At 59.8% G+C, this 54,623-nt stretch carries 40 protein-coding genes and 1 tRNA gene; 12 read left to right on the forward strand and 29 right to left on the reverse strand.

What is annotated here, in order from left to right:
* Both ACTQ05_RS06485 and ACTQ05_RS06490 read left to right on the forward strand, forming a co-directional pair.
* Positions 1–997 (forward strand): helix-turn-helix domain-containing protein (locus ACTQ05_RS06485; protein WP_441538443.1); only part of this gene is annotated, 997 nt, incomplete at its 5' end.
* 258 nt (positions 998–1,255) lie between these two features.
* On the forward strand, positions 1,256–2,920 hold the full coding sequence (locus ACTQ05_RS06490) for a C45 family autoproteolytic acyltransferase/hydolase (RefSeq protein ID WP_441538445.1): 1,665 nt from the start codon (positions 1,256–1,258) through the stop codon (positions 2,918–2,920).
* Between the two features lie 323 nt (positions 2,921–3,243).
* Here the strand turns inward: ACTQ05_RS06490 and ACTQ05_RS06495 are convergent.
* A tRNA-Met gene (locus tag ACTQ05_RS06495) sits at positions 3,244–3,320 on the reverse strand.
* A gap of 197 nt (positions 3,321–3,517) precedes the next feature.
* Between ACTQ05_RS06495 and ACTQ05_RS06500 the strand changes: the two genes are divergently transcribed.
* Positions 3,518–4,315: a type III pantothenate kinase gene (locus tag ACTQ05_RS06500; RefSeq protein WP_441538447.1), complete on the forward strand. Its 798-nt coding sequence runs from the start codon at positions 3,518–3,520 to the stop codon at positions 4,313–4,315.
* Between the two features lie 170 nt (positions 4,316–4,485).
* Here the strand turns inward: ACTQ05_RS06500 and ACTQ05_RS06505 are convergent, their stop codons facing one another.
* The 5 genes from ACTQ05_RS06505 to ACTQ05_RS06525 form a co-directional block, all read right to left on the reverse strand.
* A complete protein-coding gene (locus ACTQ05_RS06505; protein WP_441538449.1) occupies positions 4,486–5,592 on the reverse strand; it encodes a serpin family protein in 1,107 nt (368 codons plus the stop codon).
* Positions 5,593–5,751: 159 nt separating this feature from the next.
* Positions 5,752–6,948, reverse strand: coding sequence for an ATP-binding protein (locus tag ACTQ05_RS06510; protein ID WP_441538451.1), 1,197 nt, complete (start codon positions 6,946–6,948; stop codon positions 5,752–5,754).
* Positions 6,949–7,210: 262 nt separating this feature from the next.
* Positions 7,211–7,912: a hypothetical protein gene (locus tag ACTQ05_RS06515; protein WP_441538453.1), complete on the reverse strand. Its 702-nt coding sequence runs from the start codon at positions 7,910–7,912 to the stop codon at positions 7,211–7,213.
* Entirely contained in the window at positions 7,913–9,649 is a 1,737-nt protein-coding gene (folK, locus tag ACTQ05_RS06520) for a 2-amino-4-hydroxy-6-hydroxymethyldihydropteridine diphosphokinase (protein ID WP_441538455.1), read from the reverse strand.
* Positions 9,650–9,743: 94 nt separating this feature from the next.
* Positions 9,744–10,496, reverse strand: a complete 753-nt coding sequence (locus tag ACTQ05_RS06525) for an NAD-dependent protein deacylase (RefSeq protein WP_441538457.1) — start codon at positions 10,494–10,496, stop codon at positions 9,744–9,746.
* 136 nt (positions 10,497–10,632) lie between these two features.
* On the opposite strand from ACTQ05_RS06525, the gene ACTQ05_RS06530 reads away from it, so the two are divergent.
* Positions 10,633–11,451 (forward strand): exodeoxyribonuclease III, encoded by an 819-nt coding sequence (locus tag ACTQ05_RS06530; RefSeq protein ID WP_154516667.1) that lies wholly within the window; start codon positions 10,633–10,635, stop codon positions 11,449–11,451.
* 533 nt (positions 11,452–11,984) lie between these two features.
* On the opposite strand, the gene ACTQ05_RS06535 is transcribed toward ACTQ05_RS06530, so the two are convergent.
* Genes ACTQ05_RS06535 through ACTQ05_RS06545 form a run of 3 tightly spaced genes read right to left on the reverse strand, consistent with a single transcriptional unit; the run spans position 11,985 to position 15,224 of the window.
* Positions 11,985–12,698 carry a DUF6580 family putative transport protein gene (locus ACTQ05_RS06535; protein WP_441538459.1) on the reverse strand — a complete coding sequence of 238 codons (714 nt, stop codon included), beginning with the start codon at positions 12,696–12,698 and terminating at the stop codon, positions 11,985–11,987.
* Between the two features lie 4 nt (positions 12,699–12,702).
* Entirely contained in the window at positions 12,703–14,322 is a 1,620-nt protein-coding gene (locus tag ACTQ05_RS06540; RefSeq protein WP_441538460.1) for an ABC transporter ATP-binding protein, read from the reverse strand.
* Between the two features lie 23 nt (positions 14,323–14,345).
* On the reverse strand, positions 14,346–15,224 hold the full coding sequence (locus tag ACTQ05_RS06545) for an energy-coupling factor transporter transmembrane component T family protein (protein WP_441538496.1): 879 nt from the start codon (positions 15,222–15,224) through the stop codon (positions 14,346–14,348).
* 205 nt (positions 15,225–15,429) lie between these two features.
* On the opposite strand from ACTQ05_RS06545, the gene glmU reads away from it, so the two are divergent.
* The 6 genes from glmU to gltA all read left to right on the forward strand — a co-directional run bounded on the left by glmU (position 15,430) and on the right by gltA (position 23,181).
* The gene (glmU, locus tag ACTQ05_RS06550; protein ID WP_441538462.1) at positions 15,430–16,842 is read left to right on the forward strand and encodes a bifunctional UDP-N-acetylglucosamine diphosphorylase/glucosamine-1-phosphate N-acetyltransferase GlmU; all 1,413 of its coding nucleotides are present in this window, start codon (positions 15,430–15,432) and stop codon (positions 16,840–16,842) included.
* 193 nt (positions 16,843–17,035) lie between these two features.
* Entirely contained in the window at positions 17,036–18,022 is a 987-nt protein-coding gene (locus tag ACTQ05_RS06555; RefSeq protein WP_441538463.1) for a ribose-phosphate diphosphokinase, read from the forward strand.
* A gap of 454 nt (positions 18,023–18,476) precedes the next feature.
* Entirely contained in the window at positions 18,477–19,604 is a 1,128-nt protein-coding gene (locus ACTQ05_RS06560; RefSeq protein WP_441538465.1) for a hypothetical protein, read from the forward strand.
* Positions 19,605–19,952: 348 nt separating this feature from the next.
* Positions 19,953–20,582 carry an aminoacyl-tRNA hydrolase gene (gene pth, locus ACTQ05_RS06565; protein WP_427717993.1) on the forward strand — a complete coding sequence of 210 codons (630 nt, stop codon included), beginning with the start codon at positions 19,953–19,955 and terminating at the stop codon, positions 20,580–20,582.
* Positions 20,583–20,941: 359 nt separating this feature from the next.
* Positions 20,942–21,781 carry a sulfide/dihydroorotate dehydrogenase-like FAD/NAD-binding protein gene (locus ACTQ05_RS06570; RefSeq protein WP_441538467.1) on the forward strand — a complete coding sequence of 280 codons (840 nt, stop codon included), beginning with the start codon at positions 20,942–20,944 and terminating at the stop codon, positions 21,779–21,781.
* Entirely contained in the window at positions 21,772–23,181 is a 1,410-nt protein-coding gene (gltA, locus tag ACTQ05_RS06575; RefSeq protein ID WP_441538469.1) for an NADPH-dependent glutamate synthase, read from the forward strand. Before ACTQ05_RS06570 ends, gltA begins: the two co-directional genes overlap by 10 nt.
* 325 nt (positions 23,182–23,506) lie before the next feature.
* Here the strand turns inward: gltA and ACTQ05_RS06580 are convergent, their stop codons facing one another.
* Entirely contained in the window at positions 23,507–30,139 is a 6,633-nt protein-coding gene (locus tag ACTQ05_RS06580; protein WP_441538471.1) for a leucine-rich repeat protein, read from the reverse strand.
* 336 nt (positions 30,140–30,475) lie between these two features.
* Complete coding sequence (locus ACTQ05_RS06585; protein ID WP_441538473.1) at positions 30,476–32,464, reverse strand: LPXTG cell wall anchor domain-containing protein; 1,989 nt, start codon at positions 32,462–32,464, stop codon at positions 30,476–30,478.
* A 226-nt stretch (positions 32,465–32,690) separates the two neighbouring features.
* On the opposite strand from ACTQ05_RS06585, the gene ACTQ05_RS06590 reads away from it, so the two are divergent.
* Positions 32,691–34,094 (forward strand): helix-turn-helix transcriptional regulator, encoded by a 1,404-nt coding sequence (locus ACTQ05_RS06590; protein WP_441538475.1) that lies wholly within the window; start codon positions 32,691–32,693, stop codon positions 34,092–34,094.
* Positions 34,095–34,146: 52 nt separating this feature from the next.
* Here the strand turns inward: ACTQ05_RS06590 and ACTQ05_RS06595 are convergent, their stop codons facing one another.
* From ACTQ05_RS06595 to ACTQ05_RS06655, 13 genes are all read right to left on the reverse strand, one after another.
* Positions 34,147–34,770 carry an AAA family ATPase gene (locus ACTQ05_RS06595; RefSeq protein WP_154516696.1) on the reverse strand — a complete coding sequence of 208 codons (624 nt, stop codon included), beginning with the start codon at positions 34,768–34,770 and terminating at the stop codon, positions 34,147–34,149.
* 172 nt (positions 34,771–34,942) lie between these two features.
* Entirely contained in the window at positions 34,943–35,581 is a 639-nt protein-coding gene (locus ACTQ05_RS06600) for an amino acid ABC transporter permease (protein ID WP_055285379.1), read from the reverse strand.
* Positions 35,582–35,584: 3 nt separating this feature from the next.
* Positions 35,585–36,331: an amino acid ABC transporter permease gene (locus ACTQ05_RS06605; protein WP_427728857.1), complete on the reverse strand. Its 747-nt coding sequence runs from the start codon at positions 36,329–36,331 to the stop codon at positions 35,585–35,587.
* Positions 36,332–36,356: 25 nt separating this feature from the next.
* Entirely contained in the window at positions 36,357–37,232 is an 876-nt protein-coding gene (locus tag ACTQ05_RS06610; RefSeq protein WP_441538476.1) for a transporter substrate-binding domain-containing protein, read from the reverse strand.
* An 8-nt stretch (positions 37,233–37,240) separates the two neighbouring features.
* Positions 37,241–37,972, reverse strand: coding sequence for an amino acid ABC transporter ATP-binding protein (locus ACTQ05_RS06615; protein WP_055251548.1), 732 nt, complete (start codon positions 37,970–37,972; stop codon positions 37,241–37,243).
* Positions 37,973–38,339: 367 nt separating this feature from the next.
* Positions 38,340–38,783, reverse strand: a complete 444-nt coding sequence (locus ACTQ05_RS06620; RefSeq protein WP_427795123.1) for a GatB/YqeY domain-containing protein — start codon at positions 38,781–38,783, stop codon at positions 38,340–38,342.
* Between the two features lie 54 nt (positions 38,784–38,837).
* Positions 38,838–40,061, reverse strand: a complete 1,224-nt coding sequence (locus tag ACTQ05_RS06625; protein WP_441538478.1) for a peptidylprolyl isomerase — start codon at positions 40,059–40,061, stop codon at positions 38,838–38,840.
* A 179-nt stretch (positions 40,062–40,240) separates the two neighbouring features.
* Positions 40,241–40,708 carry a PTS sugar transporter subunit IIA gene (locus ACTQ05_RS06630; RefSeq protein ID WP_441538480.1) on the reverse strand — a complete coding sequence of 156 codons (468 nt, stop codon included), beginning with the start codon at positions 40,706–40,708 and terminating at the stop codon, positions 40,241–40,243.
* 65 nt (positions 40,709–40,773) lie between these two features.
* Positions 40,774–41,241, reverse strand: coding sequence for a PIN domain-containing protein (locus tag ACTQ05_RS06635; protein ID WP_441538482.1), 468 nt, complete (start codon positions 41,239–41,241; stop codon positions 40,774–40,776).
* Positions 41,238–41,582, reverse strand: coding sequence for a type II toxin-antitoxin system RelB/DinJ family antitoxin (locus ACTQ05_RS06640; RefSeq protein ID WP_427795604.1), 345 nt, complete (start codon positions 41,580–41,582; stop codon positions 41,238–41,240). Before ACTQ05_RS06640 ends, ACTQ05_RS06635 begins: the two co-directional genes overlap by 4 nt.
* A gap of 233 nt (positions 41,583–41,815) precedes the next feature.
* Entirely contained in the window at positions 41,816–42,523 is a 708-nt protein-coding gene (gene purN, locus ACTQ05_RS06645; RefSeq protein ID WP_441538484.1) for a phosphoribosylglycinamide formyltransferase, read from the reverse strand.
* The gene (gene purM / locus ACTQ05_RS06650) at positions 42,513–43,616 is read right to left on the reverse strand and encodes a phosphoribosylformylglycinamidine cyclo-ligase (protein ID WP_441538486.1); all 1,104 of its coding nucleotides are present in this window, start codon (positions 43,614–43,616) and stop codon (positions 42,513–42,515) included. The genes purN and purM overlap by 11 nt, the downstream gene beginning before the upstream one ends.
* A gap of 156 nt (positions 43,617–43,772) precedes the next feature.
* Positions 43,773–45,443, reverse strand: coding sequence for an amidophosphoribosyltransferase (locus tag ACTQ05_RS06655; protein ID WP_441048755.1), 1,671 nt, complete (start codon positions 45,441–45,443; stop codon positions 43,773–43,775).
* Between the two features lie 296 nt (positions 45,444–45,739).
* Between ACTQ05_RS06655 and ACTQ05_RS06660 the strand changes: the two genes are divergently transcribed.
* Positions 45,740–46,969 carry a putative ABC transporter permease gene (locus ACTQ05_RS06660; RefSeq protein ID WP_148331752.1) on the forward strand — a complete coding sequence of 410 codons (1,230 nt, stop codon included), beginning with the start codon at positions 45,740–45,742 and terminating at the stop codon, positions 46,967–46,969.
* Positions 46,970–47,075: 106 nt separating this feature from the next.
* On the opposite strand, the gene ACTQ05_RS06665 is transcribed toward ACTQ05_RS06660, so the two are convergent.
* From ACTQ05_RS06665 to carA, 5 genes are all read right to left on the reverse strand, one after another.
* The gene (locus tag ACTQ05_RS06665) at positions 47,076–47,492 is read right to left on the reverse strand and encodes a molybdenum cofactor biosynthesis protein MoaE (protein WP_441538488.1); all 417 of its coding nucleotides are present in this window, start codon (positions 47,490–47,492) and stop codon (positions 47,076–47,078) included.
* A 143-nt stretch (positions 47,493–47,635) separates the two neighbouring features.
* Positions 47,636–48,640 (reverse strand): class B sortase, encoded by a 1,005-nt coding sequence (locus ACTQ05_RS06670; RefSeq protein ID WP_441538490.1) that lies wholly within the window; start codon positions 48,638–48,640, stop codon positions 47,636–47,638.
* Positions 48,641–48,676: 36 nt separating this feature from the next.
* Positions 48,677–49,141, reverse strand: coding sequence for a 5-(carboxyamino)imidazole ribonucleotide mutase (purE, locus tag ACTQ05_RS06675; RefSeq protein ID WP_154516732.1), 465 nt, complete (start codon positions 49,139–49,141; stop codon positions 48,677–48,679).
* 445 nt (positions 49,142–49,586) lie between these two features.
* Positions 49,587–52,901, reverse strand: a complete 3,315-nt coding sequence (carB, locus tag ACTQ05_RS06680) for a carbamoyl-phosphate synthase large subunit (protein WP_441538492.1) — start codon at positions 52,899–52,901, stop codon at positions 49,587–49,589.
* Position 52,902: 1 nt separating this feature from the next.
* Positions 52,903–54,348: a glutamine-hydrolyzing carbamoyl-phosphate synthase small subunit gene (carA, locus tag ACTQ05_RS06685; protein WP_441538494.1), complete on the reverse strand. Its 1,446-nt coding sequence runs from the start codon at positions 54,346–54,348 to the stop codon at positions 52,903–52,905.
* Positions 54,349–54,623 lie beyond the last annotated feature (275 nt).

The raw sequence follows: 54,623 nt of genomic DNA on the forward strand, positions 1-54,623 counted from the left end.
TGAGGACCAGGTCTTCGGCGTTCATGCTGCCCCCATCATCGCGGTCTACGGGGTCAACGATATGGCACCGTGGGGACACATGTATGTCAATCCTGGTCTAACAGAGCCTTATTTAATCCTCTATATCGGAGGTCAAAAGAAGGAATATCTGTATATCGCTCTGTTTATGCTAAGCCAGTACTTGATTGAGCTAATAGTTCGAGGATACGAAATAAGTTCGCCCCTTTATTATTACTTCCATAATTTTTTTTCGGTGCCCGTAGTAATCAAGTCGCTATTATATTTCGCCTGCGCCTTTCTCATATGTCATTTATTCAAGGGGGCTGTTGGAGGGTCAAAAACGTGGATATTGACATTGGTGGAAGCGCCATTGTTCATCTGGCTCATCATGTTCCCTTTGTTAAAGGTGCGTACAGGATTCTTGTATATTTGTTATTTATTGCCATTCCAACTTCTGGTTATCGTACTAGCCTTTATCGGTAGCAGGTCCTTTGGCAAAACAGTGCATAAGAGCATGTTTTTAAGGTTAGATATGTTCTTGCGACTGGTTGGAATCCTTGGATTAATGACTGTCTTTGAGGATATTCTTACGGGGTTACATTATGGGCTAAATAATGATGTTGCAAGCCTAGTAACTAGCGGCGCGATTCGAAGCCGCAATTTTGGCGAAAGCGTCTCCCAGATAGTTGTTGCCGCATATCTTATTGTTGTTGCGGCGCGTTTTTTTGTTGACAAGATCACAGTGAAACCGATCAGCTATGAAGCCTTGACAGGAGAGCTTTCGGAAGAAATCATAGACGCCTATGCGACATCTATTGGCCTTAGTCTCAGAGAGCGAGAGATTCTGGGATTCTTGCTCAAGGAGAAAAGCACACAGGAGATATCCGAACTGTTGTTTATTTCGACTGGCACCGTCAAATCTCATACACATAACATTTACCAGAAGGCCGATGTTAGCAACAGGATGCAGTTGCTGCAGAAAATCAGATGTTCATAACGTTGATTACGTTGGGCTAATCAATATGAATCCCACTTCCTTTTGTTTATACAGCTTAGCGCTTTATGAACCCTGGTTCATAAAGCGCTAAACCAGGGTATAGGCTAAGATTGAACATATTTATCGAGACCAGTTCATGTGAAAGCGGATCGGAAAATTACATAATTTTGTCATTAGGTTGTCGGCAACGAGGGGCCTCTGCTTTAGCCATCAAGTTATCGGCAACACGGAACCTCTGAAAGAGAAGGTGACAAGATTATGAGAAGAAAGATAGCCTGCGTATTGTGTTGCGCCAGCCTATGTTTAAGCATGGTGGCAGGACCAGGATGTTCTGCAAATAATACGCAAGGTGGGTCATCAGACGGCACGCTGGCAAATTCCGGATCAACTTCTGAAAACGAAGAGTTTGACGGGAAGTTCGATGCAACCGTCAACGCAGGAAATGCGCAAGAAGTTGTGTATGTAAATGGCTCTTGGTTTGACATGGGAAAGCAGTATGGCTTACAGCAAAAGGATCAGTTAGAGAATAACTGGACAGCTGTAATGGCTTCAATTTATGCAGAGGCAGACGATGCCGCATATAACGAAGCTATGGGTAAGATTCTGAAACATTATGAAGAGGATGATCCATCTGTATTTGATTTCTTGTCGGGAGTAGCTGAGGGGGCAGGAGTCTCAAAGGAAGATGCAGTAGTTGCAGTTATGGGTTCATCTGTTCTTAACTATGACCTCATGATGCATTTTGATCCAGAGAGCTCAAATGATCCAGAGCGTTCAAAAACATGTATGAATGTATCTGCTTGGGGAAGTATGACTCAGGATGGTCATCATCTTGGAGCCGCTAATCTTGATGCAGTCAGCACAACACCCGCCGCAATGTTCTCGAGCATGGTTTCTTATCCGAAACATGGCAATGCAGTCATTGCATCAGGTGGATTGCAGGGAAATGCGTTCATGAACTCTAAGGGCCTTATTATTACCTATGCCGGAGGGCCTACGGCATCGCCAAGCGATGATGCTAAGACAATCGATAGGGAAGGCACCTTCCTCGATACTTTGTTTGCTTATTGGTACACAGCCACAAAGTGCGATACGGCAGACGAAGCAGTCAAAATGCTTACGAAAACTGAGTGGATTCACACGGGTAACATCAACGTTTCCGACAACAAGGGAAATGCGTATCTCATCGAGCAAAAAGATAATGCATATGTAGTACGCAAAGCCGGTGACTACGGTGAGACGGACTATCTAATTGCAGCGAATCATTTCAGGGATGAGCTCTGGATGAATGATTCATATGAGGCATATCCGGATAGCGTGCCAAGAGCCAATACTCTAGAAAAGGTTATGCAAGACGAGAGCGGCAGCGTTACCCCACTCACGCTCGCGAACGGACTCGGAAGCATTCGTTACTATGACGAGGGCAAATGGAGTGAGGAAAATTGGGACTTCGGTGGTTTCTATCAGTTCCACTCTCCAGAAGGCGATGACATAGAATTCAAGACAATTTTCAGGACAATTTTTGATGCAACTGATCAGGAAATGTATGTCTTGAGAGGTCATGACGAGAAATTCCGTTCAGACGTTCCCTATGGTACAGCTAATTACTACAAGCTTACCCTCGGAAAGAACATGCAGGCCACTAATAAGAGCGCAGAAATCGACGCGCGTATTGCGGTAAGAAATGCAGGAGCTGAATTGTATAAGAATGGCTCGGTGGATGACGAGTCCATGGAGTATTACAATAAGGCTGCTGAGGCGGTGCACACGGGATGCAATTACACCACTATGGCTGATTGCGCCAATGCGAAAGGCGATAAGGAGCAGGCTGCGATTATGTATGGCCTTGCTACTTCGCAGTTTGCCAATGCTCAGCGATACGCACAGGCATCTTATACTACTGAAAATGTAATTATTCAATAATCTTGCGTAACGCTCAGCTCGTCATTTAAAGAAAGCGGAAGTGATCTCGAACCCTCCCTAAAGATAACGCTCGAGATCACTTCCAAGATGTACCATCATGCCGATCATCTCGGCATGATGGTATTTTTCGTTTATTCGCACTGCCAGGCTTTCCTGCGCCTGACCCGGAGTTTTGATCGCGGAGGCCGGATTCGAACCAACGACCTCCAAGGCGCAGAGATTGACACGGGGGATCAAAATGCCCGCGCAGCAACTAGCTCGCCGTGCTATTTATCCAAAGAAAAACAGCTCAGAGAACAAGGCCTCTGAGCTGCTAAAAGTCTTGGTCGCGGGGGCAGGATTTGAACCTACGACCTCCGGGTTATGAGCCCGGCGAGCTACCAGACTGCTCCACCCCGCAATGTCTGGGCGCCTCATGTGCGCAAGAAAGAATATTACTCGGGAGTTCGGTGGACGGCAAGGAAACTCTCGTAGAGCATAATTCCTTCATATTTAAAACCCCTCAGCCCATATCACCGTAAACGAATCGCAGCCGAGCGCCGTCGACAGCACGTATACAATGGTGCGCGTCCTTTTATGCCGAAACCGGGAGTAGACATGCTGCTCGCTATCGATATGGGAAACACGCAGACGGCCATGGGCCTGTTTGACGGAGACGAGCTGGTGCAGTCGTGGCGCATGCCCACCGACCGCTCCTATACCGCAGATGAGATCCATGTGCGCCTGATGGGTTTTTTTAAGATGTACGGCCTTTCGCTCGACGCGGTCGACGCTATCGCCTTTGCGGGCGTGGTGCCGCAGCTCTCGCGCGAATGGCATGCCGTGGCCGACCGCATTGCCGCAGACGTCATCGTCATTGGGCCGCAGACGGCCGCCGTAACCAAGCTGCGCGCGGCGCGTCCCCGGGCCGTAGGTGCCGATCGCGTCGCCAACGCCGTTGCGGCTGAGACTTTCTACGGCGCGCCGGCAATCGTGGTGGACTTTGGCACCGCAACCAATATCGACGTCATCGATGAGGACGGCTATTACATTGGCGGAGCGATCGCGCCGGGCATCCGCATCTCCATGGATGCACTTGCCGCCCGCGCCGCCAAGCTCGCCAGCGTGCCGCTCGAGGCGCCCGAGCACGCCATCGGCCGCGATACCGAGGAGTGCATCAAGGTCGGCGCCGTGGTGGGCACCGCCGCTATGGCCGAAGGCCTGGTCGCGCGCATGAAGCGCGAGCTGGGCCGCGAGGATGCCAACGTTATCGCCACGGGAGGCCTCGCCGGCATCGTCGCCGATTCGACCGATGCCTTCGACGTGGTCGATGGACAGCTCACCATTAAGGGTATCTGCGAAATCTACCGCCGCATGCAGGAGCTGGGGCAAGACAGGGACCGGAGCCAAGCGTGAGCACTGTCTTAACCCCTCGGTTTCTCTGACGCACGGACTAGGTGACTCTAGTTCTCCAACCCCTCCGTGAGCCAGATCAAGGGACTACGTTTCATCAAAACAGAATAGTCAGCTGGAAAGAGTACGTTGGCAACCCTTGGCATAGCAGCCCCCCTTCGCAAACCTCAACCTCACCTTTCTTGCACGTCCACCGACGGCAGCGCGACGCTTGCCACAAAGAGCGGTACGCCGGTGCGAGACACGAGCGCTGCATAGAAAGGCCTGTCAAGCGTTATCTTGCGCGGCTCTGGCGGGTTCTCCGGCGGAAGGCCCGCGACAGCGACCATCACCGTGTACGCGCCGGCCTCTACGCCGTTCTCATCGACAGCGAACTTCGCGCCATGGACAATCTGCGTTGGAGTCCCCTCTACCCCCACCATAGGTGTAAGCTCCATCGCAGTTGCCGTAGAGACGCCGGCGGCCTTTAGCAGCGAGCAGACGTCCGAGAGCGTCGACTCGCATTCAAAGCGAGGAATCCCCAGGTCGACGGGCTCCCATTCTCCCTCGCCTTGGGACAGACGCTCGAATAGCCCAAGCGCGTCATCAACATGATCATCCTCGCCGCTCGGAAGAACAAAACACATGCCGGCATCGGAGCTGAGCGGCAACAAGAAGGCAACCCTGCCGTTCTCGACGATCACCGCACAATCGCGCTTGCCACGCATAAACGCTGCTTGAACATCGCCGTTCTTTGCATGGAAGGTCTCAACTTTGGTCGATTCGCCGTCAAACGGATCCGCCCATGCATCCTTCATGTAAAGCGCGCTCACAAGACAGGCAAGAGCCACTGGTGATAACTCGATGCTTGGCGACAGTAGGCCGTGAGTTTGTTCGGCTATCCAATCGGTCACCCGTTGGCTAACGCGCGGATCGGCCAAGTCATCGATTGACACATGCACGCTGCATTTGTCGCACTCGTGCAGAAACGCCTCCGATGGGCTCGCGGACCTGGAAAGCCAAGCTGCCGTTGCCGTGCTCGCATCATAACCGTCATAGCCCCAGTTCCGCTCCAGCTCGATGCCGAAGGGATCACGCTCGCTAAACATGTCGCCATCGCCTAGGAGCATGTCGAGCTCCCGACATGTGGCGCCCGAGGCACCCTTTCGTACAATCGTCAACAAGCTCGCGACGCACGCAGGCGACCAAACCCCGTTCTTGCCTTGAGCGAGTATTTTCTCGGATAGGGATTTTGCAACCCTCCATGCCTGTGGACACGCCGAATTTGCTTTGTCAGTCATAGTCTGCTCCCATCGTTAGGACATAAACTATTATTTCGCACGGCGCGGACACAAATCTCGCACCTAAAAGGCAGCCCAATGGCTTTCTAAGAGGCTCAAAGCCTTTCTATTCCTCAAAAACGAAAATTTTTCAGTTTTGAGGAATAGGCTCGATGCACGCTAAGCCTCGCCGCACAGCCACCTCGCCAGGTCCACGATCTGCACTCCGTCGCGATCCGTGGCCTCGTGATGCGTGCGGGCGAGAATCATCTTGGGATACGCATCGCCAATGCTCAGCAGTGGCGAAATCTCGCGTTCAAATGTCTTATCCGAGCTGATGTCGTCGCTCACCTGAATGTAGAGCTTCTCGCTTCGCTTGATTGCTACAAAGTCTATTTCCTTTTTATAGAGCACGCCGACGTATACCTCGTATCCGCGGCGCAGCAGCTCGATTGCCACTATGTTCTCGTATACGCGCCCCCAATCCATATCACGTGTACCGAGCAGCGCGTATTTGAACGCGTGGTCCGCCAGGTAATACTTCTCGCCGCTCTTAAGGTATTTCTTGCCGCGAATGTCGTATCGGCGAACTTTATAGAAGGCAAACGCATCGCACAGGTACCCCATGTACGCACCGACCGTCTTGTTCGTAATCTTTAGTCCATCCGCATTTAATGCATCGGTAATGTTGCGTGCCGACGTAATGTTGGAAACGTTGTCCATCATGTAATCGGCAATGCGCAGCAGCGCCGATTCGTTTCTCACGTTATGCCGTTGCACGATATCTCTCACAATGAGCGTCTTAAAGACGTTGGAGAGATATTGATAGCGCTGCTCCTGCAGTGGATAAGGGTAAGAGCCAGACATACCGCCGGTTCTCGCGTACTCATCGAAGCCACGGTCGACCTCGCCCTCGTCGCCATAGAGACGATACTCCTCAAACGAGAATGGGAAAACCTCGATCTCGAACGTGCGCCCCGTAAAGAGCGTCGACAGATCGCTCGACAGCAAAAAGGCATTCGATCCGGTAATGAAGATGTCATAATGCTCGGATGCGTGAAGGCTGTTGATTGCACGCTCAAAACCTTCGCACATCTGAACCTCATCGATAAACAGAAAGTTTTGTTTGCCGGGCACCCGATGATCTTTTACATAAGCGAGCAACGCGTGATACTCGAGCAGGTTCTCGAACTCATCGAGGTTGTAGTTGATATGGATGACATTCGAATTAGGCAGATTTGCCTCCACGTAATCGCGGAGGGCCTCGAGCAATTTTGATTTACCGCTGCGGCGGATGCCCGTGATGACCTTGATATCCGGCACGCCAATAAGACTCGTCAACGTGTCCATATATGACGCTCTATTGATGAGTTTCATCGGGGCCTCCTCGCGGTCTTTTATCTCTATTCCTCAAAAACGAAAATTTTCAGTTTTGAGGAATAGGCTCTATAGCGAATATACCTCGCGAAAGGCCGAGCTGCCTTAATCCTATTCCTCAAAAACGAAAAATTTTCAGTTTTGAGGAATAGGGCCGCGATGCCACCCTGTAGTCGCGCAAAGACCCTCCCCGGCAGAGGCAGTTCGCTCTGCCGGGGAGGGTCTTGTAGTCATCGTTGTCTTTGAGCGCGGGCATCTCGCGTTACAGCCCGCGAATCCGTACGGCCTCGGGCGGAAACTCCTGCTCGCCGGCATCGGTCTTGATGGTCGCGCGACCCCAGATGTCCAGGCCCGCAAACACACCAACCGCAAGCGGCAAGCCGTTGGGCGACACCGCCGCAACCTGGCGGCCCAGCAGCGGCACCATGTCGAAGTACTCGCCCAGCACGGGAGCCAGCGGGCCGGCGGCGCCCTGCGGCGTGTTGGCGACAACCGCCCAGGCGTCCACGCGGGCCAGCACGGCGGTAGTCAGCGCTTCGACCAGCGCTTCGTCAGCCACGTCCACACCGAGCTCGCCCAGCGCCGCGCGCTCAATATCCACCGTCACGGCACCGAACATACCCGCGGCACCGGCGCCACCGTTGACGGCGACGCGTGCAAACGACGTCTCAAACGCGGGCGCGCCGTACACGATATCGCTCGGCCACTGAATGCCCACCTTACCGGCAAGACCCAGCCCCGGCGTCGATGCCGTTCCCGCGAGCGCGTCCATCATGCCCATCGCCGCCACAAACGGCAGGCCATGGAAGGCGTGCATATTCACATCCGGGCGCACGACCAGCGAAAACGTCAACGACGCCTCGCCCACGCTCCAAGCGCACCAGCCCGCGGACACACCCTCGCGACCCGCGTCACGTGCCGCGTCGAGCTCGGTACCGGCGGCAACAGCATTCATCTCGATCATCTACATACGCCCCAATTCGCCCACGATATGGCCCACGCGATCCTCGGGCTCCTTAACCTCGACGCCGTTGTAGCGGAAGAACCGCGCCGGGTCGTGCATCAGGTCCTCGAGCGGCACCAGCACAAAGTCGCGCTCGCCAATGAGCGGATGCGGCAGGCGCAGCTTCTTGCCGCCGTGGATCTCGCCGTCCATCCACAGCAGGTCCAGATCGATAGTGCGTGGGCCGTTGACCTTGGCCTTCTTGGATCGGTCGCGCCCCAGATCGGCCTCGATCTTCATAAGCTCGTCGAGCAGCACCAGCGGCGCCAGCTCGCTCTTGATCTCGATGACAGCGTTGGCAAACGCGTCCTGGCGTGTCTCGTAGGCCGGCTCGCTCTCGTAGATGCGCGAGCAGTTGGACACACAGGTGAGCGGAATCTCGGCGATCATGTCGCGCGCGGCGCGGATGTTGTCGCAACGATGCCCCAGGTTGGAGCCCACGGCCACAAACGCGCGACGCGGCTGCGGCTTGGCAACAGCCCAGTAGCCGTTCAGGAACTGCGCAAAGCCGGTGACATCGTGCACGCGCACGATGTTGGCACCGGCCTGGATAGCGCCCAGGCACACGCCAAAGGTGGCGGCATCGCGCTCGGCGGCCTCGGTCACGCCCGAGACGGCGCCCACAAAGCGCTTGCGCGACACGGCGCACATGAGCGGATAGCCCAGCGACGCCATCTTGGCGGTCTCGCGCTGGATGACGATGTCTTCGTTGGCCGTCTTGCCAAAACCCGGACCCGGATCGATGCAGATACGGTCGCGTGACACACCGGCGTGGATGAGCGCGCGGGCCTGATCGGACAGAAAGCCCATGACGCGGCGCATGATGGGCGCCGAATCGGGCAGGGTAAAGCGGCGGAGCTGCGAGGTGGGCACATAAGCCTCCTCGCGGCGGGCGCTGCGGCGCATCATGGCGGCCAAGTGATCGCTGGGCTCCGGCGCGGGCTCAGGGGTCGCGGCGGCCTCGGCGGCAGGGGCAACCTGCTCGGCGGCCGGCGTCTCCTGCTTCTGCTCGCCCGTTAGCTCGGGCGCTGGCTCCGGATCGCCAAACGGCAGCGAGGGCTGCACCACGCCACCCGGCAGTTTGGCCTCCGTCTTGGGCTCGCCCAGCAGCTTGCCACGACGACGGCGGGCGGGCTTCTCGGCCTCGCGCGCGGCCTCGGCAGCCGCCTCGCGCGCCTTCTCGGCAACAAACGCCGCGGCAGAGGTATCGAGCTGAACCGTTGCATGCGTGCGAGCGGGCGCGGCGACCTCGCCGGCGTGCATCACGATGACGCCGCAGGTGCTCGTCGCGACAAACTCGACCATCTTGGGGTCGGTGAAGCCGGTCACGTCGTTGACGATCGAGGCACCGCAGCGCACGGCTGCCTTGGCAACCGCCACATGACGCGTGTCGATCGAGACGATGGCGCCCTCTTTGGCAAGCGCACGCACCACGGGCAGCACGCGACGCGCTTCCTCATCGGGATTGACCGGGGTAAAGCCGGGGCGCCACGTCGACGTGGACTCGCCGCCCACGTCGATGATGTCGGCGCCGGCATCGAGCATCGCCAGGCCGTACTCGATAGCGGCATCCTGGTCAAAGTGCTCACCGCCGTCGCTAAAAGAATCGGGCGTCACGTTGAGGACGCCCATGATGCGCGGACGGTCAAAGCTGAGCTCGTACTTTCCGCACCGCCATGTCTTGCTGTCGTTCGCCATGAACATCCTCCTAAAATGCCCCCGCCGCCGCGGTCGGGCGCTGGCGGCGGGGTCGCTTTGCAATCAGTCTTTCTATTGTATCCGCGCGCGCGGGCTAGAACGCAAACGCGGCCGCGATGTCGCAAGAAATCAGCAGGTCGGCATTTGCATCCTGATCGGTAGACGCCAGATTGCAAATGGCCAGCGTATCACCGGTAAAGTAGCGCGTGAGGCCCGCCGCTGGGTACACCACGAGCGAGGTCCCGCCCACAATGAGGGCATCGGCCGCGGTTATGGCAGCAACAGCGCCGGTAAGAACACGCTCATCGAGCGGCTCCTCGTAGAGCACCACATCGGGCTTGATGCGACCGCCGCACGCGGGGCACACGGGCACGCCCGAGGCATCCTCGTGCCCGCGGGCGCAAATCCACTCGGCGCTATAGACCGCGCCGCACGACTGGCAGATATTGCGGTGGACCGAGCCGTGCAACTCAAACACGCGCTGCGAGCCGGCCGCCTGGTGCAGACCGTCGATGTTTTGCGTCACCACGGCATTTAGTTTACCGGCACGCTCCAGCTCGGCCAGCTTGGTGTGGCAGCGGTTGGGCTTGGTGCCAAGCGTGATCATCTTGGTGCGGTAGAAGTCGAAGAACTCGGCCGGATGCGCCTCGTAAAAGCTATGCGAGAGCATGGTCTCGGGCGGGTAGGCAAACTGTTGGTGATATAGGCCGTCCACGCTGCGGAAATCGGGAATGCCACTCGCCGTGGAAACACCGGCGCCGCCAAAGAAGACCACACGCTTGTGGGTACCAAACAGCTCCGCCAGTGCGGCGGAGGCCCGCTTGGGATCCGATATCGCCTGCGTCATATGAGTCCTCCGTCCTTGTTGGTCGGGCAGCGTCGGGCGACATCCCAGCATGCGGCCTTTGAGTCAGCACGCGCGGAGCCCACCACCGCCCCTTTTACGCTAATCTTAAGCCTGCAAACCCCGTCGAAAGGACACCATGCCTCAGACTTACACTTTCGCCTCGTGGAACGTCAACGGTCTGCGCGCCGTGCTCAAAAAGGACCCGAGCTTTATCCAGATCGCACAGGAGCTCAATGTCGATATCCTGGCGCTGCAAGAGACCAAGCTGCAGGAGGGCCAGGCCGATATCGACCTGCCCGGTTATCACCAAACCTGGAGCTACGCCGAACGTAAAGGCTATTCGGGCACTGCGGTCTTTAGCCGCCAGGAACCGCTGCGCGTGCTGCGCGCCGATGCGCTGCTGCCTTACGCCGGCGAGGGCGCGGCAGCCGAGCTCGTGGCGCAGGCCGCGACCGAGGGCCGCGTCTGCGCGCTCGAGTTCGACAAGTTTTGGTTTGTGGACGTCTATACGCCCAACGCCCAAAATGAGCTCGCGCGCATCGATGTGCGCATGGCCTGGGACGATGCCTATCGCGGCTTTTTGGCGGGACTCGAGCGCGAGACCGGCAAGCCCGTGGTGACCTGCGGCGACTTTAACGTCGCGCACGAGGAGATCGACCTTAAGAACCCCAAGTCCAACCGCGGCAACGCAGGCTTTTCGGACGAGGAGCGCGGTAAGTTTACCGAGCTGCTCGACGCCGGGTTTACCGATACCTGGCGCGCGGCAAATCCCGACGTCGAGGGCGTCTACAGCTGGTGGAGCTACCGCTTTAATGCCCGCAAGAACAACGCGGGCTGGCGCATCGATTACTTCCTGGTGAGCGACGCCATCGCCGGCAACGTGCGCGACACCGGCATCCGCGGCGACATCTTTGGCAGCGACCACTGCCCCGTCACCCTCACCCTAGAGCTCTAGCCCCAGCCGACCCCTCGGGGACGAAGCAAAACGGATCATTTTCACCTCGCGAGGGAATCCACGCGGCACACCCGCCACGAAACTGCCCCATCTACTACGTTTAAGCCACTACCCTCAACCACGGCGAACAACGCAAAAAGAAAACCGCAGGTAGAAAGCCTGCGGTTTTCATAAAACGCGGTCATGGTCGAGGGTATCAAGCTAAACGTAGTAGATGGGCTAGTTTCGTGGCAAGCGCCGTCAACTGATTCCCTGGGGACGTCTGGGGCGGAAGAAAACGGATCGACTTGGCTCTCTGAGGGCCACGACGCCCCTCATATCAGCCGGCCATTTTAAAACTATGCCGGTTTACGGGGCTGAATCGCAAATCCCCAACCAAACGCAATTCAAGCAAAATAAAACCTCAGGTAGACGGCTCGTCTATTTTCGAAAAAAGCCGGTATGGTCTGCCTGTGCCAATCTAGCCCCGTAAACCGGCATAGTTTTAAAATGGCACTTCAACAGTATTGATTCTCGCCCCGGCGCAACCGCCACTACAGCCCGTATTTCACGACGACACGGTTAATGCGACGACACCAAGGTTTGTAGAGAGCGGCCAAGAACACGCAGGTCGCAAGGCCGTGTGTGATATCGAACGGTACCGCCGTGGCAAGACGCGCCACGGCGCCCGCCCACGTGAGCGGTTGCACAAAACCGATGATGTCGTAGGCGTTAATCACGGCGCCATAGAGCAGGCCCGACGCAAAGCCGTACGCCATCAGCGCCGGCATGCGCACGGTTCCATCGGCACGGTCGAACGCACCCGCATGCGCCAGCGCACCGCCAACGTATCCCACGAGCCCCCAGGCATACATCTGCCACGGTGTCCACATGCCCTGCCCAAAAAAGAAATTACTGGTCAGCGTCGCCAGCGCACCAACCATAAAACCATTGCGGCGACCAAGCGTCGCCCCCGCGATAATGGCGATGGCGCTCACCGGTTTAAAGTCGGGAATGGGCCCAAACAAGATACGCCCCGCCGCGGCCAACGCCGCCAGAACCAGCGTGGGCATAATCTGGCGTAGGCCCGGTCGCGACGCCTCGTAGCCCGCAAAGAACAGCGCGAGCACCAGCGCCACCACGATAAGCATGGCAAGCGCCGCCCGCTCAATGCCCGCCAACAATGCTGCGGCCATTACCGCCGGCACCGCCAGCAGCAGCGGGATCTCCAGTTTTGCGAGTATGCGCAAGACGCGATAATCCGCCATCCCATCACGCCCTATAAAACACATTGTCGGCAAAAAAGTCGGCGGGCGGCTCCATGCAGGCAATCTCGCCGTCGAACATCATGGCAATGTCATCGGCAACCTGCTCGGCAAAATCCAGATCGTGCGTTGCCATGATGACGGTACCGCCGGCCTCCGCATGGTCGCGCAGGGCGCGGGCGATGATGCGACGGCTGGCCAAGTCCAGACCCTTGGTGGGCTCATCGAGCAATAGCAGCTCGGGGCCGATCAACAGCAGCTTTGCCAACGCAAGCAGCTGGCGCTGCCCGCCCGAAAGATCGTACGGATGGCGCCCATCCAAGCCGGACAATCCCAGACTCGTCGCGCGCTCTCGCGCCATAGCCTCGTCATATCCGCAGGTCGAAGCCCATTCCATCAGCTCCTCGCGCACCGTCTCGGCAACCAGCAGCGCCTTGGGATTCTGAGGCAGCAGTGCCGCCGAGGCCGCCCCGCGCTCCATATGCCCACGCTGCAACTTGACCGTCTTGGCCAGCACCGAAAGCATTGTCGACTTACCGCAGCCGTTACCGCCCACAACAGCATGCACCGCGCCTGCCGAAAACGACGCATCGAGCCCGCGCAGCACCCAGCCGGACGCTCGATCGTAGCGAAACCAGCCCCCTGCCAGGGTGGTAGCCGACCCAGCGTGCATTTTTGGGAGTATTCGGCATCCACCGGCGCACGACGGCGCCCCCGAGTCGTCTTGCGACAGGATTTGCGCCTCAAATTCAGCCGATTTGTCCGATTTCGGTCTTTTTTTTGCGCCCGGAGCGCCCACGCGCGGGTCCAAATAGCCCGGCCGGCCACTGGCGCTGCTGAAAACTCCGTTTTTTGCACGCCACGAGCCACCCCACCCTGGCACCTCGCCAGAAAACAGCTCTTCGCGATGCCCCAAGGAGGCGATGTCAGCGACCTCGCATACGCGCCCGCCCTCAATCCGATACGCGCACGTCGCGTATTCAAGCATCGGGCGCGGCTGGTGCGTTGCCACAACAACCGTGCAGCCCAGCTCGCGATTCACGCGAAACAGCGCATGCAGAAAATTTTTCTCGGCAACGGGATCCAGTTGGGACGTGGGCTCGTCGAGCAGCAGCACGCGAGGGCGCAACGCCAGCACGGCTGCCAGCGACAGCAGCTGCTTGCGTCCGCCCGAAAGCGTATCGGTATCGCGGTGGAGCCAATCCTCCACACCAAAGAAATAACTGGTCTCGGCCACGCGACGGCGCATCTCGTCGCGCGACATGCCTAAGTTTTCCAGGCCAAACGCCATCTCGTGCCACACGGTTTCGCACACAATCTGGTTCTCGGGGTCCTGAAACACATAGCCCACGCGCTCCGCGGACGCGCGAACGTCCATGTCGGCAACGCTTTCGCCCAGCATGCGCAGCTCGCCGGAGCATTCGCCCGCCGGCGAAATCTCGGGCTTGAGCAACGAGAGTAATGTCGACTTGCCCGACCCGGTACCACCGACAAGCAACGCAAACGTCCCTTGGGGAACACGCCAATCGAGCCCCTCGAACACCGGCACTTCGGCCCCGGGGTAGGCAAAGCGCAGGCCCCGCACTTCAATCGCCGGCATATCCGAGCCGCACACCGCGTCCGCCATGATGCTCCCGTCCAACCGAGCCATCAGCCAAACCTCTTCTCGTCAATCGCATGCACCACGCAGGGCAGCGCCATCCAGGTCGCGTATACAACATAGCCAGGCCACGGCGCTGGCACCGAAAGCTGCGGGTAAAACGAATACTGCATCGTCGCGGTCCACGCCACTGCCGCCGTGGCCACGCCAAACAGCGCAAGCCCAACCAGCGCGGCAACGTCGCCGCGCGCCAGCCGATACCGCGCGTACGTCGTGCGACGCGCCGCGGCGCCCCACCCACGGGAGCGCATGGCGTCCGCACGCTCCAGCGAATCTTCCATGCCCCAGCCCATCAACACGCTCGATGCCCGTAGGCGCGAACGCACGGGGTCGGCCGGCGCGCGGCCCGGCACATCAATCGCATCCTGCACCGCCAGCACCGTGCGACCGCGACGCAAAAACTGCGGGATAAGCCGCATACACATCGAGATCATGAGCGCGATCACCGGCGCGGTGTTACCCAAAAGTGCAAGCACCCTGTCGTAGCTAAGCATGGACGCCGCGGCCTCAAACCACAGCACGCTCGCCACAAACAGCCCGCCCATGCACAGGCCGTATACCATGCTCTCCAGATACACCGCACGCATGCCAATACGGAACAGTTCCGTCGAGCCCGAAGCGCTAAATAACGGGTTGAACACCGCGATAATCAAAATCACCGGCAGCTGCCAGCGAAGCGCCCCCAACGTGCGTGCGACGCCGCGCGTCGCAAACCCATACGCCAGCCCGCCCGCAAGCGACAGCGCAAGCAGTACCGGTTGCATCGAGAACATGGTGAGCCCCAGCGTCAGCACCATGTAGAGCGCCGGCACCGCCGGATGCGACATCGAGAATGCCGCGACGGGTTCGTTGCCCGATTCCTCTCGCATGATATCCACGGACACCCCCATCCCCTCGCTCAAACGCCAACGCCGCAGTGCCGCTGCCATGCACAACCAGCGCAAACGTCACGCCGGCGGCACCGACATCGGCCGCCATGCGCCAATCGTTACGCGCTCATCATATGCCTGCGGTATCATATTGCGCCGTGTATCGTTTCCAAACGCACGTCTCTATAACGTAACAGGAGATCACATGGACGCAACCGCAATTATCCTCGCCGCCGGCGAGGGCACCCGCATGAAGTCGAACCACTGCAAGGTTTCGCACAAGATCCTGGGCAAGCCCATGGTCCAGTGGATCGTCGACGCCACCATCAAGGCCGGCTGCAGCCGCGTCGTGGTCGTCATCGGCAGCCACGCCGACGAGATGCGCGCCCTTATCGACGGCGCCTACGCCAACAGCACCACCAAGGTCGAGTGCGTCGAACAGACCGAGCGCCTGGGCACCGGCCACGCCGTAAAGGTCGCGCTCGAGGCATGCGGCATCATGCAAGGCCCCGTCGTCGTGCTCAACGGCGACCTGCCGCTCATCACCGCCGACACCGTCGCCAAGTTCGCGCAGACCGTCGCCGGCGGCGAGCTCGCCTGCACCGTCATGACCATGACCCCGCCCGATCCCTTTGGCTACGGCCGCATCAAGCTGGGCGCCGACGGTCAGATCGAGCGCATCATCGAGCAGAAGGACTGCACGCCCGAGCAGGCCGCCACGTTGCTCGAGTGCAACGCCGGCTGCTACGCCTTCGACGGCGCGCAGCTCGCCGCCCACATCAGCGAGATCGGCAACGACAACGCGCAGTCCGAGTACTACCTGCCCGACATGCTCGAGATTCTCAAGGGCCACGGCCAGGCAGTCTCCATCTTCCACTGCGACGACTACCGCGACGGCCTGGGCGTCAACAGCCGGATCCAGCTCGCGCAACTCACCGCTATCGCGCGCGACCGCATCAACGAGCACTGGATGGCCGAGGGCGTTACCTTCATCGACCCCACGCAGGCCTGGATCGGCCCCGACGCCGTCATCGGCCGCGACACCGTCGTGTGGCCGCAGACGCACCTGATCGGCCACGTCACCGTGGGCGAGGAGTGCCAGCTCGGCCCCAACAGCCGCCTCACCGACACCACCGTTGGCAGCGGCTGCACCATCGATGAGACTATCGCCATCGAGGCTGTCATCGAGAACGGCGTCGACTGCGGCCCGCGCGCCTACCTGCGCCCGGGCACCCACATGCTCGATGGCTCCAAGGCCGGCACACACGTGGAGATCAAGAAGTCCACGATCGGCGAGGGCTCCAAGGTGCCGCACCTGTCCTACATCGGCGACACCACCATGGGTTCCGGCGTCAACGTGGGAGCGGGCTCCATCACCTGCAACTACGACGGCGTGCACAAGCACAAGACCGTCATCGGCAAGGATGCCTTCATCGGTTCCGACACCATGATGGTCGCGCCCGCCCAGATCGGCGACGGCGCGCTCGTGGCCGCCGGCTCCGTCATCACCGAGCCGGTCCCGGCTGACGCACTCGGCCTGGGCCGCGCCCGTCAGGTAAATATTGAGGGCTGGGCCGCCGATTATCGCCGCCGTCTGCACGAGGACGACGAGGTATAACGTTTTACCAAGCATCTAAGGAGCTGTTCCCATGGGGATGGCTCCTTTTTCTATGCTGACCTGCGCGACCGGATGAGTGGTCGGTTCGTGTCCGTTGACGGTAAAGACGTTATCAAGACCCGATAAACCCCGCCACGCGGTTACAATGCAACAAGGCATCTATATGGCATTCGATATATAAAGGAGAAGGGTAATGCCGATTAATGATCCCGAGAAGTCGGAGAATATGCGCAAGTCCATCCGCGTGTATTCCGGTTCCTCCAACCGTCCCCTCGCTCAGAAGATCGCTGAGTACCTTGGGGTCGAGCTTTCGGGCCTTACGCTAAAGCAGTTCGCCAACGGTGAGATTTACGCCCGCTACGACGAGACCGTCCGCGGCGCCGACGTCTTCCTGATTCAGTCCGTGGCCGGCGGCAACGTCAACGACATGCTCATGGAGCTGCTCATCGCCACCGACGCTGCCAAGCGCGCATCCGCCCGCTCCATCACCGCCGTCATCACCCACTACGGCTATGCCCGCCAGGACCGCAAGGCCGGCCCGCGCGAGCCCATCACCGCCCGCCTCGTCGCCAACCTGCTCGAGCGCGCTGGCGTCAACCGCATCATCACCCTCGACCTGCATCAGGGCCAGATTCAGGGTTTCTTCGATATCCCGGTTAACCACCTGTCTGCACTGCCGCTGTTTGGCCAGTACTACAACGACATGCACTTCGACACCGACAACCTGGTTGTCGTCTCCCCCGACGTGGGTCGCGCCAAAGCTGCCAAGAAGCTCTCCGACATGCTCGGCTGCAGCCTCGCCATCGCCCACAAGGGCCGTCCGCGCCACAACGCCGCCGAGGTCATGGGCATCATCGGTGACATCAAGGGCAAGACCTGCATCATCAATGACGACATGATCGACACCGCTGGCACCCTGTGCGCCAACGTCAAGGAGCTCAAGGCTATGGGTGCCGGCGACATCTACGTGTGCGCCACCCACGGCATCTTCTCGGGCCCGGCCATCGAGCGCCTGAACGACGCCCCCATCATCGAGTGCCTCGTCACCGACGCCATTCCCGTCGAGGTCGGCGGCAAGATCAAGACCATCTCGGTCGCCGAGGAGTTCGCCGAGGCCATCTCTGCCGTTTACCACGAGGAGCCCGTCTCCACGCTCGTCGGCGGCGACTTCGCGCTGTAATCCAGCGCGCATCGCATCATCTTTGGTGTTTTTGAAGGGTCGGAGGCTCGCTTCCGACCTTTTTTTGCCCCTCGACAACCCGCCTTGGACAGTTAGTTCAGATTTGTATTAATTTTGGTATTCTTTTGGGCCATTTAATGCGTCGAAAGCTCTCTTGCCGGCATAATTCCGCTCGATTCCTCCACCTACGGATCTCTTCACCATGCCATTGGCCCCATTTTGCCCACCGAGTCCTTCAACAATGGCAATACACGCCGGCCGCCTAGTACAAATCTGAACTAACTGTCCAGCACCCATCTCAGTAGATGCCTCCAAGGCCAACCCATCACTCCATTCTCCACTTTTCCAAGGCATTCCGTATGATGTCGTTACCGCCCGCGGCGCGCGACGCCCCTTTGAGCGAAAAGAACGGCACGGCCATATCATTTCGCCAACGGCTTAGTACCTTATAGCTATGACAACCGTAATTTCACACCTCTCCGCCCTCCGCGCAATTCGCCGCGCTCGACGGGCGTACTCCGCCCTTCCCTGGGACGCCATCGATGACGAGCAACAGACACAAGCCCTCGTAGGTTGCGTTCCCAACAAGGACGCCATAGACTTTGCGGCCCTTGCAATACTTGACGCCTGGAGCGAAGACGACTCCGAGCGTCTAGACCTCTTTGTTGCGAGCGGCAGCAACAGACGACCCGACGGACGGCTCCTCCAGCACACCATCACCGCCCCTCTCCCCCAGGGCGCGATCATGCACATCGAAGCCGACATCTACGCAACGTCTCCCGCCATGACGGCCATGCTTTGTTCCAAAAATGAATCGGTTGCCAAAACCTTGATGCTTCTCATGGAACTGCTCGGAACCTACTCACTTCCGCCCGAAGCAACTTACCCCATCGCCTACGACGACACGTGGCCCGAGGCCAACAGCTTCGAAACGATGGACGATCTCGATTGCCAGGGCGACCAACCGACACCCGAAAAGCAAGCCGAAACCCGCTACGAACAGGCACACTACAAATGCGAGCCCGCCACAACCATCGAAGAGCTCGAGGCAGTCGCACGGTTTGCCAAAAGTAGTTCCTACGCCTCGTTTCGCACAGCTATCAAACTTGCCCGGGCCGGATCCGCATCCCCAGCGGAATCATTGATGTTCGCTGTCCTGGGCGCACCCATGCGCTTTGGCGGATTCGGGTGTTGCAGCCTGCCCATGGGAGGCCTGCTGCTCAACTATCGAATCGATTTCGACACCCTTGCGGTCAACATGTCCTCGGGCATCCCCTACGCCATCTGCGACTTATATTGCCCAGCAGCCGGAGTCGACAACGAATACAACGGAATTGGACATGAGCTTCAAAACGCTCGCATCCACGATGGCAATCGCAACAATGGCCTTAAGGCCATGGGTATCCACGTCCTGGTTATCAATCGTGACCAAATGAAGGACCTTGTTGCACTCGAAGCCTTCGCCCAGACGATGCATCGACTTGCGGGAGTTCGATTCCGCTACCGCATCAAGGGTTATCGCAAGCGTCAGGCCGCCTGGCTCAACACCCTGCGGGCCGGAATCGGCCTCGCGCCGGTCTAAAAGACTTTTACCCAGTGTTACCGAGCATGGCTGGACAGTTAGTTCAGATTTGTATAAACAGACGGCTAATGTCGAGGTGGTTTGCCGCCATCCCGGCGCCAATCACCTCATTTGAAGACTCAAAAGATCTGAAATAGCACAAATTGTGCTCCCCAAAGCGCCGTGACAGTTCCGTGGCCCCGATTTTGGCAGTCAAAGATCTCTTGGTTTATACAAATCTGAACTAACTGTCCATCCCGGCTTCCGACGACTGTCCAAACGCCCTCATGCAGCCTCAATCACCCTCCATTTGACAGCAGCAACGGGGTCGCTCACCATAGCAGGCGACAAATCGATGAAAGGAAGCACATGGCAGCTGCACAGCCGCTTAAGATTCGCATGGTTGCCGGACTTGGCAACCCTGGCGATGAGTATGCCGAGACCCGCCACAACGCAGGCTTTAAGGCGATCGACGAGCTGGCGCGTCAGGCCGGCGTCACGTACTGGAAAAACCAGGCCGGCGCCGAGGTCGCGCTCATCAACATCAACGATCCAGAGGAAGAGGGCGGCAAGCGCCAGATTGTGCTGGTCAAGCCGCAGTCGTACATGAACACCTCGGGCGGCCCCATCTCCAAGCTTTGCCGCGAGTACAAAATCAAGGCCGAAGAGCTGCTCGTAATCCACGATGAGCTCGACATTCCCGCCGGCGACGTGCGCGTCAAGGTGGGCGGCGGCCACGCCGGCCACAACGGCCTGCGTTCCATCATCGACAAGATGGGCAGCCGCGACTTTAGCCGCATCCGCACCGGCATCGGCAACCCTCCCGGCAAGATGGCTGTCGCCGACTACGTGCTCAAGCAGCTGCGCGCCCGCGAGGCCGAGGACTTCCAGGACACCTGCGCCCGCGCCGCCGACGCCGCCGGCCTGGCGATTGTGCACGGCGTAATCTATGCCCGCGACCACGTCAACGGCTCCGCCTCTGCCAACGGCAAGCACTAAAACCTACCAAAAAGGGATGTTTATTTTGGCAGGTTTTATATGCGAAAACGCCGCAGCGGCCGCATCGCAATAAACCCTGTGCCGCCATACATACCCAACGCCCTAAAAGGGGCCGGCCTCACCGATGTGCAAGGCCGGCCCCTTTTGTCGTTTTATCTGATAAAACCCGCCAAAATAAACCTGTCTCTTTGTGTTAGATCACTTTTCCCGCCTGCCAAAGATACACGCAAGCAACATGTCCATGAGGGTATAATTTACACCGTATGTCTGCACAACGCCTGTGCGCGTACGGTTTTATTCGGGCTGCCGTCCATTTCCGTGGAGGCACGGTTCGGTTGCCCTAACAAGAGAGGGGTTCTATGTATAAGATCCTGGAGAAGACGCAGTTCTCGGAGAAGGTGTTCAAGTTCCGCATCGAGGCGCCTGCAATCGCCAAGCATGCGCACGCTGGACAGTTCCTCATGGTTCGCGCCAACGAGACGGGCGAGCGTGTCCCGTTTACTCTGGCCGGCTGGAACGGTGACGAGGGCTGGGTCGAGTTCATCTTCATGGTGATCGGCAAGACCACCGAGATGCTTTCCACCTACGAGACCGGCGAGTCGCTGCGCGACGTCGTGGGCCCGCTGGGCGTTCCCACCGAGATGGCCGAGGGCCCCTGCGCCGTCATTGGCGGCGGCGTCGGCCTGGCAATTGCCTTCCCGGTCGCCAAGCACCTGGTCGAGACCGGCCACGAGGTGCACGCCATCATGGGCGCTCGCACCAAGGACCTCCTGCTCATGGAGGACCAGTTCCGCGAGCTCCTCGACGAGGACCACATCCACATCACCACCGACGACGGTTCCTACGGCGAGCAGGGCGTTGTCACCGCTCCGCTGGAGCGCCTGCTGCAGGACAAGGCCGTGAGCCAGGTCTTCTGCGTCGGCCCCGTTCCGATGATGAAGTTCTCGACCCTCACCGCCCAGAAGTACGACACCCCCATCACCGCGTCGCTCAACCCCATCATGGTTGACGGCACCGGTATGTGCGGCTGCTGCCGCGTCGAGGTGGGTGGCGTGACCAAGTTTGCTTGCGTCGACGGCCCCGACTTCGATGCCACCCTGGTCGACTGGGATGACCTTCGTGCCCGCCAGGCCGCTTACCGTTCCGAAGAGGGCGAGTCCCTCAAGGCCTATGAGGAAAAGAGCTGCGCATGCCACTAGTTAACGGTCGTTTCGTTGCCGATATGAAGTCGCCCCGCACCCCCGATAACGAGGAGCCGGCCGCCGAGCGCGCCTGCGACTTCCGCCCCGTCGACAAGGGCTTCACCGAGGAGATGGCTCTGGCCGAGGCCGAGCGCTGCCTCAACTGCAAGAAGCCGTTCTGTGTTGAGGGCTGCCCCGTCAACATCAACATCCCCCGCTTTATCGAGCAGATCCGCGAGAAGGACTTTGGCGGCGCCCTCGATACCATCCGCGAGGACTCCATGCTTCCCGCCATCTGCGGTCGCGTCTGCCCGCAGGAGAACCAGTGCGAGGGCAAGTGCATCCGTGGTAAGAAGTCCGAGCCTGTGGCCATCGGCCAGCTCGAGCGCTTCCTGGGTGACCGCCCCGAGCTCGCCTCCACGCCCAAGATGGCTCCCAAGAACGGCAAGAAGGTCGCCGTCGTCGGCTCCGGCCCGTCCGGCATCACCTGCGCCGGCGAGCTCGCCCGCAACGGCTTTGACGTTACCGTCTTTGAGGCCTTCTTCACCGGCGGCGGCGTGCTGGTCTACGGCATCCCCGAGTTCCGTCTGCCCAAGGCGGTCGTCAAGCGCGAGATTGACGGCCTTGAGGACATGGGCGTCAAGTTTGAGTACAACTCCGTCGTGGGCAACATGGCCACGGCCGATGAGCTGTTCGAGCAGGGCTTCGACGCCATCTACGTGGCGACCGGCGCTGGCCTGCCCAAGTTCCTCAACGTCCCCGGCGAGAACCTGCCCAACGTCTTCTTCGCTAACGAGTACCTCACCCGCGTGAACCTGATGAAGGCCAACAAGTTCCCCGAGTACGACACCCCCACCAAGCACGGCAAGAACGTCGTCGTCTTTGGCGGCGGCAACGTGGCTATGGACGCTGTCCGTACCGCCAAGCGTCTGGGCGCCGAGCACGCCATCATCGCCTACCGTCGTACCGAGGACGAGATGCCCTGCCGTCGCGCTGAGCTGCACCATGCTAAGGCCGAGGGCGTCGAGGTTCTGCCGCTCGTCTCCCCGCTCGAGTTTATCGCTGGCGAGGACGGCTCCGTGTGCGCCGTCAAGGTCCAGAAGATGGAGCTCGGCGAGCCCGACGAGTCCGGCCGTCGTCGCCCGGTGCCCATCGAGGGCGCCATCGAGGAGATCCCCTGCGACGTCGCGATCTCGGCTATCGGTACCAACGCCAACCCCTTCGCTGCCAAGATCGGCGGCAAAATGGAGCTCAACAAGTGGGGCTACATCGTCGCCGACGAGGAGACCGGCCAGACCACCGATCCCCGCATCTGGGCCGGCGGCGACATCGTCACCGGTGCCGCTACGGTCATTCTGGCGATGGGCGCCGGCAAGAAGGCCGCCGCTTCGATCGCCAAGAGCCTGCTGGGTGAGTAATCACCTGCAGCGCTAACCACCAAACGGCAAAGTCCCCGTCGGGCACACGCCCGGCGGGGACTTTTTCTATGCCGGCCGCCCGATCACCATAAAGGGAACGGGCACCTTTGCGGTGGTTGAGGGCCTGGCCGGCGAACCGATTCCGACGTTTGTCTCAATCTGTAACAGTTAGAGACCAAATTCCTCGCTACGTGTTACAGATCGAGACGTTAGGTTGGCGGCCGAACAGTTCATCTCAATCTGTAACACTTGGAGTCCAAATATCTGGCTCGGTGTTACAGATTGAGATTTTTCTAAAGCCGAGGATGGGCGCCGCCGCCAAAACCTAGCGCTTGCGGCGCTTGGTCGCGGCGATGCCGGCGGTAGCTACGGTTGCGCCGGCGATGCCTAGGGCGGCGACCGTCATCACGGCGGAGTCACCCGTGCTGGCAAGCTCCGTGCCGCCGGACTTCTTGCCGTTCTTGCCCTTACCCTTGGACTTGTCCGTCGTCACCGTGGTCGTCGTCGAAGTCGAACTGCCCGCAGGGACCCCGGCCCCACCAGAGCCATCCGTACCGCCGCCCTGCCCGCCGCCGTCAGGCGTCGGCTCGGGCGTCGGCTCGGGCGTCGGCTCGGGCTCGGGCGTCGGCTCAGGCGCCGCCTCATCGGTCACCGTAATCGTAATGTTCAGACGCTCGGAATACTCGCTGTACGACATGCCAGGGCGCTGTGCCGCAATGCGCACATACATGTTGCTATCGAGCGCAATAGGCTCGGTGTACTTTACGCGGCCTTCGTCACGGCAGGGGCAGGTGTCGTTGGTGGTGTACCAAATCGTCGTGCCATCCTCGGCCGAAAGCTCTAGCTTCGTGCCCTTGGGCACTGTAATGTAGTTCTCCTTGGGCGACCATGCACCAAACGTCGTCGCACCAATCGTCGCCACCGGTCGCGCCGGTCGCACCGCCTCGGCAGACACGCGAACGTCGACCTGCTTGGACAGCGCCGTGCCGTCAACCGCCGCCGTCAACGTCGTCAAACCAGGCAGAGCGCCATGCAGCACAAACGTCGCCGCGCCGTCCTCGCCCGTCACGGCCTGGGTGGCATCGACAGAGCAGATAGCCGAGGACTCCAGCCCAACACTAACCTTGGCGCCCGCAAACGGCTTGCCCGCCTTATCGGTCACGTGCGCCACCAGCTCAAAGTCACTGCCATCAAGCATGGTCACGGCCTGCTCCACGTTGAGCTTGAGCTTGTCGGCACGAGCGCCCACGACAAGCTCTCCACTTGCCCAGCGCTCCATGGCCGTGCCGGCGTAGTTGCGAGCACCGTCGAGCTCAAGCGCCACCGTCGAGCCCGCCTCACACGCATCGGCATAGCGAATACGCAGCACGCGCGACAGCGGCTTGCCATTGGGATCGTCCTGCTTGTCGAGCCACGTATACGTCACGTCGCCCAAGCCCTGCGCGCACAATGCGGCCAGGGCATCGTCGCTCGCATCCATATACTGCGCAAACTCAACCTCGATGCAATCGGTATAGGCATGGGCCGAAACCACCTCGGGCGCCGCCGTCGACACCAAGCCAATGTTCACCTCAGTCTGAATCGGCGGCACGCGCAGCCAAGCCGAACGCGCTTCCTCATACCCGCCCTTGGTCACGCGCACCTGATACCAGCCGGTCGGCGTATTCCAGTTGTATGCACCGTCCGCACCCGTTGCAAGCGGATTGTCCTGCTCATACTCCTCGGCATCCCAACGCACTTCATTGGTACCGGCCGCATCGTCGGCGCTCCACAGCTCAACCGTTGCGCCTTCAACCGTATTGGACAGCAGACCCTCGTACACCACGCCCGCAGGGTCGGGTGCTGCCTTGGCAGCCACATTGCGATAACGAGCCTCGAAGATCGACTGCATCTTCTCGTCCGAGATCAAGCCATCCTTGTTGGCCTTGTAGACCTCGGCATCGGTCAGCTCGCCCCAGTTGACCGTAATACGATTCTGACACGCGCGCTCCACCTGCTCGCAGGCAACATCGTAGGCGCATTCGGCATTGGTCAACTTAACCGCGCGCTCCGAGCCCACGCTCGTCGAGGCCGCATCATAGGCGGCGCCCACCACGGTACCCGCCGAGCCAGCCGTTAGCACGCCGGCGATCGTCATAATGGAGCCCACCGCCACATCGGTACTATCGTGGCAGAGCTGGCGATACAGCAGATCCTCAAACGCACGCGCCTTCTCCATGGCGTCACGCAGCGCGTAAATGCACTTCCAGTCGTCCTCGGTCTTCTCGGGCTTGGCAAGCAAGCGCGTATGCTGAAGCTCATAGCCCTCGCGCTCGCCCTTCACCTTCTGCATACGGACGTTCACGTTCTCCCAGTTCTTGCTGGCATCGTTCACGCCGTAAATGCCGGTAAAGACGCCGATACCCTGGGTCGCCGCGGGAAACGCCTGTCCGGCCGCCTTCCACGCATCGGTCTTAAAGACCTGTCCGAACATCTCGCACTCGATCTTATAGCTCTTGAGCGAACGGATCGTGCGGATGAGCTTCATATGGGCGCTCACGTCGCCGTTGCGTTTCCAGGCCATGAGCCATCCGCGCACCTTGGAGTTGTTGAGGCTATGGACCACATTCCAGTTGTCGTACAGGTTGTCCAGAATATCGCACTGCATGGCGATCGAATTAAACAGAAGCGCCTGGTTCTTGTTGTTATTGGAGTTCTCGATAAATTCCGACTCTATATAGGCCGTCTGCTCGCCATCGGGCGCGGCGACCTTAAAGCCCTTGATGATATCGTCGTCAGCCGCCTTGTAGCTCAGCGAGCTGCCGAGCGCCTGGCCCAAATCGTTAAACCCGCTCGTCGACTGGCCGTTGTATTCGCTGGCCTTAATGCCCGCACACTTGTTGAGCGCCGCAGCGGTTGCGTCATTCCAGCTTCCGTATTGGTTGAGCCGGCCGATACCCATCGACTGGCCCACCAGATCCTCGGCCTGCTGGGCGATAAACTCCGCTCGCGATGCATGGTCGACGAGCTCCTTGATGGCGGCCGCATCCGCAGGGTTCGCACCCTGGGCCGCCGCGAGTTCCTGATACCAATCCTCGCTGGTGCCGTAAGCATCCTCAAAGATCATCTTGTCCACATTGACGCCATAGCTGTCGCCCTGCTGGGTCAGCAGCGCCGCCGACCCGCCGACCGCGGCCTTGAGCTCAGCCGCAAACTGCGCGGCCTCCTCGTTGCCAGCATCATCGCCCTCGCCGTCGCTGGCGGCAGGGGCGCGACGAGCCTTGCGGGCAGCTCCACCTTGGGCTTCGTCCTCTTTACCGTTCTCGTCCTCCTCGGCAAACGCATCGGCGACCATCTTGTCAATCGCGTCGTTAAAGGCCTCGTCGACATCATTAAACGAGTTATCCATCATATACTCGTGCCACTGCTGCACGGCATTCGAGAACTCCTGCTGGCGCTCCTCGGCCGCGGCGGAATGCTTTTTGGCCGAAGCTTTGGCGTCAAAACTCAGCATGGTCATAAGCTGGGCATTGGAGATGCGGTAGGTCTTCGGCATAAAGATCTGCTCAAAGTTGCCGCAGTTCACATAGGTCGAGTCATTCGCCTTGTTAAACTCGTCGAGCAGCTTAAGGTAGCCCTCGTCCACATACTCCGCCACATAGCGCACACGGGTGCCCTCGCGCGACTTTTGAGTCAGAGGAATCGTCACCGTCTTGCCATCCACGCAGTCCACGTACAGGTCGAGCGTGTCGGCGGCCTCTTCGTTTCCCACCTCGAGCGTGATGTCAAAGGTCCAGTAGGCGTTCTTCTTTTGTGGCAGATGATGGAAGGTCCACAGGCTCTTGCCGGTGTCCTTGCCGTCCTTGACCAAGTTTTGCGTACCGCCACGATACGTCACATCAAAGCTCCAGACCGAAGCGCTCGGAACATAGCGCACGTAGTTGCGAGCCGTCACCTCTGCGGCAGCGGCGGCAACATCGGTCGAGCCCACGCGCGCCTCGAGCGTCACACGCTCGGCGGCAAGCGTATCCTGCGGCAGGTCGTATTCAATCTTGGCACGGCCGAGTTTATTGGTCTTGCCGGTGTACTTTGCAGCCGACGAGCCCGTCCCCACGGTGAGCTGCACGCTCTTGCCCGGCGCTGCATAAACGTAGGCCACATTGCCCAGCAGGCTGTGAACGTCGGTGTTGTCGACCTCGATGCGCGATCCGCTAACCTCGAGTGTGGTACTTCCCAGCGGCAATGTCACCTCGCCCAGCGTAATGAGCGGCGAGATGGCATAGGTGCCCGAGGACTTAGGCTTAAAGCGCACAAAAACATCGGCGCCCGCGCTCTTCTTCATATCGAGAACGAGGTTGTCGCCCTCCCAAGTTGTGTCAGCCCACATGGCATCGGAGCTTGCGCCGGCTTCGCGAGCGCCTGCGGACACATCCTCGACGGCATCCTTGGCCAGCGGAATCTCAATCTTGGCAGCCTGGCTGTCCTTGAGCTCGTAATGAATGCGCAGCTCGGTCTCCACGCCAACGACCGCGGACGAATCAGCGATAACCGAGCCCGCCGTCAGCCCGCGCTCGGCACGATACGTCTCCACGTCAAACGTCGGCACGTCGAGCGTCACGTTGAGCTGCTTGCCGTCCTCGATCTTCACCTGTTTTTGCGCGATATGCTTACCCACGGTCAGTCCCAGGCGGCTAAACGTGGAATAGCTCGTCGCTTGGATGTCGTAGCTCGTCTTGTTAAAGGCGACGATGGTGTACGAACCGGCCTTAAGGCGCGGCGTCTCGGCCTTCATGATAGGCGTGGTGCCATCGTCTTCGTAACCCATCAGATAGGTGACGCCGTCGGCGACTAGCCTGCCGTCGGACGTACGGAACACCAGCACGCGGTTGGCGCCCTGGTAGTCGCCCTTGGTCGTGACCGTCGCCGTGCCCCAGGGCTTCAAGTCGATATCGACCTTGCCGACCGAAGGCTTCACCGTCGCCGTCGCCCCACCCAGCTTGAGGCTGTCTTTGGGCTCGAGCGTTATCTCCGGATCCTGGTCCGCGTCGGCAATGGCCTGCGACACCACGAGCACTGTGCCCTGGATGCGGTAGTCGTTTTCCTTGTCGCCCTTGGCAGGCTTGAGCGTCTTGCCGCCGCTCTTCACCGTCAGATCGATGTTATCGAGACTATCGAGCTCAATGCGTTCGGTCTTATCCTGGCCCACAATCGGTTCGAGATAGCCCACGTTGAGCTCAATCGCGCGCGAAGCCGGAATCTTGGTAAAGTCCTCCGCCTTAATCTCCCCGATATTCCATGTGCCCGTCATCTGGTCGCCCGGGCGCGCCAGCACCATGTCATAGTAACCACTGAGCGAAATGCGCAGCGTTGCTGCCGTCTTGGAGAGGACGTCGGCAGCAACGGAGCCGTCGTCGCCAACCGTCAACGGCGTGGACTGCCCCGCCTGCACGAGCACGGCCGCCGCGCCCTGGGGAAGTTTGCCCGTGATTTGGGCGTCCTCGCCCATCCACTCAAAGGTATAGGCGGGACGCGTTGGGTCGGCCGAGTCCATGCGATCGGCGACGGCATCGGCAATCTTCTTGATCATCGAGGGGTTGCCCGCCGAGTCCGTCGCATAGGCATAGATGGTCTGGCCCTCGCTAAAAGGCATCAGGTAATCGACGCCATCGATCGTCACGTTGTTGGTGTACAGGCCCGCCTCTTCGAGCTTGATGTCGGGATTCATGACGCGCAGGGTCACCGCATTGTGGTTGGTGGTCGAGGTGCCGGCGCTGCTGGTATTACGCGTGTTGTCGAACGGCTCCAGATCAATCGACTGCACGCTCTTGGGCACAACAATTTCCTTACCGGCCAGCGCGGGATCGAGGTAAGTAAACGCGTGTGCTCCGATATATTTGACGCCATCGCCGATCGTCACCGACGACACATGCGAGCACCCGTCAAAGGCATAGCGCTCAATCCGCTCCACCGTGCCCGGCACGTTGATCTGCGTAAAGGTGAGTACCGTTGTGTCCGAGACATGGAACTGCGGCACGCCGCAATTGGCGAAGGCGCGATAGTCGATAGTCTTAACCGAAGGCGGCAGCGTTGCCACCACATTGTCGTCAAGTTGTTCGCAGCCCTCAAAGGCCTGCTCGGGAATCGTGGTAAAGGCCGCGTTGTTGGGCCAGGTCACCGTGTGAAGTGTCTTGCTTCCGGTAAACGCATTCCAGCCCAGTTCCTCAACCGAATCGGGCAGTGCGATCTCTTTGATGCTGCTGCCGCCCAAACCGCCCACAGAGCGGATATGCGAATCGGGGGCAAACGTAATTGATGTGAGCGCAACGTTTCCCATGCCCTTAAGACTCACGACATTTTTGCCGTCGATGGTCGAGGGCACCTCCAACGTGGTAATGCCCGCGTCGCCATACTTGATAGAAATTTCGTTGGTGAGGCTATCGATCGAGAAGTAGTACTGCGCGGGAGTCTGCTCGCCGGCCACGTAGCCATCATCGTATTCGCCTTTTACGCCCGTAGCGCCCTTCGAGGTCATCCAGAGCCCAAGATCCTCATTCCAGGTTGCTTCGGCTTCGGCGGTCTCCTCCTGCTTCTGCTGCTCGGCGAGTTCCTTGCCCTCGACAAGATCGGTGGCAAGCGTACCCGCAGGTGTGCTCTCGGTCTGTCCGGCGCCCGTCAGGCCCGCCGCCGATGCAATCTCGGAGGCCGGGGGCGTAGGGGTGTCACCGGCCTCGAGCGCTGCGGGGTCGGCAGCGCCGGCATCGGGCGCGGGGTCGGCGGAAGCAGAGTCTGACGTTTGGGCGTCAGCCGAATCGGCAGGGGCGGCGTCGTCCGCTTGGCCGTTATCCGTCTGCACAAAAGTGCTATCGGTGTTGAGGGCCTCGGCAAACGCGCCCGCGGGAAACGAACCTGTCACCATCGCGAGGGTCACCGTGGCAACCGTCAGCCGGCGGCAAAGCGCTCGAGCAGTAGTCCACCTCATGGTCGTTCCTTTCCTGAAACCAAAAGTCATCCAGCGTAATCGTTGTCCAAAAACAAAGCGAACGGTAGGTTCATATATACGAACCTACCGTTCTACCTGCGCAAACCACCAAAAAGGGGAAAGGCACCTTTGTGGTGGTTCTGGACTTGGCCGGCCAGTTTGTCTCAATCTGTAACAGTTAGAGGTCAAATTCCCCGCTTGGTGTTACAGGTCAAGACGTTAGATTGGCGGCCATTCGGTTCATCTCAATCTGTAACATCTAGAGCCATTTTGGGCAGTTTGGTGTTACAGATTGAGATCTTGCAAAAGCCGAGGATGGGCGCTGCCACCAAAAACCTAGCGCTTGCGGCGCTTGGTCGCGGCGATGCCGGCCGCGGCAACGGTTGCACCGGCGATGCCCAGGGCAGCGACCGTCATCGCGGTGGTATCCCCCGTGGTAGCCAGGACAGCGTCGCCCTTCTTGGTCGGTGCGGCTTTCTCAACCGTCTTGGTCGGGGTAGTTGTCGCGACCGGCTTTGTCGCGGGCTTCACCACAGGCTGCGGTGTCGGCTTGGGATCCGGCGTAGGCTGCGGATCGGGAGTCGGCGTGGCTTCAGGCGTAAAGGTCAGATCGGTGTTGAGCCACAGGGTGTAGATCCAACCGCTCTCGGGATCAACCACACTCGCTTCGTCCATCTGGTAGCCGCACTCCTGGCCGTTGATCACCAGCTTGGTGTCGGGCGTAAAGTAGAAGCCGCGCGCGGACTTGAGGTAGATACCGTAGCGATAGGTCACGCCGGGCTTAAAGACGTCGATGTGATTCGTGATGTTCTGATCCCAGAACTTCTGAGAGTTCACTTCGCTGCCATCGCTGCCCGTCCAGAACTCGCACTGGAGAATAGAGTCGGAACCCGCCGGAGTACCCGCCGTAAAGACCGGCCTGTCGCCCGCCTTAAAGGTGGTCATGGCACCGCTAATCTCGATAAGGTCGATTGCCCGCCACTCATCAATCGGAGCCTCGCACAGCATATTGTCAGCGTTTGGCGCGAAGACACCGTTGTCGGTCTTGATGTGGGGCACCCAACGGCCGTTGACGTTCATTTCGCAGTCATCGGCCACGGTATTGTCGCCCTTGAGCCTCAGCTCAACGGAGTACATGTAGAACTTGCCCTCTTCGAAGTGGTCAATCTTCTTCATGCCCGGCTTGTACTGCGCGGGATCGGAATACCAGAAGGCGACGGGTACCGACTCCCTGGATTCCATATTGAGCTCCATCTCCTCCCAGCACTCATACGCAATCTCGTACTTGTCGGCATCGGCAGCGGGAATCGTCGCGGTCGCGCGCGGTGCCTCGCCGGGCGCGTAGTCGGTCTTCACGTCGTTGACGTTCAGATTCTCGAGGGCTTCGTTTTCCGATGCATCAAGCGTAATTTCGCTATTGATGGCGTAGCGGAGGCAATAGTCGTCCCTGGTTTCGTTGAGGGTAATCGAGCTGCCCGCGTAGCTGTTGTCACCTTCATAGTCGGTGCCATAGTCAGTTCCGGTATACGTCAGTGCCGCGCCAATATAAAGAACCTCATTGCGCGTGAGTCGATACGAGCCGCCTGCCGCGCCACCCGTAAAGGTCAGCGTCAGCCTCATGTGATCGCCAACAGGCTCAAAGTGAGCCGTCACATCGGACATAGATGTGTCCTGGACTTCAGCCAGAGTGCCCGAAACAGCATCGGCCCGGTAGTACTTGGTTTCGACAAGTTCGCAGAGCGGCTCATCCGGCATGCCGCCCTCAACATCGGGAAAATCATAAGTATACGACTGGCCCTTTTCGAGTGTGACATTGCTCGGAAGCACGCAGTCCGTGTAGTGGGGAACCACGGTCGTATTGACCCTAACGCCGCCCTCGCCTGTCACATCGGTCACGCCACAGGGCATGATGGCGTCGCTTGCCGGAGTGGCGGCGTTGTCGCTGGGAGTGTTTTGTTCAGCGGGTGTCGCATCGTTCGCCGTTGCCGCTGATGCGTCCTGCTGAGCCTGCTGAGGTTCTGCCGTGGATTGCGCCACCGGAGCCGCGTCAGTCATCGGCGCAGCCGGGGCCACCGGTACCAGCGCCGGAGCCGCCGTATCCTCCGTAACCGTCGGCGTCACCGGAGCTGCGGCCACCTCGTCCGCCGCAGCGACAGGATCGGCACATTCCGTCGCCAGCGCCACGCTCGGCAGCAGCAGCTGACCAACCATAAGCGCACACGCACCGACGCTCGCAATCCTCACACCCACACAACGCCAGGTACCGTGAACCAGCGAGCAGGTACGCTCGCGTTGGGTTTGCTTATCAAAGTGGCTTCCGCACATAACGCCCTCCTTGGTCGTAGGGACATACCGCCACAAAGGTGCCCGTCCCCTTTGTGGTGGTCCTGTAGCACCAAGATGTGTCAAATGACTCCGTATACCTAGGTTCGTAGATGCGAACCTAGGCCTCTACCTGCGATTTAATTCAATATGACTTCGCCATCGCCGCACTCGTCCCGGGAACGCTACAATCGAGGGCACGATTATTCATCCACCCAAAGGACCGTCCTTGAACCTGAGCAAGCCTAAAATCAACGCGCTTCTGGCACTCGCGCTCTTCACCTTCGCCTTCCTTGCCGCCGAGTTTCGCTTCGACGTCAACGTCGGGCTGCTCGCCGATGCCGAACGCGTTGTAATCGCACAGGGCTTTATTCTGGGTGCGAGCGTGCTCGGCTTTATCGGGTACGCGCCGCTGCTCGGGCTCGCACAGCGCAAAGGCCACTCACTGGCAGCCGCCAACGCCGCTGTTCCCATCGCCATCCTGGGATTGACCCAGGTCCAGTCCCCCACAAGCCCGCTTGCGCTCGAGATTCTGGGATGTCTCGCATTCCTCGGACTCGGCCTACTGGGCGCCGCGGCGCACCACGCATTCTCGATGGCGTTCCAAGATGACCCAAAACTCGCCACCGGTGCCGGAGCGGCCTATGCCGCAGGCATCCTGATGCAGTTCGCGATCAACCTGCTCGACTGCGGCGGCATCGCGGAGCTCATCGTTCTTGGCACGGCGACGATCGTCATCTCCGCCCTCAGCGCCGCTCCCCAAGCGACAGACAAGGGCTCCAGTCGCACCATCAATCCCTTAGCCGAGCCCTCACACGCCCTCGCCAAACAGGCGTGCTGGAGCATCGCACTCGTCATGATTCTCGCCTGCTTGTTCTCCACCCTCGACAACGTCGTCACGTTCTCAAACGCCCACGGCACCATTGCCGTGCAAACCTGGCCACGCCTCTTTTTGGCAGCGAGCGGTCTGCTTGCCGGCATCATCTTTGACCTTGCCGAGCGTCGCTATATGGGACTCGTCATGCTCGGCGTCACGGTGCTTTCCAGCATTTCGATCTTGGCCGTGGAAGCCGGCGCCGACCCCAACTTGGGCCTCATCGTCTTTTACCTGAGTTCAGGCTTTTTCGTCACGTTCTTCACCGCCACGTTTACACAGCTAGCGCCGCGCATGCACGCGCCCGCCTTATGGGCCGGCATGGGTCGCGCGGCCAACAACGTATGCGCGTTCACTACATCGAGCATCTCGCTTGCCCTCGTGACCTCGGGCAACGTTGCCCTCATCATGATCGGTGCACTCGTCTTGCTCGTCGCCGCCTGCGCGGCATTCGTGGCAGCCGGCCTGTTCCGTCTACCCCAAACCGGGCAGGAGCGCGAGCGCGAGCAGCTGGCAGAAGAAGCACTCGCCGCCCCCACCATCGAGGAGCAGCGTCAGGCCTTCATCACCAACCACGCTCTCACCCCGCGCGAAGTCGACGTGCTCATGGCTGTAACCCAAGACGAACGCCCGCTCAAGCAGGTCGCCGAGGAGCTCGGTATCTCGATGCGCATGGTACAGCGCCACCTGAGCTCTATCTACCAAAAGACCGACACGCAGACGCGCGCCGGTCTCACCAAGGCCTTCCCCTCCGCCTAAAACAAAAGCCATCACAAAGGTGCCTGTCCCCTTTGTGATGGCTTTTGGTCGGCTAGCCTTCGAGCTGAGCCATCTTGTAGCGGTAGGCAGCGGCTATGACGTCTTTGCAGCCCTCGCGGCCCAGCTTGGCGCGGTTGACGACGATATCCTTGCCGCTCGTCATCTTCCACTTTCCGGCGCTGTAGCGCTTATAGAACGCCTCGCGTGCCTTCTGCTGCTGCTTGACCAGCTTGGCGCCCTTCTTTTTGTTGAGCCCACGCTTCTTGCGCACGATCTCGACGCGGTCCTCAAAGGGTGCGGTCACCAACACGGCAATGTGATTAGGGTTGTTACGCAGCAGGTAATCGGACAGGCGACCCTCGATAATGCAACTCTCGGTCTCGCCCAGGTCCAAAATCACCTGGCTCATCTTTTGGAACAACTTGTCCGAGTACGAACGCGCATCGTAGCGGTCGGGCAGAAACGCCATGTTCTCCACGGCCAGACGCTCGTCATAGGCGGCCATCTTATCGAGCGACTCACCCGCGCGCATCGACGCACGCACCAGCAGCTCGTTGTCGTACAGCGGAATTCCCAACTCGTTGGCAAGCATTCGGCCAATCTCGTGGCCCTCGGCGCCAAAGTCGCGCGCGATGGTAATGACCACAGGATTCTTCTTGTTCTCCAGATCGCTCATCGCGATTCCTTTCTCTATGTGACAAAGGGACAGTCCCTTTGTCACATTCATTTTGCCCCACCTTCGTCCTGGTTTCCCGAGTGCGGCAGATTGCCCCGAAAGAGGAGCGCCGCGTACTAAATGTACGCAAGCGACGATTGAGGGGCAAGGTGCCGTGCTTGGGGAAGCAGGACTATGCGGCCACAATGCGACGCTGATATGCCCTCACCAGCAGCGAGATACCAAAGTTGAGCACAAAGTACATCGCAAACACCAGGCCGTAGAGCATAAGCACCTGCGACAAGTCGATCGCGTGGGCCATCACGACGTTTGCCGTGTACATGAGCTCGGCCACGTTAATGCCCGAAAGATACGAGCTGTCCTTGATGACGGTCGTGCACTGGCTAAACAGCGCCGGAATGATCGTCTTAAACGTCTGCGGCAGAATGATGTAGCGCATGGTGGCAAAGAAGCCAAAGCCCTGGCTCTGCGCCGCCTCAAACTGGCCGCGCGGAATCGAGTTGAGGCCGCCGCGCACAATCTCGGCCATAACAGCGCTGGTAAACAGCGTAAAGGCGATGGTCGAAATCACAATGTCCAAACCCTGCACCGTAAAGTAGATAAACAGGATCCACAGCAAGTTTGGCGTGCAACGGAACAGCTCGATATAGGCGCTCACCAAAATACGGAATGGACGGGGCGCGTAGCTTTTAACGAGCGCCAGCACCGTGCCAAAGATGAGCGAGAAAAAGATCGACAGCGCCGAGATCTCGATCGTCTTAACAAAGCCGCCCCAAATGTAGAGCAGGTTGGTCGCGTTGAAGATTTCCATGCGCTAGGCCTCCTCTACGTTGTCGAGCCCCAGCTCGGCCAGGCTCATGCCGCGCGGGCGCTCCTTGGAGCGGCGCTCGAGCCACTGCACCAGCATGGCGAGCGGAAAGCAGATGATGAAATACATAAGGCAGCAGACGATGTATCCCTGCAGGTAACCGTACAGACTCACAAAGTTGTCGGAACGGTACATAAGGTCGCCGCCGGCCACAAGCGCCAGCACCGACGTGTTTTTGACCAGGTTGAGTGCCTGGTTACACAACGGCGGCAGAATGATCTTGAACGTCTGGGGCAGCACGATGTAGCAGTATGCCTGCGCACGGGTGAAGCCCTGGCTCTGGGCCGCCTCCATCTGGCCACGCGGAACGGCCTCGATACCGGTGCGGATGACCTCCGAAATGTAGGCAGCGTGATACAGGCCCACGCCCAAGAAGCCCAGCACAAACGGCGCGATACGCACCGGCTGGTCGGCACCGGTTATGGCCTGCAAAAACTGCGGACCGGCCATGTACATAAAGAGCACCTGCACGGGCAGCGGGGTGTTCTGGTAAAACTCCACGTACACGCGGCTTATGGCGCGCAGAACGCGAGAACGAGTGGTAGAGAACACGCCCAGCAGCGTGCCCAGCACCAGCGACAGCAGCAGACCGGCAACGACCACCTGCAGCGTCACGCCAAAGCCCTCCCAGAAGGGCCCCATGTTTTGGAATGTCGTCGACCAGCGGTCGGCGTCAAACAATCCTTCGAGCATTTGATTCCTTCCTTGGACGATGCGCCTATACAAGACCCCAGGTCTTAACCTCTTGGTCGAGCCAGCCGTCGGCCAGGCGATCGCATATCACCTGATCGACCACGGCCGAAAGATCACAGCCCTTCTTGGTCGCCACGCCGTAGCCCTGCTCGCCAAACTTGACCTCGGGTTGCAGCAGCTCAACGGTCTCGTTCATGTAACCGGCCAGCGTGGAGCGGTCCATGGCAAAGACGTCGATATTGCCGGCATCGAGCGAACTCTTGATAATGGGGTAGCCGCTAAAGGCCCTAAACTCGGGCTCGCAGCTAAAGCCGTTGTCCTTGATCATCTGCTCGATCAGGCCCTGCGTGGTGGCACCCTGGCTCACGCCAATGACCTTGCCGTCCAGGTCCTCAATCGAGGTAAAGCCCGAACGCTTCTTGACCATGAGTCCCACGTAGTCGGTACGGTACGGCGTCGAGAAATCCCAGCTCTTCTTGCGCTCGTCGGTGATGGTGTAGGTCGCCGCGACCACGTCGAGCTGGCCGTTATCGATCAGCGGGCCGCGCGTCTTGGGCGTTACGTCAGTAAACTCGACAAGCTCCTGGGCACGGGCCTCCTTGTAGCTCACGCCAAAGACGGCAGCGGCGATCTGGTAGCACAAATCGACCTCCATGCCCTCAAAGCGGCCCTTGGCGGTGTCGTAATAGCCGTAGCCAGGAACGTCCTTCTTAACGCCGGCATTCAGATGGCCACGCGACTTGATGGCCGCAAGCTTAGACCCCTTGTCGGAGTCCTCACCGCCGGTGGAGTTGCCGCAACCGGTAAGCGCGGTCCCCGTCAGCGCGAGCATACCGGCGCCCGCCAGCTGCAAAAAGTGGCGGCGCGACACGGCCGCCCTCGTCATATCCGTCATGTCCATCACCGCGCCTAGTGCAGAATCTTGGACAGAAACTCGCGGCAGCGCGGGTTCTCGGGGTTATCGAAGAAGTGCTCGGGTGTGCCCTCCTCCAGGATGCGGCCGTCCTCCATAAAGATGACGCGGTCGGCCACCTGGCGCGCAAAGCCCATCTCGTGCGTCACGCAGATCATGGTGATATCCTCCTGCGCGAGCTCGATCATAACGTCCAGGACTTCCTGGACCATCTCGGGGTCGAGTGCCGAGGTCGGCTCGTCAAACAGGATGATGGGCTGCTTGGTGCACAGGGCACGGGCAATGGCGATGCGCTGCTGCTGACCGCCCGAGAGGTTCTGCGGGTACTCGCCGGCCTTATGCGCCATGCCGACGCGCTTGAGCGCGGCGATGGCGATCTCGGTCGCCTCCTCCTTACTCTTCTTTTGCAGCTTGATGGGCGCGAGTGTCAGGTTGCCCAGCACCGTCATGTTGGGATATAGGTTGAACTGCTGAAACACCATGGAGCTGTACTTACGAGCCATCTCCAGATGATTCTTCTTGGTGAGCGGCGTACCGTCGATGATGACCTCGCCCGACGTGGGCTCCTCCAGATAATCGACGCAACGGATGAGCGTGGACTTGCCCGAGCCGGAAGGCCCGATCATTACGAGCTTCTCGCCGCGCTTGACGGTGAGGTTGATATCTTTGAGCACATGCAGGTCGCCAAAGTACTTGTTGAGATGCTTGATCTCGATCATGTCTGCCATGAATATCCCTTCCCTGCGCTTACACGAATTGCTCTATTTTACGGAAAGAACCACGTTTCCGCAGCCCACACTGCATTCCCGTAAAGAACCCGCAACCTTTAACCCACTCATTGGGGACAGACTTAAATGAGTACCCAGCCCACCAAAAAGGGGCGCGACCATGACGGCCACACCCCTCAAGACCCGAAAATAATACAACCGCCTTGTTGAGCATAAGTCAGCGAAAACCCGTACACGCGAGCAAGGTGACGTGAAATGAAAGGGCGCAGACCTCATGGTCGCGCCCTTGAAATTGAACGTCAGATTGCCGCGTGTACGGGTTTGCAGCGTCGAGCCGTTACGCGGTTTGGTAAAACCGCGTAACAAATTACGCGAGTTTGCCGCCGACGATCTTTGCCGCGGCCGGCTTATCGAAGTTGCCGCCGGTGGCCTTGCCGAGCGCCCCCATAACCTGGCCCATCTGCTTCTTGGACGTGGCGCCCAGCTCGGCGATGACCTGCTCAATCAGAGCCTCGAGCTCCTCGCCCGAAACCTGGGCGGGCAGCAGGCTCTCCAGAATCTTGACCTGCTCGGTCAGGTTGTCGGTACGATCTTGATCGGTACCGGCCTTGATGGACATCTCCAACGTCTCGCTTGTCTGCTTAATCAGGCGCTTGATCATGCTGTTGACGTCTTCCTCGGTCACGTCGCGGCGCTCGTTGACCTCGATGTTCTTAACCTCGGCCTTGACCTGGCGAATGATAGACAGGCGAACCTTGTCCTTGGCCTTCATGGCGGCAATCATTTCCTGCTGCAGCTCTTCGTTGGTCATCTGCAAATCCTCCTCAATAACATGGGCGGCACTCGCACGAGCACCGCCCCTTGATTACTCAGTCGTCGACGAATCGTCGGTCGAGCTCTTGGTGACGCCCTTCAGGCTCACGTTATAGGGCACGTCCTTGGGCATGGGGTTGACGGTAATGTCGGCATCCTTCGTGTACTTCTCCAGCCACTCGTTGTATGCCGTGCCCGATGCCTGGGTCTTCACCACATTGGAAACGTACTTCTTAATAGCCTTGGGCACCTGATTGATGTCATCGACCTGGCCATCGACATGGAAGTAGTCGGTGCACTTGATGATGTGGTAGCCATACGTCGACTCGACCACGTCGCTCACATCGCCCTTGTTAAGGCCCTCGAGCGCCGTCTGGTAGCTGTCGACAAAGGTGGTGAGCTTATCCCAGCCCACGTCACCCTTCTTCTCCTTGGAACCGGTGTCGTCGGAATACTGCTTCACGGCATCCTCAAAGCTCAGCTCGCCGGAGTTGATCTTATCCAGGCACTCCTGCGCCTTGGCCTTGGCGGCGGCCTTGTCCTCGTCGGAAGCGTCGGAATCAACCTTGATCAGGATGTTCGACGAGCGGCGGGCATCGTTGTAGTTAGACAGGTTCTCGTTAATGTAATCGACAATCTCGCTGTCCTTGGGCTTGCTGGTGGGAGCAACGGCATCCTTAAGCTTCTGCTGCGCCAGGCTCTCCTTGAGCGAGTCCTTGTAGGTGTCCTCGGTATAGCCGTAGGTCTTAAGGGTCTCCTTAAAGGTCTTGGCGCCCCCCGCGCTCTTGCAGGCGTCCTTCCAAGCCTTCTCTACTTCCTCGTCCGAAACCGTCACGCCGTTCTCCTTCTGCGCCTGCTGGAGCAGAATCTGCTGCGTATAGGAATCGATGAGCTGTTTGCGGTACTTCTTGGGCGTCAGGTCGTTATTGACCAGATACTGCGCCCAATCCTTGTCCTTGGTATATCCGTAGGACGTGCGCATGCTCATGATCTGCTTGGTTACGGTGTCCTCGGTGAGGTTGGTTCCGTTGACGGTAGCAGCCACGCCGCCGGTCAGTTTGTAACCCGAGTTATTGTTCTCGGTCTGCGACATCAAACCGGAGCACGCCATGGCCGAGACGGAAAGCAGCATTGCCAGCACGCCGATAACCACCAGAACGATCTTGACGGTCTTGGACACATAGGTCTTGCGCTGCTTCTTACGAGAGCTGGAGGCAGCGCGGGACCGTTGCTCGGGCGTCGGTGCGGCCTCTGGGTTCTTTTTCTTGTTTGCCATAGTTGGCCTTTCGCATCACGAATCGAACAAACGTCATTGTGTCACAACGCAGCCCCGCGGCACGCCTGGTGCATGGGAGACAGGTCAATCTGCACCATTTTGGTGCAAAGGGGACAGCTCCGACAGCTGGGGACGCTCCTTTTCTGCCGGCAGTTAGGGACAGCCCCCAAATGCCAGTCTTAGAAGTGGCGGCGGATGGCGTCGACCATGCCCTGGGACGAAGTCTGACCGAGCACGTCGGCTGCGGCGTCGGCATCCATAAAGATATTCATAAGCGCTTGCAGGGCCTCGACCTGGCCGCCCGGCTCGGCAATACCCAGATTGATGATGATCTGCGCCGGCACGGGGGCACCCATGCCCGCCATAGCATTGAACGTCACGGGCGCGGAGGGCTTCACCACCGCGATATAGGGCTTAGCCACAAACCCCGGATCGGTATGCGGAATGGCAATATTGGCCGCCGGCATGGCGAGGCCTGTGGGATAGATGTCCTCGCGCGTACGGACGGCATCGAGCCAACCGGACGCAATGTAGCCGCGCGGAGCGAGCTCGCCCTCGAGCCGCGCAAACACCTCATCCGGCGTCGCGCACTCCCAATCAAAAAACACCAGCTCAGGCGCGAATAGCATCTCGGCGTTATCCGCCATACCATCCTCCAAAGTTGCATGAGGTTCACAATGCCCCATATGATAGCGAAACCAGACAGGCAAGGTTAGCCGAGGATCCCAATCATCTCGAGTGCGCGGGCAGGCGTCAAGCACACCTCGGGCATCGCCTCCAGCATGCGCCGGTCGCTCGTGACCACGTAGTCAACATCTGCCGTCTCGCCCGAAGCGATGATGAGGTTGTCTTCGAGATCCGGCATGCGCTTGCCAAGCATGCGCGCCATCTCGCACTCTGCCAACGAAAGCGGAGAGGCAGTTGCCACCTGCATCATGTGCTCGATGCAGGCCCATGACGCCGAGGTAAACGGCACGTTAATCCCATTCGCATTCCGCCGGGCCAGACGCCGAGGCAGGATATAGAACACATCCTTTGCCGTCGTGGGCGTGTACAGAAGGTCAATCTTTCCCGCCTCGGCCAGTTCAACTAATCTCTTCGCTTCGTCGAACGCCCCCTCTTGCAGGTAATAATCGAGCCAAACGTTCGTATCTACCAAGAGACGCTTTGCCTCGATCATCGACAATTCGCCTCAATATCGGCAATCATCGTGTCATACATATCATCTCGTACGGCGTCCCAGTCTTCCGCAGATGATCCAACTGGCGCAAAATCCGAAGCACTTAGCCCCAGCGATGAAAAAGCTAGGCCACACCCCTGCTCAGCCAGGCTCTCCGCGCGGGGTGCCTCGCGCTTATCCGTCACCATAAATCCCGGCAACGCTTGATGCTCGACAAGATAGGCCCAAAGCGCACGAACGGCATCGCTCGGTCCCAATCCATTGCGTGTCAGGACCGCATCGCCACCAGCCTTGAGCATAGGATCGATTCGTGTGTTGAGCTGCACCGTTGCTGCACCCATAGCGGCTCCTCTCTACTTGCTAGCAGTATAGCAAACATAAAAGGCCACGCAAAAGGGCCCCGCCCACACACGGACGAGGCCCTATCGGATTTCTTGGAATGGGAATGGTGCCCGTCACGTTATCCAGAGCCCAAAATCAAAGAGGTATTAAGCTGATTGGGGCACATGTGATTCCATATGCCCCAATCAGCTTTTTGATAGTTTACATTGCAAGGAAAACCAAGCGAATCCTTTTACGCACGATGGCGCGCCGGATCAATTGCCACCTTGCCGCTCTCCAACACGTGGACGCGGCCGTCAGCGAGCATCTGCACGACCTCGGGATACAGCACGTGCTCGATCGCATGGATGTGCTCCTCGAGCGTGTCGACGTCCCAGCCTTCCTCAACGGCCAGCGCGCGCTGGGCGATGATGGGACCGTTGTCGTAGATCTCGTTGGCAAAATGCACAGTCACACCGGTCACCTTGACGCCGCGCGTAAAGGCATCGTCGATCGCATGCGCACCGGTAAAGCTCGGCAGCAGCGCCGGATGCAGATTGACAACGCGGTTGGGGAACGCCGCCAGCAGCGGCGTATGCACCATTCGCATGTAGCCAGCCATGACCACATACTCGCAGCCGCGCTCGAGAAGCTCGTGCGCAATAATCTCGTCGGCGGCGATAGGGTCGGCGTAGACACCCTTGGAGAGCGTCAGCGTCTGGATACCCGCACGCTCTGCACGCTGCAGGCCCTTGGCCGAAGGACGGCTCGACACCACGAGCTCGATCGAAGCATTGAGCTTGCCGGCGGCGATCAGGTCGATCAACGCCTGTAGGTTGGTGCCCGAACCGCTGATGAGCACGCCGATCTTGAGCGGCTCGGTGGTATCGGTGCCGGTCGGACGGGTATAGGGCGCAAAACCCAGGCCCTCGGCGGCAGCCGTCTGCTCGTTAGCGCTCATCGGAGTACACGACCTTACCGGAGCCCTCGACGCATTCGCCCACGCGGAACGGCTTCTCGCCCAGCGCGACCAGGGCATCGGTTACCGCGGCCTCATCTTCGGGAGCGACAATCAGGCACAGGCCGACGCCCATGTTGAAGGTCTTGCATGCCTCGTTGGGCGTAAGCTCGGCCTGGTGCGAAACATAGGTGATGACGGGCGGAATGTCCCAGCCCATCTCGGCGCCATTGCGGGTGACCACGGCGTCGACGTTCTCGGCCAACGCACGGTTAAGGTTCTCGGTGATGCCACCGCCGGTGATATGGGCGATGGCGTGCACCGGAGCGCCGCCGCGGAGCAGCTCAAGAATCGGCTTGACGTAGATGCGCGTGGGGGCCAGCAGAGCGTCTGCCAGTGATGCGCCGCCGAGCTCCTCGAGCGGACGGCTCAGCTCCTCGGCCTTAGCGGCGGCCTCGGGCGTACCCGGCTTGATGCCGTCAACGCCGATGACTTTACGCACGAGCGAGTAGCCGTTGGAGTGCACGCCGGTGGAGGGAAGGCCCAGAATCACGTCGCCGGGGCGGACGTTGGCGGGGTCGAGCATCTTGGGACGGTCGACGACACCCACGGTAAAGCCGGCGAGGTCGTAGTCGGCGGGAGCCATGACGCCCGGGTGCTCGGCCATCTCGCCGCCCACGAGCGCGCAGCCCGCGAGCTTGCAGCCGTCTGCCACGCCCTTGATGATCTTTGCCATGTGCTCGGCCTCGATGTGGCCGATGGCAACATAGTCCAGGAAGAACAGCGGCTCGGCGCCCGAAGCCAAAATGTCGTTGACGCACATGGCGACCAGGTCCTGGCCCACCGTCTCGTGACGGTCCATGATCTGGGCGAGGACGAGCTTGGTGCCCACGCCGTCGGTACCGCTGATCAGGATCGGGTCTTCCATATCCTTAAGCGCGGCGGCCGAGAACAGACCGCCAAAGCCACCGATGCCGCCGATAACCTCGGGACGGTTGGTATCCTTAACCATTTGCTTAATAGCGTCGACGGCGCGGCCGCCCTCGGCGGTATCGACGCCGGCATCCTCATACGTCACATGCTTGCTGTCGCTCATCTGAGCCTTCCTCTCCCACTACCGTTTGACACACAGACGCCAAACAGTGCTCATAGTTGCGTTCATATAGGCGCACACCGCAGCGGTGCGCGCCGCCAAATCAACAAAACAGCAGGTAAAACCTACCAAAATAAACCTGTCCCTAAATGGCAGGTTCTAGGCCTCGCCGTGCTTCTCTTCCCAGCTGCGGTCATCGTATTTCTCGACCACGGCGTCGTCGCCAAAGTGCAGCGGCTTATCCAGGTTGCGGGGCTTAAAGCCCTCCATAAACTTGTCGCGGCCAAAGCTCTCGGGAATCGCCACGGGATAACGGCCGGTAAAGCACGCATCGCAGTAGCCGCCCTTGGGCATGACCTTCAGCAGGCCCTCGACCGAAAGGAAGGCCAGCGAATCGGCGCCAATGTACTCGCAGATCTCATCGACCGTCTTGTTAGCGCTGATGAGCTGCGACTGCACGTCGGTATCGATGCCGTAGAAGCACGGCCAGATGACCTCGGGCGAGTTGATGCGGATGTGAATCTCCTTGGCGCCGGCGTTGCGCAGCATCTTGACGAGTTGCACCATGGTGGTGCCGCGAACGATGGAGTCGTCGATGACGACCAGGCGCTTGCCCTCGATATTGTCGCGCAGTGGATTGAGCTTCATGCGCACGCCCATGGCACGCAGCTCCTGCGTGGGCTCGATAAACGTACGGCCCACATAGCGATTCTTGATGAGGCCCTCGCCAAAGGGAATGCCGCTCTCGCGCGAATAACCCTCCGCAGGCGGCAGACCGGAGTCGGGCACGCCGATGACCAGGTCGGCATCGACGGGCTCCTCGTGTGCCAGCTGACGACCCATGTCGTAACGGCAGGCGTAGACGCTCTTGCCATTCATGATGGAGTCGGGGCGGGCAAAGTAGACCTGCTCAAAGATGCAGTTAGCGGGCTCTTTGGCAGCGGGCACACCCTGCTCGGATACCAGGCCCTCGGCACTGATGCGCAAGATCTCGCCGGGACGGACATCACGGACATACTCGGCGCCCACGATATCGAGTGCACATGTCTCGGAGGCAACGACCCAGCCGCCAGCGCGCGTGACATGAGCGGCAGCGTCGACCCTCGCGGCGTCGTCTTGCGACGGTAGCTGCGAAACAGATGCGGCGTCGGCCTGGTCCAGGCCCTCGTCCACGAGCTTGCCCAGCACCAGCGGACGAATGCCATGCGGGTCGCGGAAAGCGTAGAGTGCCTGCTCGTTGATGAGCGTCATGGCGTAGCCGCCGCGCACGAGCTCCATGGTCTTGCGAATGCCCTCGCGCAGGTGGCCCGTACACTGGGTAAAGTAGCCAATGAGCTTGGTCGCGACCTCGGAATCCGAATTGGAGAGGAACGGCACGCCGAGCTCGATCAGCTGGCGGCGCAGCTCGTCAGTGTTAACCAGGGTGCCGTTGTGCGCAAGCGCGATGATGACGCTGTTGATGGTGGAAAGATGCGGCTGCGAGGCTTCCCAGCTCTTGGCGCCGGCGGTGCCATAGCGCACGTGGCCCACAGCCAACTGGCCGGAGAGCGTCGACAGGTCGGCGTTGGAGAACACGCGATCGAGCAGTCCCAGGTCTTTGCGAACCATAACCGTGCCGCCATCGCCCACGGCGATTCCCGCCGATTCCTGGCCGCGATGCTGCAGCGCACGCAGACCAAAGTACGTCAGTCGAGCCACGTCGCGATCGGGTGCCCACACACCAAAGATGCCGCATTCCTCATGCAGCTGGTCGGAGTCCGGATCATACGTCGACATGGTCGTCAGCCGTCCCGTAGCACGCTCGGCCGCGCGGATGGTTTCTTGAGACATGGCATCCCCTCAGAGCCTCGTTATTTGGCGTTACCTGCCCTATTATACGCACGGCAAGACAAGCACTCCCGCGCATGAACAGCGGTTTTTAAAAGCCCACCGAGCTTATAATCCGTTTTGCGGCCAAACATTTTATTGGGTAGTCCACTCTCAGGGGCAACGGCCTCGAAGACTTCCCGTGCGCCGTGTCTCGCCCGCGCTAGGGGCTACATTGTTGCAATTGGGACGTTCGTCCTGTCTTTTAGCTGGTCGTCGGCGTATCCTTGTAGGCTACTACAAGACGAGAAAGGTAGCGTATGGATCGAAATCAACTCGACCCCAGTGTCCCCAGCACCACGGAGGCCAAGAAGATCCCCCTTATCATCAAGGTCTACGCAGTCCTGTGCACCCTATCTGGCGTGGGCACGCTCCCGTCAGTCGCCGTCTTTATGTGGCAGGTCATCACCGCACTCATTAACGGCAACGTCGCCGCTAAGCTCGGTGATAACACCCTGGTCGCGGTTGGCCTTATCGTCGCCGGCATTATGCTCTCGGCGGCAAGCGCGATCATCTTGATCGTCTTTGGCCTGGACCTCATCAAGGACCAGCGGCGCAATGCCGCCCGCCTGTCTTACGTCCTCATCGCATTTACCGTCGTGGAGCTTTTAGTTGACGTGATGCTCCAGGGTATCGGACCCTTCCTGCTGCGCCCCGCCGTCCAGCTTGTCATCCTCATTGCGCTGTCGGCCACCGTCGACCCCACGCTACGCCAGGAGCGCGAACTGCAGCGCCGTTTGCAAGAGATGCTCGACCGCGATGCCGCCGCCGAGGGGATGCTCGGCCGCGACGAAACCGGCGAGGGCTACATCAAGCTCAACTACTTCAACCTGTTCTGGGTATTCTTCGTCTGCAGCGTGTTAGGTCTCATTCTCGAGGAAGTCTGGCATATGGTCGTCGTCGATCCCGGCGTCTATCAGGACCGTGCCGGTATGCTATTTGGCCCCTTTAGCCCCATCTACGGATTTGGCGCGGTGCTCATGACCATGGCGCTCAACCGCTTCTATAAAAAGAATCCTCTGATCATTTTCCTGGTAAGTGCCCTGATCGGCGGCGCTTTCGAGGTATTTGTAGGCTGGTTTATGCAGACCTCATTTGGCGTGGTGTCGTGGAGCTATTCACACATTAGGCTATTCGGCATGCCCGATCCCATCGCGGTATTGACCGGGGGACGCACATGCACGCCGTTTGCCTGCATGTGGGGCCTGGGTGGCCTCATCTGGATCAAGGTCTTGCTGCCGCGCCTGCTTAAGCTCATCAATATGATTCCATGGAAACGCCGCTACTCTGCTACCGTCATCCTGACCGCCGTCATGTTGATCGACGGCGTCATGACGTTGCAATCGCTCGACTATTGGTATCAGCGCGTCAACGGAACCGTTCGAAATATTCCCGTCGCACAGTTCTATGACAAGCATTTCGATAACGAATATATGGAGAACCGTTTTCAGAGTATGACCATGAGCCCCAAGGACGCCACACGCGTGTAGCAAACGCCAGAGCAAAATAGCTCCAACACATCAAAGCCCGCTGGCAGATCTACATGAACTGCCGGCGGGCTTTCGCTATAGACAGACTCGGATTGCCGACGAGGCCTTACGCCTCGCGCTCGACCTCGCTCACGCACTCGTTCTTGATGGTGCCGACGAGCGACTGCAGCGCATCGACCACATGCGGGCGGATATCCCCTCCAATAAGTACAAGCATGATGTCATCGCCCACGGCAAGCTCACCGCTCGCCAGCCATACGCGCACATAGCCGATGCCGGGCATCGCACGCGTCGCTTCGATGGCAGACCGTACCTTGTCGGCGTCGTAGCCAAACACCATGCCGCTTACTTTATGACCCGGCGCCACGCCATCGGTCTTGACACCACGGGCCTCAGACTTGGGCGTTGCGCGCACCACGCCGTTATGCGTCAGGTACATACCGCACGCCGGTGCCGAGACGTCGGCCTTGGCCTCGCGCAGCCAGACATCGACCGAAGGCATCAATTTGCCGCTTTCAAGCATCGCTTCCCCTTTTTTCCGTCGTCGAGTAGCTAATTTGGGACGGGGCTCTTTTAGCTACCCCGGGTATGCAGAATGATTTTGCTGGGTTAGGTGACTGGGGTAGCTAAAAGAGCCCCGTCCCAAATTAGCTACTCTCGAACCGCTTATTCCTCGACCGGCGTGAGTACCATGACTGCGCGCGTATTGCTAAATGACAGTGAGCGGCAGGTCACAAGTGTTACGACCTTGGTTGCCGAAGCGGCACGATCGGTGGCATCGCTCGCCACGGCAGAGGCACCGTCGAGCATCTCGGACAGATAATTTGTCAGCCCGTCGTCGCCCTCAAAGTTGGTCGCGCGCGCCTTGGAGTACGTATCCTCAACCACCTTGGTAGCCAGCGGTCTCAGCTTATACGTGCCATCGCGCGTGATGTAGTACACGTACTCGATGCTATCGAACGTCGCCTGGTCGGTGGTGTCCGAGATCACATTAAACATCGATCCGTCGTTCATATGGTGGCCGTAGATTGTCGTCTGCTGGTCCACCATGCCCGGCGCGACATCTTCGAAGTCCAAGAAAATCGCACCCGACGCATTGGACGTACCGTCAAACAGCGTGTTGAGGTATTTAGAGTTGTCCTTGGCCTGCACCACGGGATAGTTGATGTTGGTATCCGGCACATAAATCCATCCCACGATCTCGGGATTTGCCTTAGCAAGAGCGTCAAAATCGACAATCGGCACGCCGCTCGCATCCTTATCGCTCACGTACTGCTTCTCGATCTTTTGGTACGAATCGCTTGCCTGCTTATAGCCAATCTGAGCATTGATAAAGATGGCGGCGGCGGCAACGATCAGACCGATGCCCACGATGATGAGCAGAATGGGGATGATGGAGCGGCGTTTCTTACGCGGCGGCTCGGTGTAGCTGGACGGAGCGCCGCTCGGTTGCCTCGTCGACCGGGCCTGCTTCTTTGCCGTGCCATATGACGAGGGGCGAAACGCAGCCGGCGTATCCTGACGGCGATGGGACGTCGGCGTTACGGGGCGCGGCGCACGAGCCTGTTGAGGAGAGGATGCCCGACCCTGCTGCATGGAGCGGGCCGATCCCGACTTGGATGGATCGGGGATCTGAGAAGCCGAGAAACGTTTTCCCTGATAGTCGGACATGACTCTCCCTATGATTACAACGGAACGGCAAGCCGCTTAAGCGTCAGCCATCTCCTGCTTCATCTTCTCGATAATTGCGCGATACTCGGGATCGCAAGCACCCAGAATCTGCGTGGCGTAGATGGCGGCGTTCTTGGCGCCGTTGATGGCAACGCATGCCACAGGCACGCCCGAAGGCATCTGCACCATCGACAGCAGCGAATCCATGCCACCCAGATCACTCGTCTTCATAGGCACGCCGATAACCGGCAGCGGCGTAAAGGCAGCCACGACACCGCCCAGATGCGCGGCCTTGCCGGCTGCGGCGATAATCACCTTGATGCCACGGTCGGCGGCAGTCGAAGCCCACTCGTGGACCTTCGCTGGCGTACGGTGCGCGCTGGCAATCACGAGCTCATAGGGCACACCGAGCGCCTCGAGCTCGGCGGTGCAGCCTTCCATAACGCCCAGATCGGACTTGGAACCCATGATGATCCCGACAACCGGCTTTTGATCTGCCATAAACAAAGACCTCCTGTTGAGAGCGGTGACGCGGCCAATCCGCGACCCTTAACTACTGAGAGTAGTATAGCTGCTCCCGTCCCTGCGGTCTGTTGGTGCTCTGCGGCGGCCCGGTGTTTTCATCTTCACTCCGGTTGCTACGCAAAGTCGCTCAGCTAAATAACCCAGCCCGCCGCGGGGCACCCGGGGACCTACCGGGGATTGCCATGACGTACGTTGGCTGAAATATTAACGTGGGCGCCGCCGTTCGAATGAACGGCGGCGCCCACACTCACTTTTCATTTAGCCCTAGTCATCGCGCAAAGTCCCTTCGACAGCACACGGTGCAGCAAAGTCACCGCAGGCCGGGGCGGGAGGGGCCGAGTTTCCTCCTGAGCGACTCTGCTTGCAGCCGGAGCGAAAGGGGGAAATCTCGGCCCCTCCCGCCCCGGCCGACCAGGTCACATTACACCGTGTACTGCGGCAGGTCCTGCAGGGCGATGACGTCCATGCCCATGTCGTTGGCGCTGCCGTGGCCCTGCTGGTCCTCGCGCACCGCCTCGATAGCACTCACGTAGGTGTTGGCGGCAGACATCGCCGTCACGCAGGTCACGCCGCGGCGCACCGCCTCGGTGCGCAACAGATAGCCGTCGCCGCGCGAGCCCGGGCCGTACGGCGTATTGATGATCACCGCGATCTTGCCATCGGCGATAAGGTCACCGATGTTGGGGCGCTCGCCGTCGTGCGGGCCGCTGATCTTTTCCACGACCTCGCACGTCACATTGCCTCCACGCAGCACGCGCGCCGTACCCTCGGTAGAGCAGATGTCAAAGCCCAGATAGCGCAGGATACGGGCAACCGAAAGGATATGGCGCTTGTCGCGATCGCACACGCTAATGAACACCTTGCCAGCGCTCGGATCGGGCAGTTTGTAGTCAATCGCCAGCTGTGTCTTGGCGTATGCCTCGGGATAGCTCTTGGCTACACCCATGACCTCGCCCGTCGACTTCATCTCGGGCCCCAGGATAACGTCGGCTCCCGGGAAACGACCCCAGGGCATAACGGCTTCCTTCATGCAGAAGCAGTCCAGCTGGCGCTCGTCGCTCGGCAGGCCCAGGCTCGCGATGGAATCGCCCGCCATGATGCGCGCCGCGCACTTGGCCAGCGGCACGCCGGTGGCCTTGGAGATAAACGGCACGGTACGGCTGGCACGCGGGTTGGCCTCGATCACGTAGACGGTCTCGCCCTTGATGGCATACTGCACATTGACCAGGCCGCGAACCCCCAGCGCCATCGCGATGCGGCGCGTGGTCTCGCGGAGCTTCGCCTGCAGACTCTCGCTAAAGCTAAACGGCGGAATGCAAGTCGCGGAGTCACCGGAGTGGATACCGGCCTCCTCGATATGCTCCAGAATACCGCCGATGTAGACCTCCTCGCCGTCACACAGGGCATCGACATCGGACTCGATCGCGCCCTCCAGGAAGCGGTCGAGGTACACCGGGTAGTCGGGGCTAATGCGGGCAGCCTCGGCCATGTAATCGTGCAGATGCTTGGCATCGTAGGCGATCATCATGCCGCGGCCGCCCAACACATAGCTCGGACGAACCAGCAGCGGGTAGCCGATATGCGCGGCCACGGCCTCGGCCTCCTCAAACGAGGTGGCCTGACCCGCCGGCGGGTACATAATACCCAGCTTGTCGAGCAGGGCGGCAAAGCGCTCGCGGTCCTCGGCAAAATCGATGGCATCGGGCTTAGTACCCATGATGTTCACGCCGCTCTCCTCGAGCATGCGCGCCAGCTTAAGCGGGGTCTGGCCGCCGAGCGTCACCACGACGCCGTCGGGGCGCTCAACATCGATAACGTCCATGACGTCCTCGTAGGTGAGCGGCTCAAAGTACAGACGATCGGACGTGTCGTAGTCGGTCGAGACGGTCTCGGGATTGCAGTTGACCATGATGGTCTCGAAGCCACGGGCCGCCAGCGCATAGCTTGCGTGCACGCAGCAGTAGTCAAACTCGATACCCTGGCCGATACGGTTGGGGCCGGCACCCAGAATCATCGCCTTGGGCTTATCTGCCGGCGTGGTCTCGTCGGGGGCAACGTACTTCTTGGCGACCGGGCTCGTGCGGTAGATGTTTTCGTAGGTCTTGTAGTGATACTCCGTGGCACTCGAGAACTCAGCAGCGCAGGTGTCGACCGTCTTCATGCTGGGAACCACGCCCAGACCCTTACGGTAAGCGCGAACAAAGCGCTCGTCCGAGCCGGTCAGCGCGGCAATCTCGGCATCGCTCGTGCCATACTGCTTGAGCAGGCGCATCGCGTCGGCGTCGATGTCCTCCACGCGCAGGCCGCGAATGCTCTCCTGGACCTGCACCATATCGTTGATACGGTTGAGATACCACGGATCGATGCCGCAGATGGCATGGATGCGCGCGACATCCCAGCCACGACGCAGGGCCTCGACCACAAAGAAGATGCGGTGCTCAGTCGGGGTGCCCACGGCCTGAGCGAGCTCGTCGTCGCTCAGCTTATCGGCACCTTCCTTGCCACCAGCGCAAATGCCCTGATGTCCGTCCTCCAGCGAGCGCATGGCCTTGCCAAAGGCCTCCTCAAAGGTGCGGCCGATCGCCATGATCTCGCCCACGGCTTTCATGCGCGTTGTGAGCGTGGGGTCGGTACCCTTGAACTTCTCAAAGGCAAAGCGCGGCACCTTGACCACACAGTAGTCGATCGTGGGCTCAAAGCAGGCAGGCGTGGCTTTGGTGATGTCGTTGACGATCTCGTCGAGCGTGTAGCCCACGGCCAGGCGAGCGGCGACCTTGGCGATGGGGAAGCCCGTGGCCTTGGAGGCCAGTGCGGACGAACGGCTCACGCGCGGGTTCATCTCGATGACGATCAGGCGACCGGTCTGCGGGTTCACGGCAAACTGCACGTTGGAGCCACCGGTCTCGACGCCGATCTTCTCCAGAATGGCGAGCGAGGCGACACGCATGCGCTGATACTCAAGGTCGGAGAGGGTCTGCGCCGGCGCCACGGTGATGGAGTCGCCGGTATGCACGCCCATGGGGTCGAGGTTCTCGATGGAGCACACGATGATGCCGTTGCCGGCGTGGTCGCGCATGACCTCCATCTCGTACTCTTTCCAACCCTCGATGGACTCCTCGACCAGTACCTCGTGGGCGGGCGAAAGCTCAAGGCCCTGGCTCACGATGGAGACGAGCTCCTCGTGGGTGTGCGCGATGCCGCCGCCGGCGCCGCCCAGGGTAAAGCTCGGGCGCAGCACGCAGGGATATCCCACGCGCTCGGCGATGGCCTCGGCGTCGGCCACGCTGTAGGCATAGCCCGAGCGCGCGACCTCCAGGCCGATCTCGGCCATGGCCTCGTTAAAGAGCTTGCGGTCCTCGCCGCGCTCGATGGCGGCAAGGTCGCAGCCGATCATCTCGACGCCGTACTGGTCGAGCGTGCCGTCCTTTGCCAGCTCGACGGCGGCGTTCAGACCGGTCTGGCCGCCCAGCGTGGGCAGCAGCGCGTCCGGGCGCTCCTTCTTGATCACGCGCTCGATAAATTCGGCGGTGATGGGCTCGACATAGGTGCGGTCGGCCAGGCCCGGGTCGGTCATGATGGTCGCCGGGTTGGAGTTGACCAGGATGACCTCAAAGCCATCCTCCTTGAGCACCTTGCAGGCCTGGGCGCCGGAGTAATCGAACTCGCAGGCCTGGCCAATGACGATGGGACCCGAACCAATGACGAGGATACGCTTGATGTCAGTACGCTTAGGCATGTTAGTTCTCCTCGGTCTCGGTCGTGGCGGAACCATTGTCGGCAAAGTTCCAGCCCTGCAGGCGGTCCTTCGCGGTGTCGATGTCCAGGTAGTTCTCCTCGCCGTCCATGAGTCGCGTAAAGGCGGTAAAGAGATAGTGGGCATCGGTGGGGCCGGGCGAGGCCTCGGGGTGGTACTGGACCGAGAAGCACGGGGCGTCGAGCAGCTGAATGCCCTCGGCGGTGCCGTCGTTGAGGTTCACGTGCGTCAGGCGAATGCGGCCAAAGCGCTCGTTCATCACGACGGGCGCGATACCACGGCGCACCCAGACGCGCAGATCGCCGTCGGCCGCATGCTCGGTCTCGCCGCCCGAAAGTTCGGGGACAAGCTTGCCCAAGCTGGGGAACAGCAGGCCAAAGCCATGGTTTTGCGCGGTAATTTCCACGCGGCGGCTGACCAGATTCATAACCGGCTGGTTACCGCCACGGTGACCGAATTTGAGCTTTTCCATCTGGGCACCGCATGCCAAGCTGATCATCTGGTGACCTAAGCAAATGCCAAAGACGGGCACCTTGCCGATCAGCTGCTGCACCTGCTCGTAGGTCTCTACCACGGCATCGGGGTCGCCGGGACCGTTGGACAAAAAGACGCCATCGGGATTCATGTCGAGTACCTGACGCGCGGGTGTATCCCATGGCACGACGGTGAGGGCGCAGCCAGCACGGACCAGACCCTCCAGGATGCCACGCTTGACACCGCAGTCGTACGCGACCACGTTGTGGCGGGCGGGAGCGGGGGCCGCAAGCGCAAAGCCATGCTCGGCAGGCAGATCGCTTCCGGCGAACGGATGGGGCGCAGGGCAGCTCACGGTCTTGACCAGGTTCTCCCCCACCAGCGTGGGAGCAGAGGCCAAGCGCTCGGCAAGCTCGTCGATGTCGAGGACCTCGGTCGAGATAATGCCCATCTTGGAGCCATTGTCGCGCAGGTGGCGCACCAGGGCTCGGGTGTCGACGCCCTCGATAGCGACGATGCCGTGTGCGCGCAGGTACTCTGGCACGCTGACGGCCGAGCGCCAGTTAGAAGGCGTGGCACACATGTCGCGCACGATCATGCCGCGCATGGCGGGAGCACTCGCAGGGCGTACGTCATCGCCGGGGAAGGCGGACTGGACATCGGTCTCGTCGATGCCATAGTTGCCAATCTGCGGATAGGTCATGGTAACGATCTGGCCAGCATAGCTCGGGTCGGTCATAACCTCAAAGTAACCCTCGAGTGAGGTATTGAAGCAGACTTCGCCGGTCGCGGTGCCCTCGGCACCACATGCACGGCCATAAAAAATGGTCCCATCCTCAAGGTACAGGATGCAGGGACCGCAAGCACCCTTGCTAGTTTTGGCCAGCATGCGCTGGCACAGTTCGCTGGGCGCGATGGTGCGGGCGGCAGCGCCCGCAATATGGTTGTTCGCCATAGTTCTCCTTCCCGGTCTCTCGGGACCGGCTTAAAGGTGTGTAGTTAGGCCTCGTGGTATTCTAACCGTAAGTATGCCGTATGGCGTTAATTACATAGAATTGTTTACAAAATGATAATTATGACTTCTTATGCATAATGATTTTTCTGGGACGGGGATTAAAAAAGGCTCTGTTAGACCAGGATTGACATGCCGACCTGCCGGCTAACTCGCCGTCTCCTCGTCGGGCGCCGGCGTCTTGACCCTCATCTCGAACGGCATCCCGCCCTCTCGGA

It is taken from the genome of Collinsella sp. LCP21S3_A9 (genome assembly GCF_052118785.1).
Taxonomy (GTDB): domain Bacteria; phylum Actinomycetota; class Coriobacteriia; order Coriobacteriales; family Coriobacteriaceae; genus Collinsella.

What these genes read in the sequence shown, in the direction of transcription:
- ACTQ05_RS06490 (WP_441538445.1), top strand. Translation starts at nt 1,256, where the DNA reads ATGAGAAGAAAGATAGCCTGCGTATTGTGTTGCGCCAGCCTATGTTTA.
- ACTQ05_RS06500 (WP_441538447.1), top strand. Translation starts at nt 3,518, where the DNA reads ATGCTGCTCGCTATCGATATGGGAAACACGCAGACGGCCATGGGCCTG.
- ACTQ05_RS06505 (WP_441538449.1), bottom strand. Translation starts at nt 5,592, where the DNA reads ATGACTGACAAAGCAAATTCGGCGTGTCCACAGGCATGGAGGGTTGCA.
- ACTQ05_RS06510 (WP_441538451.1), bottom strand. Translation starts at nt 6,948, where the DNA reads ATGAAACTCATCAATAGAGCGTCATATATGGACACGTTGACGAGTCTT.
- ACTQ05_RS06515 (WP_441538453.1), bottom strand. Translation starts at nt 7,912, where the DNA reads ATGATCGAGATGAATGCTGTTGCCGCCGGTACCGAGCTCGACGCGGCA.
- folK (WP_441538455.1), bottom strand. Translation starts at nt 9,649, where the DNA reads ATGGCGAACGACAGCAAGACATGGCGGTGCGGAAAGTACGAGCTCAGC.
- ACTQ05_RS06525 (WP_441538457.1), bottom strand. Translation starts at nt 10,496, where the DNA reads ATGACGCAGGCGATATCGGATCCCAAGCGGGCCTCCGCCGCACTGGCG.
- ACTQ05_RS06530 (WP_154516667.1), top strand. Translation starts at nt 10,633, where the DNA reads ATGCCTCAGACTTACACTTTCGCCTCGTGGAACGTCAACGGTCTGCGC.
- ACTQ05_RS06535 (WP_441538459.1), bottom strand. Translation starts at nt 12,698, where the DNA reads ATGGCGGATTATCGCGTCTTGCGCATACTCGCAAAACTGGAGATCCCG.
- ACTQ05_RS06540 (WP_441538460.1), bottom strand. Translation starts at nt 14,322, where the DNA reads ATGGCGGACGCGGTGTGCGGCTCGGATATGCCGGCGATTGAAGTGCGG.
- ACTQ05_RS06545 (WP_441538496.1), bottom strand. Translation starts at nt 15,224, where the DNA reads ATGCGAGAGGAATCGGGCAACGAACCCGTCGCGGCATTCTCGATGTCG.
- glmU (WP_441538462.1), top strand. Translation starts at nt 15,430, where the DNA reads ATGGACGCAACCGCAATTATCCTCGCCGCCGGCGAGGGCACCCGCATG.
- ACTQ05_RS06555 (WP_441538463.1), top strand. Translation starts at nt 17,036, where the DNA reads ATGCCGATTAATGATCCCGAGAAGTCGGAGAATATGCGCAAGTCCATC.
- ACTQ05_RS06560 (WP_441538465.1), top strand. Translation starts at nt 18,477, where the DNA reads ATGACAACCGTAATTTCACACCTCTCCGCCCTCCGCGCAATTCGCCGC.
- pth (WP_427717993.1), top strand. Translation starts at nt 19,953, where the DNA reads ATGGCAGCTGCACAGCCGCTTAAGATTCGCATGGTTGCCGGACTTGGC.
- ACTQ05_RS06570 (WP_441538467.1), top strand. Translation starts at nt 20,942, where the DNA reads ATGTATAAGATCCTGGAGAAGACGCAGTTCTCGGAGAAGGTGTTCAAG.
- gltA (WP_441538469.1), top strand. Translation starts at nt 21,772, where the DNA reads ATGCCACTAGTTAACGGTCGTTTCGTTGCCGATATGAAGTCGCCCCGC.
- ACTQ05_RS06580 (WP_441538471.1), bottom strand. Translation starts at nt 30,139, where the DNA reads ATGAGGTGGACTACTGCTCGAGCGCTTTGCCGCCGGCTGACGGTTGCC.
- ACTQ05_RS06585 (WP_441538473.1), bottom strand. Translation starts at nt 32,464, where the DNA reads ATGTGCGGAAGCCACTTTGATAAGCAAACCCAACGCGAGCGTACCTGC.
- ACTQ05_RS06595 (WP_154516696.1), bottom strand. Translation starts at nt 34,770, where the DNA reads ATGAGCGATCTGGAGAACAAGAAGAATCCTGTGGTCATTACCATCGCG.
- ACTQ05_RS06600 (WP_055285379.1), bottom strand. Translation starts at nt 35,581, where the DNA reads ATGGAAATCTTCAACGCGACCAACCTGCTCTACATTTGGGGCGGCTTT.
- ACTQ05_RS06605 (WP_427728857.1), bottom strand. Translation starts at nt 36,331, where the DNA reads ATGCTCGAAGGATTGTTTGACGCCGACCGCTGGTCGACGACATTCCAA.
- ACTQ05_RS06610 (WP_441538476.1), bottom strand. Translation starts at nt 37,232, where the DNA reads ATGGACATGACGGATATGACGAGGGCGGCCGTGTCGCGCCGCCACTTT.
- ACTQ05_RS06615 (WP_055251548.1), bottom strand. Translation starts at nt 37,972, where the DNA reads ATGGCAGACATGATCGAGATCAAGCATCTCAACAAGTACTTTGGCGAC.
- ACTQ05_RS06620 (WP_427795123.1), bottom strand. Translation starts at nt 38,783, where the DNA reads ATGACCAACGAAGAGCTGCAGCAGGAAATGATTGCCGCCATGAAGGCC.
- ACTQ05_RS06625 (WP_441538478.1), bottom strand. Translation starts at nt 40,061, where the DNA reads ATGGCAAACAAGAAAAAGAACCCAGAGGCCGCACCGACGCCCGAGCAA.
- ACTQ05_RS06630 (WP_441538480.1), bottom strand. Translation starts at nt 40,708, where the DNA reads ATGGCGGATAACGCCGAGATGCTATTCGCGCCTGAGCTGGTGTTTTTT.
- ACTQ05_RS06635 (WP_441538482.1), bottom strand. Translation starts at nt 41,241, where the DNA reads ATGATCGAGGCAAAGCGTCTCTTGGTAGATACGAACGTTTGGCTCGAT.
- ACTQ05_RS06640 (WP_427795604.1), bottom strand. Translation starts at nt 41,582, where the DNA reads ATGGGTGCAGCAACGGTGCAGCTCAACACACGAATCGATCCTATGCTC.
- purN (WP_441538484.1), bottom strand. Translation starts at nt 42,523, where the DNA reads ATGAGCGCTAACGAGCAGACGGCTGCCGCCGAGGGCCTGGGTTTTGCG.
- purM (WP_441538486.1), bottom strand. Translation starts at nt 43,616, where the DNA reads ATGAGCGACAGCAAGCATGTGACGTATGAGGATGCCGGCGTCGATACC.
- ACTQ05_RS06655 (WP_441048755.1), bottom strand. Translation starts at nt 45,443, where the DNA reads ATGTCTCAAGAAACCATCCGCGCGGCCGAGCGTGCTACGGGACGGCTG.
- ACTQ05_RS06660 (WP_148331752.1), top strand. Translation starts at nt 45,740, where the DNA reads ATGGATCGAAATCAACTCGACCCCAGTGTCCCCAGCACCACGGAGGCC.
- ACTQ05_RS06665 (WP_441538488.1), bottom strand. Translation starts at nt 47,492, where the DNA reads ATGCTTGAAAGCGGCAAATTGATGCCTTCGGTCGATGTCTGGCTGCGC.
- ACTQ05_RS06670 (WP_441538490.1), bottom strand. Translation starts at nt 48,640, where the DNA reads ATGTCCGACTATCAGGGAAAACGTTTCTCGGCTTCTCAGATCCCCGAT.
- purE (WP_154516732.1), bottom strand. Translation starts at nt 49,141, where the DNA reads ATGGCAGATCAAAAGCCGGTTGTCGGGATCATCATGGGTTCCAAGTCC.
- carB (WP_441538492.1), bottom strand. Translation starts at nt 52,901, where the DNA reads ATGCCTAAGCGTACTGACATCAAGCGTATCCTCGTCATTGGTTCGGGT.
- carA (WP_441538494.1), bottom strand. Translation starts at nt 54,348, where the DNA reads ATGGCGAACAACCATATTGCGGGCGCTGCCGCCCGCACCATCGCGCCC.